This window comes from Halomonas saccharevitans (assembly GCF_032333995.1).
Classification (GTDB): domain Bacteria; phylum Pseudomonadota; class Gammaproteobacteria; order Pseudomonadales; family Halomonadaceae; genus Halomonas; species Halomonas saccharevitans.
Window position 1 is genome coordinate 1 of sequence record NZ_JAVXUR010000008.1, and the last position, 55,992, is coordinate 55,992.

The 55,992-nt window shown below is 66.7% G+C and carries 51 protein-coding genes and 2 pseudogenes (1 of these 53 only partly in view); 29 read left to right on the top strand and 24 right to left on the bottom strand.

The window, feature by feature from the left end:
* Positions 1 to 99 precede the first annotated feature (99 nt).
* From RSO68_RS15205 to RSO68_RS15220, 4 genes are all read right to left on the bottom strand, one after another.
* A complete protein-coding gene (locus tag RSO68_RS15205) occupies positions 100 to 381 on the bottom strand; it encodes a helix-turn-helix domain-containing protein (protein ID WP_315587201.1) in 282 nt (93 codons plus the stop codon).
* Between the two features lie 118 nt (positions 382 to 499).
* A complete protein-coding gene (locus RSO68_RS15210) occupies positions 500 to 808 on the bottom strand; it encodes a hypothetical protein (RefSeq protein WP_315587202.1) in 309 nt (102 codons plus the stop codon).
* A 140-nt stretch (positions 809 to 948) separates the two neighbouring features.
* Positions 949 to 1,869 (bottom strand): DUF6387 family protein, encoded by a 921-nt coding sequence (locus tag RSO68_RS15215; protein WP_315587203.1) that lies wholly within the window; start codon positions 1,867 to 1,869, stop codon positions 949 to 951.
* 124 nt (positions 1,870 to 1,993) lie between these two features.
* A complete protein-coding gene (locus RSO68_RS15220) occupies positions 1,994 to 3,319 on the bottom strand; it encodes a site-specific integrase (RefSeq protein WP_315587204.1) in 1,326 nt (441 codons plus the stop codon).
* Between the two features lie 424 nt (positions 3,320 to 3,743).
* Here RSO68_RS15220 and hdhA point away from each other — a divergent pair, with 424 nt between their 5' ends.
* Positions 3,744 to 4,511 (top strand): 7-alpha-hydroxysteroid dehydrogenase, encoded by a 768-nt coding sequence (gene hdhA, locus RSO68_RS15225; RefSeq protein WP_175535044.1) that lies wholly within the window; start codon positions 3,744 to 3,746, stop codon positions 4,509 to 4,511.
* Positions 4,512 to 4,628: 117 nt separating this feature from the next.
* Complete coding sequence (locus tag RSO68_RS15230) at positions 4,629 to 5,954, top strand: serine hydrolase domain-containing protein (protein ID WP_315587205.1); 1,326 nt, start codon at positions 4,629 to 4,631, stop codon at positions 5,952 to 5,954.
* Positions 5,955 to 6,007: 53 nt separating this feature from the next.
* Here the strand turns inward: RSO68_RS15230 and RSO68_RS15235 are convergent, their stop codons facing one another.
* From RSO68_RS15235 to RSO68_RS15245, 3 genes are all read right to left on the bottom strand, one after another.
* Positions 6,008 to 6,298, bottom strand: a complete 291-nt coding sequence (locus RSO68_RS15235; RefSeq protein WP_315587206.1) for a DUF808 family protein — start codon at positions 6,296 to 6,298, stop codon at positions 6,008 to 6,010.
* A gap of 209 nt (positions 6,299 to 6,507) precedes the next feature.
* Complete coding sequence (locus RSO68_RS15240) at positions 6,508 to 6,960, bottom strand: universal stress protein (RefSeq protein WP_089848157.1); 453 nt, start codon at positions 6,958 to 6,960, stop codon at positions 6,508 to 6,510.
* 206 nt (positions 6,961 to 7,166) lie between these two features.
* A complete protein-coding gene (locus RSO68_RS15245; RefSeq protein WP_315587207.1) occupies positions 7,167 to 8,060 on the bottom strand; it encodes a LysR family transcriptional regulator in 894 nt (297 codons plus the stop codon).
* A gap of 112 nt (positions 8,061 to 8,172) precedes the next feature.
* On the opposite strand from RSO68_RS15245, the gene RSO68_RS15250 reads away from it, so the two are divergent.
* The 6 genes from RSO68_RS15250 to RSO68_RS15275 all read left to right on the top strand — a co-directional run bounded on the left by RSO68_RS15250 (position 8,173) and on the right by RSO68_RS15275 (position 15,222).
* A complete protein-coding gene (locus RSO68_RS15250; protein ID WP_315587208.1) occupies positions 8,173 to 9,615 on the top strand; it encodes an aldehyde dehydrogenase family protein in 1,443 nt (480 codons plus the stop codon).
* A gap of 22 nt (positions 9,616 to 9,637) precedes the next feature.
* Positions 9,638 to 10,645, top strand: a complete 1,008-nt coding sequence (locus tag RSO68_RS15255) for a dipeptidase (protein ID WP_315587209.1) — start codon at positions 9,638 to 9,640, stop codon at positions 10,643 to 10,645.
* A 65-nt stretch (positions 10,646 to 10,710) separates the two neighbouring features.
* Positions 10,711 to 12,300, top strand: coding sequence for a BCCT family transporter (locus tag RSO68_RS15260; RefSeq protein ID WP_315587210.1), 1,590 nt, complete (start codon positions 10,711 to 10,713; stop codon positions 12,298 to 12,300).
* Positions 12,293 to 14,044, top strand: a complete 1,752-nt coding sequence (locus tag RSO68_RS15265; protein WP_315587211.1) for a hypothetical protein — start codon at positions 12,293 to 12,295, stop codon at positions 14,042 to 14,044. Before RSO68_RS15260 ends, RSO68_RS15265 begins: the two co-directional genes overlap by 8 nt.
* Complete coding sequence (locus RSO68_RS15270; RefSeq protein ID WP_089848167.1) at positions 14,041 to 14,808, top strand: DUF3726 domain-containing protein; 768 nt, start codon at positions 14,041 to 14,043, stop codon at positions 14,806 to 14,808. Before RSO68_RS15265 ends, RSO68_RS15270 begins: the two co-directional genes overlap by 4 nt.
* A 27-nt stretch (positions 14,809 to 14,835) precedes the next feature.
* On the top strand, positions 14,836 to 15,222 hold the full coding sequence (locus tag RSO68_RS15275) for a RidA family protein (RefSeq protein WP_089848169.1): 387 nt from the start codon (positions 14,836 to 14,838) through the stop codon (positions 15,220 to 15,222).
* A 28-nt stretch (positions 15,223 to 15,250) separates the two neighbouring features.
* Here RSO68_RS15275 and RSO68_RS15280 read toward each other — a convergent pair whose 3' ends face one another.
* Entirely contained in the window at positions 15,251 to 16,171 is a 921-nt protein-coding gene (locus RSO68_RS15280) for a LysR family transcriptional regulator (protein WP_315587212.1), read from the bottom strand.
* Positions 16,172 to 16,351: 180 nt separating this feature from the next.
* On the opposite strand from RSO68_RS15280, the gene RSO68_RS15285 reads away from it, so the two are divergent.
* The 4 genes and pseudogenes from RSO68_RS15285 to RSO68_RS15300 form a co-directional block, all read left to right on the top strand.
* On the top strand, positions 16,352 to 17,707 hold the full coding sequence (locus tag RSO68_RS15285) for an aspartate aminotransferase family protein (RefSeq protein ID WP_315587213.1): 1,356 nt from the start codon (positions 16,352 to 16,354) through the stop codon (positions 17,705 to 17,707).
* Between the two features lie 283 nt (positions 17,708 to 17,990).
* Positions 17,991 to 19,481, top strand: coding sequence for a CoA-acylating methylmalonate-semialdehyde dehydrogenase (locus RSO68_RS15290; protein WP_315587214.1), 1,491 nt, complete (start codon positions 17,991 to 17,993; stop codon positions 19,479 to 19,481).
* A gap of 74 nt (positions 19,482 to 19,555) precedes the next feature.
* Positions 19,556 to 20,128, top strand: a pseudogene (locus tag RSO68_RS15295) (alanine dehydrogenase); the annotation flags it as partial.
* A gap of 154 nt (positions 20,129 to 20,282) precedes the next feature.
* Positions 20,283 to 20,675, top strand: a pseudogene (locus RSO68_RS15300) (alanine dehydrogenase); the annotation flags it as partial.
* Positions 20,676 to 20,824: 149 nt separating this feature from the next.
* Here RSO68_RS15300 and RSO68_RS15305 read toward each other — a convergent pair.
* The 6 genes from RSO68_RS15305 to RSO68_RS15330 form a co-directional block, all read right to left on the bottom strand.
* Entirely contained in the window at positions 20,825 to 22,240 is a 1,416-nt protein-coding gene (locus tag RSO68_RS15305; RefSeq protein WP_315587215.1) for an amidase, read from the bottom strand.
* 5 nt (positions 22,241 to 22,245) lie between these two features.
* Positions 22,246 to 23,523 carry a Zn-dependent hydrolase gene (locus RSO68_RS15310; protein WP_315587216.1) on the bottom strand — a complete coding sequence of 426 codons (1,278 nt, stop codon included), beginning with the start codon at positions 23,521 to 23,523 and terminating at the stop codon, positions 22,246 to 22,248.
* Between the two features lie 47 nt (positions 23,524 to 23,570).
* Positions 23,571 to 24,389 (bottom strand): FadR/GntR family transcriptional regulator, encoded by an 819-nt coding sequence (locus RSO68_RS15315; RefSeq protein WP_315587217.1) that lies wholly within the window; start codon positions 24,387 to 24,389, stop codon positions 23,571 to 23,573.
* A 51-nt stretch (positions 24,390 to 24,440) separates the two neighbouring features.
* A complete protein-coding gene (locus tag RSO68_RS15320) occupies positions 24,441 to 25,967 on the bottom strand; it encodes a sodium:solute symporter family protein (RefSeq protein WP_315587218.1) in 1,527 nt (508 codons plus the stop codon).
* Positions 25,968 to 25,979: 12 nt separating this feature from the next.
* Complete coding sequence (locus RSO68_RS15325; RefSeq protein WP_315587219.1) at positions 25,980 to 26,219, bottom strand: hypothetical protein; 240 nt, start codon at positions 26,217 to 26,219, stop codon at positions 25,980 to 25,982.
* A gap of 273 nt (positions 26,220 to 26,492) precedes the next feature.
* Positions 26,493 to 26,651: a DUF4113 domain-containing protein gene (locus RSO68_RS15330; protein ID WP_315587220.1), complete on the bottom strand. Its 159-nt coding sequence runs from the start codon at positions 26,649 to 26,651 to the stop codon at positions 26,493 to 26,495.
* Between the two features lie 149 nt (positions 26,652 to 26,800).
* On the opposite strand from RSO68_RS15330, the gene RSO68_RS15335 reads away from it, so the two are divergent.
* Together RSO68_RS15335 and RSO68_RS15340 are read left to right on the top strand one after the other, a co-directional pair.
* The gene (locus RSO68_RS15335; protein WP_315587221.1) at positions 26,801 to 28,270 is read left to right on the top strand and encodes a sodium/proline symporter; all 1,470 of its coding nucleotides are present in this window, start codon (positions 26,801 to 26,803) and stop codon (positions 28,268 to 28,270) included.
* The gene (locus tag RSO68_RS15340) at positions 28,267 to 28,788 is read left to right on the top strand and encodes a hypothetical protein (protein ID WP_315587222.1); all 522 of its coding nucleotides are present in this window, start codon (positions 28,267 to 28,269) and stop codon (positions 28,786 to 28,788) included. The genes RSO68_RS15335 and RSO68_RS15340 overlap by 4 nt, the downstream gene beginning before the upstream one ends.
* Positions 28,789 to 28,837: 49 nt before the next feature.
* Here RSO68_RS15340 and RSO68_RS15345 read toward each other — a convergent pair whose 3' ends face one another.
* On the bottom strand, positions 28,838 to 29,065 hold the full coding sequence (locus RSO68_RS15345) for a hypothetical protein (protein WP_315587223.1): 228 nt from the start codon (positions 29,063 to 29,065) through the stop codon (positions 28,838 to 28,840).
* A gap of 115 nt (positions 29,066 to 29,180) precedes the next feature.
* Here RSO68_RS15345 and RSO68_RS15350 point away from each other — a divergent pair, with 115 nt between their 5' ends.
* Positions 29,181 to 29,981, top strand: coding sequence for a TlpA family protein disulfide reductase (locus tag RSO68_RS15350; protein ID WP_315587224.1), 801 nt, complete (start codon positions 29,181 to 29,183; stop codon positions 29,979 to 29,981).
* Positions 29,982 to 30,123: 142 nt separating this feature from the next.
* Positions 30,124 to 33,072, top strand: a complete 2,949-nt coding sequence (gene rapA / locus RSO68_RS15355) for an RNA polymerase-associated protein RapA (protein ID WP_315587225.1) — start codon at positions 30,124 to 30,126, stop codon at positions 33,070 to 33,072.
* Between the two features lie 132 nt (positions 33,073 to 33,204).
* Here the strand turns inward: rapA and RSO68_RS15360 are convergent, their stop codons facing one another.
* Positions 33,205 to 34,110, bottom strand: a complete 906-nt coding sequence (locus tag RSO68_RS15360) for a TIGR01777 family oxidoreductase (RefSeq protein ID WP_089848184.1) — start codon at positions 34,108 to 34,110, stop codon at positions 33,205 to 33,207.
* 118 nt (positions 34,111 to 34,228) lie between these two features.
* Here RSO68_RS15360 and RSO68_RS15365 point away from each other — a divergent pair, with 118 nt between their 5' ends.
* Genes RSO68_RS15365 through RSO68_RS15410 form a run of 10 tightly spaced genes read left to right on the top strand, consistent with a single transcriptional unit; the run spans position 34,229 to position 43,291 of the window.
* Positions 34,229 to 35,302 carry an NAD(P)/FAD-dependent oxidoreductase gene (locus RSO68_RS15365; RefSeq protein ID WP_315587226.1) on the top strand — a complete coding sequence of 358 codons (1,074 nt, stop codon included), beginning with the start codon at positions 34,229 to 34,231 and terminating at the stop codon, positions 35,300 to 35,302.
* Positions 35,303 to 35,328: 26 nt separating this feature from the next.
* Entirely contained in the window at positions 35,329 to 35,709 is a 381-nt protein-coding gene (locus RSO68_RS15370) for a sirohydrochlorin chelatase (protein ID WP_315587227.1), read from the top strand.
* Complete coding sequence (locus RSO68_RS15375) at positions 35,706 to 36,620, top strand: MerR family transcriptional regulator (protein WP_315587228.1); 915 nt, start codon at positions 35,706 to 35,708, stop codon at positions 36,618 to 36,620. Before RSO68_RS15370 ends, RSO68_RS15375 begins: the two co-directional genes overlap by 4 nt.
* Positions 36,621 to 36,633: 13 nt before the next feature.
* Positions 36,634 to 38,052: a deoxyribodipyrimidine photo-lyase gene (phrB, locus tag RSO68_RS15380; protein WP_315587229.1), complete on the top strand. Its 1,419-nt coding sequence runs from the start codon at positions 36,634 to 36,636 to the stop codon at positions 38,050 to 38,052.
* 27 nt (positions 38,053 to 38,079) lie between these two features.
* Positions 38,080 to 38,514, top strand: a complete 435-nt coding sequence (locus RSO68_RS15385; protein ID WP_315587230.1) for a nuclear transport factor 2 family protein — start codon at positions 38,080 to 38,082, stop codon at positions 38,512 to 38,514.
* Between the two features lie 26 nt (positions 38,515 to 38,540).
* Positions 38,541 to 39,335 carry an SDR family NAD(P)-dependent oxidoreductase gene (locus RSO68_RS15390; protein ID WP_315587231.1) on the top strand — a complete coding sequence of 265 codons (795 nt, stop codon included), beginning with the start codon at positions 38,541 to 38,543 and terminating at the stop codon, positions 39,333 to 39,335.
* Entirely contained in the window at positions 39,332 to 40,723 is a 1,392-nt protein-coding gene (locus RSO68_RS15395; RefSeq protein ID WP_315587232.1) for an NAD(P)/FAD-dependent oxidoreductase, read from the top strand. Before RSO68_RS15390 ends, RSO68_RS15395 begins: the two co-directional genes overlap by 4 nt.
* Positions 40,720 to 41,499 (top strand): DUF1365 domain-containing protein, encoded by a 780-nt coding sequence (locus RSO68_RS15400; RefSeq protein ID WP_089848200.1) that lies wholly within the window; start codon positions 40,720 to 40,722, stop codon positions 41,497 to 41,499. The genes RSO68_RS15395 and RSO68_RS15400 overlap by 4 nt, the downstream gene beginning before the upstream one ends.
* Entirely contained in the window at positions 41,496 to 42,764 is a 1,269-nt protein-coding gene (locus RSO68_RS15405) for a cyclopropane-fatty-acyl-phospholipid synthase family protein (RefSeq protein WP_315587233.1), read from the top strand. The genes RSO68_RS15400 and RSO68_RS15405 overlap by 4 nt, the downstream gene beginning before the upstream one ends.
* An 8-nt stretch (positions 42,765 to 42,772) precedes the next feature.
* Complete coding sequence (locus RSO68_RS15410; RefSeq protein ID WP_315587234.1) at positions 42,773 to 43,291, top strand: DUF2878 domain-containing protein; 519 nt, start codon at positions 42,773 to 42,775, stop codon at positions 43,289 to 43,291.
* Here RSO68_RS15410 and RSO68_RS15415 read toward each other — a convergent pair.
* Positions 43,241 to 45,109 carry a putative bifunctional diguanylate cyclase/phosphodiesterase gene (locus RSO68_RS15415; RefSeq protein WP_089848202.1) on the bottom strand — a complete coding sequence of 623 codons (1,869 nt, stop codon included), beginning with the start codon at positions 45,107 to 45,109 and terminating at the stop codon, positions 43,241 to 43,243. The two genes, RSO68_RS15410 and RSO68_RS15415, sit on opposite strands and share 51 nt — an antisense overlap.
* A gap of 329 nt (positions 45,110 to 45,438) precedes the next feature.
* Here RSO68_RS15415 and fabA point away from each other — a divergent pair, with 329 nt between their 5' ends.
* Together fabA and fabB are read left to right on the top strand one after the other, a co-directional pair.
* Positions 45,439 to 45,954, top strand: coding sequence for a 3-hydroxyacyl-[acyl-carrier-protein] dehydratase FabA (fabA, locus tag RSO68_RS15420; protein WP_089848204.1), 516 nt, complete (start codon positions 45,439 to 45,441; stop codon positions 45,952 to 45,954).
* A gap of 13 nt (positions 45,955 to 45,967) precedes the next feature.
* Positions 45,968 to 47,185 (top strand): beta-ketoacyl-ACP synthase I, encoded by a 1,218-nt coding sequence (fabB, locus tag RSO68_RS15425; protein ID WP_315587235.1) that lies wholly within the window; start codon positions 45,968 to 45,970, stop codon positions 47,183 to 47,185.
* Between the two features lie 117 nt (positions 47,186 to 47,302).
* Here fabB and RSO68_RS15430 read toward each other — a convergent pair whose 3' ends face one another.
* From RSO68_RS15430 to RSO68_RS15445, 4 genes are all read right to left on the bottom strand, one after another.
* On the bottom strand, positions 47,303 to 48,055 hold the full coding sequence (locus tag RSO68_RS15430) for a lysophospholipid acyltransferase family protein (RefSeq protein WP_089848208.1): 753 nt from the start codon (positions 48,053 to 48,055) through the stop codon (positions 47,303 to 47,305).
* The gene (locus RSO68_RS15435) at positions 48,052 to 48,927 is read right to left on the bottom strand and encodes a sugar nucleotide-binding protein (protein ID WP_315587236.1); all 876 of its coding nucleotides are present in this window, start codon (positions 48,925 to 48,927) and stop codon (positions 48,052 to 48,054) included. The genes RSO68_RS15430 and RSO68_RS15435 overlap by 4 nt, the downstream gene beginning before the upstream one ends.
* A 24-nt stretch (positions 48,928 to 48,951) precedes the next feature.
* Positions 48,952 to 49,593 carry a single-stranded DNA-binding protein gene (gene ssb / locus RSO68_RS15440; RefSeq protein WP_315587237.1) on the bottom strand — a complete coding sequence of 214 codons (642 nt, stop codon included), beginning with the start codon at positions 49,591 to 49,593 and terminating at the stop codon, positions 48,952 to 48,954.
* 80 nt (positions 49,594 to 49,673) lie between these two features.
* Positions 49,674 to 51,068, bottom strand: coding sequence for an MFS transporter (locus tag RSO68_RS15445; RefSeq protein WP_315587238.1), 1,395 nt, complete (start codon positions 51,066 to 51,068; stop codon positions 49,674 to 49,676).
* A gap of 160 nt (positions 51,069 to 51,228) precedes the next feature.
* Here RSO68_RS15445 and uvrA point away from each other — a divergent pair, with 160 nt between their 5' ends.
* On the top strand, positions 51,229 to 54,084 hold the full coding sequence (gene uvrA, locus RSO68_RS15450; RefSeq protein ID WP_089848214.1) for an excinuclease ABC subunit UvrA: 2,856 nt from the start codon (positions 51,229 to 51,231) through the stop codon (positions 54,082 to 54,084).
* Positions 54,085 to 54,227: 143 nt separating this feature from the next.
* On the opposite strand, the gene rplQ is transcribed toward uvrA, so the two are convergent.
* The 3 genes from rplQ to rpsD all read right to left on the bottom strand — a co-directional run.
* Positions 54,228 to 54,611 (bottom strand): 50S ribosomal protein L17, encoded by a 384-nt coding sequence (gene rplQ, locus RSO68_RS15455; RefSeq protein WP_315587239.1) that lies wholly within the window; start codon positions 54,609 to 54,611, stop codon positions 54,228 to 54,230.
* A 39-nt stretch (positions 54,612 to 54,650) separates the two neighbouring features.
* Positions 54,651 to 55,649, bottom strand: a complete 999-nt coding sequence (locus RSO68_RS15460) for a DNA-directed RNA polymerase subunit alpha (protein ID WP_315587240.1) — start codon at positions 55,647 to 55,649, stop codon at positions 54,651 to 54,653.
* Between the two features lie 83 nt (positions 55,650 to 55,732).
* Positions 55,733 to 55,992, bottom strand: partial view of a 30S ribosomal protein S4 gene (gene rpsD, locus RSO68_RS15465; protein ID WP_089848224.1) — the 3' portion only. 361 nt of this gene lie beyond the right edge of the window; 260 of the gene's 621 nt are visible here — the last part of the coding sequence; the start codon falls outside the window, past its right edge; it ends in the stop codon at positions 55,733 to 55,735.

A 55,992-nucleotide genomic window follows, 5' to 3' on the forward strand; every position in this document is an offset into this window, starting at 1 on the left:
AGGTGGCGATAGCAGTGAGTCATAGCAACACCGTACCTGATGGGTCACGTGTTGCACTTGGTCATTGAGACCGCCCTCTTTCCTTTCTTCGCCATATGATCACCCCTCGTTTATGAGGTGATAGCGTTTGATCTTCTCGCCAGGCTTGGTGGGGTGGGGGTGTTCCTGGGTAACGATGCCGATACCGGCCCGACGGAGATCTCTCACGGCTGCCGGCGGATGCGCAATATTGAGCTCCCACATCACCTCAATGTTACTCATAGGCTGTTCATGCAGAGCCGCTAGGACTTTTCCTGCATGGGTGTTAGGGTCAATTTTTGCTAGTGCTTTGGAAGTATCCCGGTCGTCGCCACGGCCGGGATTTTTCATGTTGCCTGTCATCCTCTGCCTCCCCCGCCAAGAGCTGTGCCTTCTTTTTGGATCGCGACCTGCCAGTATTCAGCAAGGACCTGCAGTCGCTCGCCAGTCCGAACGAGGTGGGGGATGATTTTGGGCACCCTCATGACTCAGCCCTCCCTGCCACGGCCACCTCAGCGGTGCTCCCGTAATCGTCGGCATCAGCGAGCCAGTCGAGCACGTCCTTGAGACGATAGCGGATCGCCCGACCACGCTTGACGAAGCGCGGTGCCGGTTTTCCAAGGAGGATGCCTGTACAGCGGGCCTTACGGGCAGTGGTTGGCTGGGCGGGGATTAAACCAGGGAAGACGGCTTGCTCGGTCAACTCGATCAGTCTCGGGTCGAAGCCATCCCGGTACTGGGCTAGTGCGTTTTGCAGAGAAGCGATGTGATCATGTTTCTTAGAAGGCATAGCGTTTTCTCCTAGTTGCCATGCCTGTAATTCTTCACCACCAGCAACACAAAAAAATTAGCTATTGAAAATTCATTTCTGCATGAAAAACCCCTCAAGAAAGAAAATCATGCAAAAACAAAACACCAAAACCCCATAACTCACATTTCCGCAGCCTTCAGAAACAACTCGCTTATATAGCCATCCTCAAGCTTTGAAATGAAACCACCGAAAGTCTTTGAAGGCTGCATATCATTCTCATAAAACCTCCCATCAGGAAAAAGCGCTGAAGCCATGCACCTCCCCGTTATTGAAACGCCAGAAAACCTACTCCAGAGTTTTAAATCATAATAAGCGGCAACCTTATACCTAAATAATTTTTCAACATCTGACTGTCGAGAACGGGCCCTCGCCCTATTACCTCCCTGCTTCTCCAGCAAATGAGAACGCAATGCCTGAACCTCAGCTTCAATAGTCACCCCTCCATCAAACTTCAATAAAGAGGCATCATCACTAGACAGAAAAACATTATTAAAAACCTCTTTTCGAGCCTCGCCATGATTCCATTGATATTTTACAGAAAGATCATCCACCCTCTCCTCCAACCTAGAAACCATCTCCTTATTTTCATCCAACCAATCCATAACATCTAGCAAGGTCAACTCCTTCACAGACCTCCCTTCTTTAGCTGCCACGCTTCTCCCTGTGACCTCACCAGCTATTTCGGCGGCGGCAAGGTAACGAGATTTCAAATGAGGGAAGCGAAAATCTATTTTGTAGTCTTCTATATCGCCAATCTGCACCACAGCCCTAGCTGAAGGAGCCGTACACACCATCAAACCATTTCCCTCTATCCTAAACGGATCACATGAGAGTCGAGACAAGTCTTCAATCAGAGATTGATATAGCCCATCTTCTTCTGAATAAAAAGAAGACTCATCACCATAAAACCACTCCCATATTCGAACCCTAATCATCACAGCTTTCACAGCATCATAATAGCTAACACCTCGCCATGACTCATAGTTATTAATATCAAACCATTTCGGAAGATCCTCACCCTTGCGAATCAATTTCACCATTACGCCACCTCTCACTCACTCCATGAAATATGTCCAGCCAGCACGATCAAGCTGCCATGTATTCAAAGGCGCGCTGCTAGACCAGTCTAAGGGGTTCGGGCTCACGCCATCAGCACCAGCCCTCTTACAGCGCTATCAGTGACCCCCCCTCGCCCTTGGCGTCAAGCCTGTATCCGGGCGCATGCTGAGCGAACGCCTCCACCATGTCTCGCGTATGGTCGGGCCGCAGGTGAGCATAGTGCGCGATGGTAGTCTGGATGTCGGAATGGGCCATCAGCCTAGAGACGGCCAACAGGTCGGCGCCGGCCATGACCAATTGGGACGCGAAGTTGTGACGCAGGCTGTAGAGCAGCAGGTCATCAGGTAGGCAGGCCAACTTGCGTACGGTCGCCCACGGCTTCTGCATGGCCGTGCGGTCCAGGCGCTTGCCGGTCTTCGGGCTAGGGAAGACGAGGCCGGTGGCAGGCTTACCCTGCTCGCGATGCCAAGTCTTCAGCACATTCACCGCCGCGCTGGATAGCGGGAAAGTCTGTGGGTCTGGGTGGTGATGGGCGGTCTTCTCCACCACCTTGCGGATCGTGGCGAACGTGAGGTTTACGTGTTCCCAGCGCAGGCCGTTGAGATCGCCCGGCCGAAAACCGGTGTAGTACATCGTCAGCATCCAAGGCGCGACGTGGTCCACATAGGTCGTGTCACCCAGGTCAGGCAGATATGCCTTGCCGTGGGCACGGCTGCGACGACGCTGCTGGCGCTTCGCCTGCTGATAGGCCTCCAAACCAGCAAACAGTGCATCCACCTCTTCCCGTTCCAGATAGCGGCGCTGTGCCGCTTGGCCGGCCATATCTTCCTCGCTCATCGCTGGCCGTTGCAGGCTGATACGCGCCAGGGGATTGGCCGGTATCACCTTGCGCTCGGCGGCATGCGCCAGCAGTGTCTTGAGCGCACCGAGGCTGCGCTTGCTAGTGCCGTACGCCTCGCCCTTGGCCTCGCGCTCTCCCTGCCAGCGCTCAACGTCGGCACGGGTAATCTCACTCATCGGCGTGTCGAGCCAGCCCTCAAACGCATGGCGGATGCGCCGTAAGGTGGCAGCACCGTCCTTCTTACGCCGCTGGGTCACGGCATAGGGGCCATCCAGGTAGGCACGGAGGGTCTGCTGCTGCTGGCGCTCAGTCTCGGCCTTGGCCTCCTCCAGCACCGCACGGGGGTCGCCACCTTGCGCGACAATGGCCATGGCCTCGGTAGCATCCTTGCGCGCCTGAGCCACCGTGAGGGGTCCGTAGGCGCCAAGCGTCAGCAGGCGGCGCTTGCCAGTCTTGGTGCGATAGTGAAGCCGGAAGGTCAGCCCACGCTTGCCGCACCGGAGATGGAAGCCGTGAAGATCCGTATCCCATACATCATCAACCGGTGGTGCCTTAGCCAGTTGCTCGACCGTCTTGGTGGTCAGCTTCATCCGTGTGCTCATACCGCACCTCGATTTCTAGGTGACAAATAGGTGACAACAGGAGGATAAAGCGGGCACAGAGGAGCAACAAGCAGCCAACATCGATAAATTAACAACCATCTGTTTTTAAAGGAATAAAAAGATCTTCTTGTTTCTGTAAGTTTCTGCTGAAATACAGGGTAAACGCCTTCGGGAGGCAGAGGTCGTAGGTTCGAATCCTGCTACTCCGACCAAAGAACATAGTAAAAACGGCCACTTAGCTCAATCGAGCGGTGGCCGTTTTTCGTTGCGTTCCTGCGTTACGACAGTTACCGCCGACCTTTCCCCCTCTGCCACGTTGGCGACACGCGCCCCGCGCTTACCTTCCATCCGGTTGATGCTCCACGACCGTGCTAGCATTCAGACTACACGCGTTGAGAAAGGAGTCACGACGATGTTTGATCCGCAGAGTTTCCGCCTGGAGGATCAGGTCGCTCTCGTCACCGGTGCCGGCGCCGGCATCGGTCGAGCTATCGCCGAGACCTTCGCCCTCGCCGGGGCCGCGGTGGTGGTCAGCGACCTGGATGCCGCGTCGGCCGCCGCGGTGGCCGAGGCGATCGAGGCCGACGGCGGCCGGGCGACCAGCGCGGCCTGCGACGTCACCCGGGAGGAAGACCTCGCCGCGGTGGTGGACGAGGCCGTGAGCGCCTTCGGCAAACTGACGCTGCTGGTCAGCAATGCCGGCGGCGGCGGCCCCAAGCCCTTCGACATGCCCATGGAGGAGTTCCGCCGCGCCTATGACCTGAACGTCTTCTCGCTGTTTCGCCTGGCCCAGCTGGCCGCGCCCGAGATGGAGAAGGCCGGCGGCGGGGCAATACTCGCCATCACCTCGATGTCGGCCGAGAACAAGAACCAGCGCATGGCGGCCTACGGCTCCTCCAAGGCGGCGGCCAGCCACCTGGTGCGCAACATCGCCTTCGATCTTGGGCCGAAGAACATCCGGGTCAACGGCATCGCCCCGGGGGCCACCCGCACCGAGGCCCTGCAGTCGGTGCTCAACGACGAGATCGAGCAGCGGATGCTGGCCCACACCCCGCTCAAGCGCCTCGGCGAGCCAGAGGACATGGCCAACGCGGCGCTATTTCTGTGCGCGCCGGCCTCGAGCTGGATCAGCGGCCAGATCCTCACCGTCTCCGGCGGCGGGGTGCAGGAACTGGATTGAGCGCAGACCGTCGACGGCGCACGAGATCTCGGATGGATTCGGCAGCGTCGGCGAATGGTTGATGGCACAGACACCGCCCGGAACGGCGCGAACGCCGTGGGCTCAGCGAGGCACGCCATGAAACGCACCCTGACCACGGCACTCTTCAATGCATTCTCCGCGACCCTCTCCACTACGCTGCTGCTCGCCGGCACCGCCTTCGCACAGCAGGCCCCGACCGATGCGACCAGCGGCTGGATGCAGGGCTTCCCGCCGCCGGAGGAGCGCACCATCCGCTTCACTGACGACGACTACTTCGCCGGTGATAAGCTCCGCTGGACGGTCTGCCACTTCCGCGAGCTGATGCCCACGGCTGGGGTACGCAACGGGACCGGCGCAGCCCGCCCTCTGCCGTACGCCCTCGACCCGGCGATCGAGGAGGTGAGCTTCCAGCCCACCGACGGCGACGCGCCGATGACCTGGGGCGAAGCCTTCGAGGTCAATCGCAGCGACGGCCTGCTGGTGCTGCATCGCGGTCGAGTGGTCTACGAGCGCTACGCCGGCTGCCTGGACGAGACCACCCTGCACGGCGTGATGTCGGTGACCAAGTCGATCACCGGACTGATCGGCGAGAGCCTCGTCGCCGAGGGCACCCTGGACGAGAGCGCCCTCGTCGGCGAGCTGGTGCCGGAGCTTGCCGACAGCGCCTTCGGCGACGCCACCCTGCGCCAGGTTCTCGATATGACCACCGCGCTGGACTACTCCGAAGACTACGCCGACCCCGAGGCCGACGTCTGGACCTATGCCCGCGCCGGTAGCCCGCTGCCGCCTCCTTCCGACTACACGGGGCCGCGCAGCTACTTCGCCTTCCTCGAGACGGTCGAGAAGGCCGGCGAGCACGGCGAGGCCTTCGGCTATCGCACCATCAACTCCGATGCGCTGGGCTGGATCATCGCCCGCGCCACCGGACAGAGCGTCGCCGACTGGCTGGCCGAGCACGTCTGGTCGCGCCTGGGCACCGAGCGGGAGGCTTTCTACACGGTCGACTCGATCGGCACGCCCTTCGCCGGCGGCGGCTTCAACGCTACGCTGCGCGATCTCGGCCGCCTGGGCCAGTTGATCCTCGACGAGGGGCGCCTGGACGGCGAGGAGGTACTGCCCGCTGCCGCCATCGCGCGCCTTCGCGAGGGCGGCAGCAAGGCGGCCTTCGCCAAAGCCGGCTACGCCGCCCTCGACGGCTGGAGCTATCGCGGCATGTGGTGGGTCAGCCACGACGACCATGGCGCCTTCGCCGCGCGCGGCGTGCATGGGCAGACGATCTGGATCGACCCCACCGCCGAGATGGTCATCGTGCGCCTGGCCTCCCACCCGGTGGCGGCCAACGCGGCCACCGACCCGACCTCGCTGCCGGCCTATCGGGCGCTGGCCGCCTACCTGATGGCACAGCCGGAGACGCCTGAGTAAGGCACCGATCATGCATAAAGAGGCCCGACCGTATGCGGCCGGGCCTCTCTGCATCACCCCTCGTTGTCTCGCGAGTCGACAGACTCGCCGCTTTCTTCTCTTATCGCCGACTCAGTCACCCCGGCTCGCCCTATCGACTTCGACAGCCCCTCGCGACGACTCAGATAGAGCCCCAGGTCGTCGATCTTGACGATTCCCGCGACCTGCATGCCCAGGGCCACGCCGGCAACCGTCCCCAGGGTGATCACGATGATCTCGGCGGAGAGGATGAAGTCGGTGCGCACCGCGCCCTTGATCCGCTGCGCCTCGAAGGCGCGCATGTCGGCGGTCTTCTTGGCCGCCACCCTGGTGATCAGCGAGACGTCATGAGGAGCGTGGCGATATCGTCGATCAGGGTCAGTAGGCTGCTGCCGGCCAACGCGGAGGCGCCGTGGGAGGCGGGTCGACAGTGCAGAAGATCACTGCCACAGGATCGGGCCCGCAGAAAATGCAGGCCCCGGAGGAAGGCGCTGGAAGAAGGCCCTTATCGACAGGCCCTGATCAACCGGGCCCGTCAGGTCACGGTGACCACGGTGCAGCCGGCAGTATGGCTGACCTTGTGGGAGACGCTGCCGAAGACCATGCCGCGCATATCGCTGACCCCGCGGCTGCCCATGATGATGGTATCGACGCCGAGGGTCTCGGCCGCCTCGTTGATGCGCTCGGCCGGACGGCCCTGGCGCACCACCTCCTCGACCTCGATGCCCTCGAGGTCGACCGCACTGCGGGCCTGATCGATGACCTTGCGCGCCTCGTCCTTCATGCCGGCGGCAAGCTTCTCGCGATCCTCCTCGGAGAACGGCTCGGCGGTGCCGCCGGTGAACAGGCCGATGTTGTCGGGCGGAAACTCGGCCACGGTCATCAGATGCAGGGTCGCCCCCGCGCCGCGGGCCAGCTGGGCCGCCACGGTGAGCGCCTTCTCGGCATGGGAGGATCCATCGAGCGGGACAAGGATTGAGGTATACATGGCGGGTCTCGGTCCTGTGCGGGTGGGAAGCGGGCCGCGGACGGCCGGGCCGTGGCCGGCCCTTTACTCTCAAGACTAGACGCTACCCACATTTCGGCAAACACCGATATATCAAGCGCCCGGCCGCCCGACCGGCAGCGGGACGAGGCCGCCGGGTCGCGTGGGGCGAGCGCGATGTGCTCGGCGCCGCACAGGGCGACCGGGCCTCAGGGGGTGGCGAAGGCCTCCGAGCGCAGCGACTCGACGACGAAGGCCTCCATGGCCTGGGCCGCCGGGGAGAGGCTGCGCTGTCCGGGGCGCAGCAGGCCCAGCTCGCGCTCCACCAGCGGATCCACCAGCGGGATGAAGCGCAGCCGATCGTACTCCTGAGGGAAGGCCAGGCGCGGCAGGGTGGTGATGCCGATCCCCGCCACCAGCATGGCGGTCAGCGAGATCATGTTGGAGATGTCGAAGGCGCTCTCGGCCAGCAGCGGTTCGGCCTCGGTGCCCTCCAGCAGCCGCGAGGTGCCGTTGCGGATCAGCACCTGGCCCTGCAGCGCCTCCCAGCCAAGCTCGGCCCGCCCGGCCAGGGGGTGATCGTCCCGGCACACCACGCCGACATCGTCGCGCATCAGCGGCGTGAAGGAGAGCTCGTCGTCCTCCCGCCACAGGCTGGTAAAGCCCAGCTCGACCTCGCCGCCGGCCACCAGGCGCCTGACGAAGTCCGCGCTGCCGTCCTGCAGGCTCACCTTGAGGTCGGGATAGCGCAGGATGAAGTCGCTGAGCAGCCGCGGCATCAGCCGGCTGGCCACCGAGGGCACCGCGGCCATGTCGACGTGCCCCGCCTGCTTCTGCACCTGTGCCCAGAGCTCCCGGCTCAGGCGATCGTGCTGGGTGATCAGCTCGCGGAAGCGCGGCAGGCAGTAGCGACCGAAGGGGGTGAGGGCCGCCTTGCCCCCCTTCTCGAACAGCGACTCGCCCAGCCGCTGCTCCAGCTCGCGCACCGCCATGGACACCGCCGGCTGGGTGCGATGCAGCTGGCGCGCCGCGGCGTGGAAGCCCCCCTCGTCGACGATGGCCAGCACGCAGCGCAGCGGTTGAATCTTGAGCTCCGGCAGCATGGCCACCTCCCGAACTTGTGGTAAGAAAAGCTGATCATCGGATCTTTTTTATTGATTATGCTTATCTTGGGCTCTCACCTAGGATGACGGCAACGTCACTAAGGAGGTTTCCATGTCACACGTTCATTCCCTCTACATCGATGGCAGCTGGGTCGAAGGCCAGGACAGCATCGCCAACGTGAACCCGTCCGACACCAGCGACGTGATCGGCCACTACGCTCAGGCCGGCGTCGACCAGGTCGGCGTGGCCATCGCCGCGGCGCAGCGCGGCGTGAACGAGTGGCGCAAGAGCGGCCTCGAGCAGCGTTACGGCGTGCTGATGGCCATCGGCGACGAGCTGATCGCCCGCAAGGACGAGCTCGGCCGGCTGCTGGCGCGCGAAGAGGGCAAGGCCCTGGCCGAGGGCGTGGGCGAAGTCTACCGCTCCGGGCAGTTCTTCCACTACTACGCCGCCGAGGTGCTGCGCCAGATCGATGAGCGGGTCGACTCCGTGCGCCCGGGCGTCGAGGTCGACACGCGCCGCGAGCCGGTGGGCGTGGTGGGCATCATCAGCCCCTGGAACTTCCCCATGGCCACCGCGGTGTGGAAGATCGCCCCGGCGCTGGCCTTCGGCAACGCCGTGATCTTCAAGCCGGCCAACCTGGTGCCGGCCAGCGCCTGGGCGCTGACCGAGATCATCAGCCGCCAGGCGCTGCCCGCCGGCACCTTCAACCTGCTGATGGGCCCGGGCGCAAGCGTCGGCGATGCGCTGATCGCAAGCCCCGACATCCACGCCCTGAGCTTCACCGGCTCGCTGGAGGTGGGTCGCCGCGTGGCCGCCGCCACCGCCGGCAACCTGGTCAAGTGCCAGCTGGAGATGGGCTCCAAGAACGCCCTGATTGTCGCCGATGACGCCAACCTGGACCTGGCCGTGGAGGCCGCCTTCGCCGGCGCCTACTCCGGCACCGGCCAGAAGTGCACCGCCTCCTCGCGCCTGATCGTCACCGAGGCCGTCCACGACGCCTTCGTCGAGAAGCTCATCGCCAAGCTCGAGACCGTCCGCGTCGGCCATGCCCTGGAAGAGGGCGTGCACATCGGCCCCGCCGCGGATGCCCGCCAGCTGGAGTCCAACCTGGCCTGGATCGAGCGTGGCCGCGCCGACGGCGCCACCCTGGCCTTCGGCGGCGAGCGCCTCACGCGCGACACCGACGGCTTCTACATGGCCCCGGCGCTGTTCGTCGATACCACCAACGACATGGCCATCAACCGCGAGGAGGTCTTCGGGCCGATCGCCTGCGTGATCAAGGTCCGCGACTACGAGGAGGCCATCGCCACCCTCAACGACACCCACTTCGGCCTCACCGCCGGCATCATCACCGACTCCCTCGCGCTTGCCAGCGACTTCAAGGCCCGCGCCGAGACCGGCTGCGTGATGGTCAACCTGGCCACCGCCGGCACCGATTATCACGTGCCCTTCGGCGGTCGAAAGAACTCCAGCTTCGGTCCCCGCGAGCAGGGCCGCTACGCCCGCGAGTTCTACACCGTGGTCAAGACCTGCTATGTGAAGGCCGGCTGAGCCGAGGCCTGAGGAGAGCGTCATGTCAAAAGAGATGCTGATCGTCGACGGCCTGCAGTACTCCAACTGGTCGCGGGAGATCTTCGAGCAGATGCGCGAGGGCGGCGTCGATGCCGTCCACGCCACGCTCGTCTATCACGAGAACATCCGCGAGACCCTGACTCGCCTGGGCGAGTGGAATCGCCGCTTCGAGGCTCATGGCGACCTGATCATGCCGGTGAAGGAGGCGGGCGACATCGAGCGCGCCCGCCAGGCCTGCAAGGTGGGGATCTTCCTGGGCGCCCAGAACTGCTCGCCCATCGAGGACGACATCGACATGGTCGCGGTGATGCGCGACCTGGGGCTGCTGATCATGCAGCTGACCTACAATAACCAGAGCCTGCTGGCCTGCGGCTGCTACGAGGCCGAGGACAGCGGCATCACCCGCTTCGGTCGCCAGGTGATCCGCGAGATGAACCGGGTGGGCATGGTCATCGACATGTCGCACAGCGCCGAGCGCTCGACCCTGGAGGCCATCGAGCTCTCCGAGCGGCCGGTGATCATCTCGCACGCCAACCCGAGCTCCTTCCATGCGGCCAAGCGCAACAAGTCGGACAGGGTGCTCGAGGCGATCGCCGAGTCCGGCGGCCTGCTGGGCTTCTCCGCCTACCCCTTCCACCTGAAGAACGGGCCGGACTGCAGCCTCGAGGACTACTGCGACATGATCGCCCGCACCGCCGACCTGATGGGCATCGAGCATATCGGCATCGGCACCGACCTGTGCCAGGCGCAGCCGACCTCGGTGCTGGAGTGGATGCGCAACGGTCGCTGGTCGAAGGAGATGGACTACGGCGAGGGCAGCAAGGGCAACGCCGGCTGGCCGCGGCCGCTCGCCTGGCTGCGCGACAGCCGCGACTTCCCCAACCTGGTCGCGGGACTGCGCCAGCGCGGCTTCGACGAGGCATCCATCGCGCGCATCATGGGCCAGAACTGGGTCGAGCTGCTGGAACGGGCCGCCACGCCGACCCGGGCCGAGGAGACCGCCGCCTGAGATCACCGCGCGCTTCGGGACAATAATAAGGGCCCCTCAGGGGCCCCCATGCATAGGCCAACGACATGACACAACACAACGCCACCCACTCCGCTACGCCGACGCGGCGCGAGCACCGCCTGGGCGATCCTGTCGTCCTTACGCTCAGCGTCGGCTTCATCCTGCTGTTCATCGCCCTGTCGCTCTACGACATCGACCGGGTGGCCGAGGTCATCGGCGCCGGCTTCGCCTGGACCGCCAGCACCCTCGGTTCCTATTTCCAGCTGCTGCTGCTGCTGACCTTCTTCATCGGCATCGGCGTGGCCCTCACCCCCGCCGCCAACGCCCGCATCGGCAACCTCGCCACGCCGGAGATCAGCACCTTCAAGTGGCTGTCGATCATCATGTGTACCCTGCTGGCCGGCGGCGGCGTGTTCTTCGCCGCAGGTGAGCCGGTCTATCACTTCGTGGTCACGCCGCCGGCCTTCGACAGCGAGGCCGGCACGGTCGACGCCGTGGCCGGCGCCCTGGCGCAGTCGTTCATGCACTGGGGCTTTCTGGCCTGGGCGGTGCTCGGCTCGCTGACCGCGGTGGTGCTGGCCCACGCCCACTACGACAAGGGCCAGCCGCTGCAGCCGCGCACCCTGCTCACGCCGATTCTCGGCGAGCGGATCATCCAGGGGCCGGTCGGCGGCGTGATCGACGCCCTGTGCGTGATCGCCGTGGTCGCTGGCACCGTCGGCCCCATCGGTTTCCTGGCCACCCAGGTGAGCTTCGGCCTGCATGAGCTGTTCGGGATCTCCGAGGGCTATGGCACCCAGCTGATGATCCTGGTGGCACTCGCTGTGGTCTACGTCACCTCCGCGGTGACCGGTATCCACAAGGGCATCCAGATACTGAGCCGCTTCAACGTCTTCCTGGCGCTGGCCATCGCCGCGGTGATCTTCGTCTTCGGCCCGACGCTGTTTCTGACCAACGCCTTCACCCAGGGCTTCGGCACCTACCTGACCTCGTTCTTCTCGATGGCCACCATGACCGCCGAGACGGCGCCGGACTGGTGGATGCAGTGGTGGACGGTGTTCTTCTTCGCCTGGTTCATCGGCTATGGGCCGCTGATGGCGATCTTCGTGGCGCGCATCTCGCGCGGACGCTCCATCCGCCAGATGATCCTGGCCGTGGCCGTGCTGGCGCCGATCGCCACCACCATCTGGTTCACGCTGCTCGGCGGCTCGGGCATCCACTACCAGCTGACCGGGGTGATCGACCTCACAGAGGCGCTCAACAACTTCCAGTTCGACGTGGCCACCCTCACCGTGGCTCAGGCGCTGCCCGGCGGCACCCTGATGGCCCTGGCCATCCTGGTGCTGACCACCATCTTCGTCGCCACCACCGGCGATTCCATGAGCTACGCCATCGCCGTGGTGGGCTCCGGCCATGATCGCCCCAGCTCGCTGATTCGCGCCTTCTGGGGCATCGCCATGGCCATCATGGCGGGCATCCTGCTCTACATGGGCGCCGGCCAGATCAGCGTGCTGCAGCAGTTCATCGTCATCACCGCCATTCCGGTCTCGCTGGTGCTGCTGCCCTCGCTGTGGACCGGCCCCCAGGCCGCCTACGCCATGGCCCGCGAGCAGGGCCTGATCGCCCGCCGCCCAGTGGAGTCCCACGATGCTTGAGTACCGCTACCCGATCGCCGGCACGGTGCCGCTGCGCGCCGCCGGCGAGACCATGGACCTCGAACGGCTGGGCAGCCTGCCGGCCAGCCGCCTGAGCTTCGTGCGCAGCCTGGTGCGCCAGATGGCGCGCCAGCGCTGGCAGATCAGCACCGCCCGCTTCGACCTGGACGAGCAGGGTCACGGCGTCGCCATCTATCGTCTGCAGACGCCCCAGGGCCGCTATCACGGGGTGATCTTCTCCCAGCAGCTGGCCGACGATCAGCGCTCCGACCGGGTGATCGCCCAGGCCTGGGACGTGACCTTCGGCGTGATCGAGGGCGACGTCGACGACGCCCTGCTCGAGCAGATGGCCGCCAACGTGCCGCTGCAGGAGGCCGGCCGCCAGCACCCACGGCTGCTGGTGCTGTCTCGCGCCAATCGCAGCCTGCGCAACTTCGCCCACTTCGTGGAGTCGCTGTCCGCCGGTCAGCAGCCCGACCCCGCCTGGCTGACCCGGGTCGGCTACCTCTACCGGACCACGGCGGTCTACGGCAACGGTAAGTTCGGCATCGCCGACTTCGTGCGCCTGCAGGACAACCCCGACTTCCACCGTCCCTTCTCGGCCCAGATGCTGGCGGTCTACCTGCTGCGCCACTTCTCCATCGAGCAGGTGGAGCATATCGCCCGCTGCCAGGCGCCCGAGCAGGCGGTGCCCATGGCCACCGAGCTGCGCCGCTACCTGGGCATCGGCAACTCCACCGGGCTTGGCATGGCGCCCTTCCTGATCAACCACCCCCAGCTGATCCAGCAGTGGGTGACCTGCCGGGAGACCGCCCTGGCCCTGGCGCTCGGCCAGACGCCCGACGAGGAGCGTCGCCAGCGGCTGATCGCGCTGACCCGTCGCGCCATGCGCCACCTCGACCAGACGGTCACCGAGGACGCCGAGCAGGGCGAGCGCAATGCCGCCGTCGTCGCGGCGCTGCCGGAGGTGATCGCCTGGCTCGAGGAGGTGCCGCTGGAGGAGACCCTCTGGCCGCAGCTGGCGGCCTGGAGCGCGCGCACCCTGCCGCTGGAGGCCCAGGAGCTGGTCAATACCCTGCTGATCGAGCTCTATCCCGAGCAGGTCGATCCGCTGGAGGACCAGATGGGCATCGAGGAGCGTCTCGAACTGACCCCGGACATGCCGCTAGTGCGCCTGAAGCAGCTGATCGAGACCCACTACGACTGGGCCCTGGCCGAGGACTTCGAGGCGCCCGAGTCACGCTACTGGTTCTGGTACCGCTCCGCCGAGAAGGAGGAGCCGCGGCTCGGCGTGCGCGGCCGGGAGCCGGGTGCCGAGAAGGAGCTGTCGCTGGCCATCGCGCCGCGGGTCCATCACACCCACGGGGTGCTGTCCGAGTTCCTCGAGGCCAATCCCCGCGCCCTGGTGGTGGAGTTTTTGATCGCCCATCCCCGCCACAAGGACATCGTACGGCGCATCCAGACCATGGCCGAGACGCCCTACGGCGAGATCCGCGCCAACCTCTGGCATCGCGACATGAAGCCCATGCACCTGCTGCGCACCAAGCTGTCGTTCTTCGGCGCCGGGCGCTTCGATCCCAAGTCCGACCGCTGGGTGCGCATCACCCTCTTCCAGGGCGCGCCCCTGGTCGAGGAGATCAACGCCGAGCCCCGGGACCTGGCCGAGGTCGATGACTGGAGCTTCCCCCTGGAGCCCGAGGGGATCATGCACGCACCACGACAAGAGGTAGGAGAGACATCATGAAGGCGTCCTACAACGAGCTGCAGGGCCTGTGCCGTAAGGCGTTCATCGGCATGGGCTTCGAAGAAGGCGACGCGGCCGATGCCGCCGACATGGTCGCCTGGATGCAGTGCTTCGGCCTGGGCGGTCTCGCCGCCCTCAACCGCGGCCTGGACTTCCTGCTCACGGACGACCCCGACGAGATGCCCAGCGTGCTCTACCAGGACGGCGACCTGGCGGTGGTCGACGGCCACGGCCAGAGCGTGCTGCGAAGCTCCACCCTGGCGCTGGAGCTGGGCTTCGCCAAGGCGCGCGCGCGCGGCCTCTCGGTGATCAAGATCCGCCACTGTCACAACCGCCAGCTGATCATGGGCTACCTGGCGCGACTGGCCGGGCGCGGCATGAACGTCACCGCCTTCTGGCGTAACGCCGAGCATCCGCCGACCGAGCAGGTCGTCGGCTTCCAGGCCAACAGCTCGGTCCCCGAGATCCGCGTCTACGCGGTCAAGGAAGTCCCCGAGGAGAACGAGCCCAACGACGGCATCACCCTGGTGATGGCCAACCACGTCGACCTGCTGCCGGCGATGCGCTCGGACTATCGCTACGACGTGTTGGCACGCCACAACGAATCCGACCTGCTGGCCTGCCGCCACCGGTCCCTGGCCGAGGGCATCGAGGTCGACGAGGCCGTCTGGGAACGCCTCAAGCACCTCGCCACCCGCATGCTGGTGGAGGCCACCGAGGCCTCCCGGGAAGGGGCCGGCGCCGGCACCAACGATAACGACTGACCCTGAGACTGAGACGAGACCACCGACATGATTCACCCCGTCAGCACCGACCTCTTCGCCTCCAAGGCGCCCCTGGAATGGGCCGTCGTCGGTAACGGCATCCTGTTCACCGCCCAGATCCCCATCGGCGCCGACGGCCAGGTGGTCCAGGGTGGCATCGAGGCCCAGACCCGCCAGACCCTGGACAACCTCGCCCACACCCTGGAGAAGGCCGGCGCCGGCGTGGAGGCCCTGACCCAGGTACTGATCTACGTCACCGCCCGCGAGGACCTGGCCACGGTCAACAAGGTCTACGCCGAATACGTGCGCGAGCCCTACCCCAACCGCGCCGCCATCATCGTCTCCGGCTTCGCCCGGGAAGAGATGCTCGTCGAGATGGTGGCCTACGCGGCCGTGGACGCCGACGCGTCCTGAGGCGTGATCCCCTCGGGAGGGCGTTCCCTCAGTCCTCCCCCAGCCTGCCCAACTCCTCGAGATAGCACTCCAGCACCCGGTTGGGCGGCGCGCCCTTCCGGGTAATCGCGCTGTAGCGGGTCACGTAGCGGCAGGTGTCCGGCCTCAGGGCGCGTATCCTGCCGTCGCGCACCCAGCGCTCGGCAACGTGCGTCGGCAGATAGCCGATGTAGCGCCCGGAGAGAATCAGGAAGGCGATGCCTTCGCGATCGGTGGCCGAGGCGGTGGCCCGCAGGGGCTCATGCAGCGCCTTGATCTCGGGACTCTGCGCGTAGGCCGGCGTCACGGCATCGCTGCTCCCCAGCTGCGCCTCCGTCACGGCCCCGGCGTCGAACAGCGGATGTCCCCGCGCGCAGTAGAGCTGCGACGTCTCCTCGTAAAGCGAGAGGTAGTGCAGCCCGGGTAGGGTCTTGATCGCCGGCACCACGCCGGTGTGCAGGCGACCATCCAGCACGCCGAGCTCGATGTCGTGGGGCGGAATCATGCGGATGTTGATCTGCACCTCGGGACCGCGCGCCTTCAAGGCGCTCAAGGCATCGGTGATGTGCATCTGCGGCATGGTCACCAGGTTGTCGGTGATGCCGATGTTCAGCTCGCCCTTGAGCCAGGCGTGGAGGCCGTTGACCCGGGTACGAAACCCCTCCGTGGCCGCCTGCAGCTGCAGCGCGGCCTCATAGATCTCGGCCCCCTCGTCGGTCAGCGCGAAACCGCTGCGGCCCCGCTGGCAGAGCCGCAGCCCCAGACGCGTCTCCAGGTCGCTCATCGCCATGCTGATGGCGGCGCGGCTGATGTTGAGCTCCACCTCGGCGGCGGAGAAGCCGCCGCACTCCACGACCTTGCGATAGATCCGCAACAGCCGCAGGTCCGCATCGCTGAGCTGTCCCGTCAGGGCCTCCTTGCGACGTGACATCGTTCCCTCCTCTTACCCCAGTGAGTCGGCCCGATGGCTCGGCCCGCGCCCCGCCAGGACGCGCCGGAAAGTTAACTTTATGCTTACATGAAATTCAATACGTCGGAATTTATCTGATCGCCGTCCTGATCCACGCTGTGCTCAACCGTCACCCACACGACAATCACAAAGGGGTGTGTCATGTCAGATCGTTCTCCCCAGCAGACCGCGGGCCTGACCGACGCGCAACTGGATGCCTACTGGATGCCCTACTCCGGCAACCGCCAGTTCAAGCGCGACCCGCGGATCATCGTCGGCGCCGAGGGCAGCTACTATACCGACGCCGAGGGGCGCCGGATCTACGATGGCCTCTCCGGCCTCTGGACCTGCGGCGCCGGCCACGGTCGCCCGGAGATCGCCGAGGCGGTCGCCCGTCAGCTCACCGAGCTGGACTACGCCCCGGCCTTCCAGTTCGGCCACCCCAAGGCCTTCGAACTGGCACACCGACTGCGCGAGCTGACCCCGAAGGGGCTCGACCACGTGTTCTTCACCGGCTCCGGTTCCGAGAGCGCCGACACCTCGCTGAAGATCGCCCGAGCCTACTGGCGCAAGAAGGGCAAGCCCAGCAAGACCAAGCTGATCGGCCGCATCAAGGGCTATCATGGCGTCAATTTCGGCGGCATCAGCCTGGGCGGCATCGGCGCCAACCGCTCCATGTTCGGCCAGGGCATCGATGCCGACCACCTGCCCCACACCCTGCTCAAGGAAAACGCCTTCACCCGCGGCATGCCCGAGCGCGGTGCCGAGCGGGCCGACGAGCTGCTGGAAATGATCGCCCTGCACGATGCCTCCAACATCGCCGCGGTGATCGTCGAGCCCATGGCCGGCTCGGCCGGGGTGATTCCGCCGCCGGTGGGCTACCTCAAGCGGCTGCGCGAGATCTGCGATGCCAACGACATCCTGCTGATCTTCGACGAGGTGATCACCGCCTTCGGGCGCGTGGGATCGATGACCGGCGCCGAGGAGTTCGGCGTGGTCCCGGACATCATGAACATCGCCAAGCAGCTGACCAACGGGGCGGTGCCCATGGGCGGGGTCATCGTCAAGGGCGAGATCTACCACACCTTCATGGAACAGGGCGGCCCCGACTACATGCTCGAGCTGCCTCACGGCTACACCTACTCGGGGCACCCGGTGGCCTGCGCCGCGGCCCTGGCCGCCCTGGACGTGCTCGAGGATGAGCGCCTGATCGAGCGCGTAAAGGAAATGGCGCCGATCTTCGAGGATGCCCTGCACTCACTCAGGCACGACCCCAAGGCCAGCCGCTATCTCACCGACATCCGCAACTATGGGCTGGCCGGCGCCCTGCAGATCGCGCCCTACCCCGGCGAGCCGGCCCGCCGTCCCTTCGAGATCGCCATGAAGTGCTGGGAGAAGGGCTTCTACGTGCGTTACGGCGGCGACACCATCCAGCTCGGCCTGCCCTTCATCGTCGAGCGCGAGGAGATCGACCGCCTCATCAACGCCCTGGGCGACGCTCTCGGCGAACTGGACTGACGCCTTGCCCACCCCGCGTCCATGCCCGGCAAGCGGAGTGGGCGCATTCGAGAGCAAGAAGCCGCGAGGGCGCTGTGAACCCTTCCATGGGCGCTACTTTTGCCCTGCCGCGCTCTCGCGTCCCGCTCCGCTTGCAGGTCCGGTGCTGGCCATCCATGGCCAGCCCGTTCGGAGCAGTGCTCCTCACCCATGGCAAAAGACCCTCGCTCTGTCTTGCTCCCGATGCTCGTCATCGCAGGATCACAACATCAACAACCGATAGCTATCTCTGGAGAGAACAAACATGACCACGCTTGGCCACCTGATCAACGGCACCCGCGTCGACGGCAACGGGCGCACCCAGGACATCTTCAATCCTTCCACCGGCGAGGTCGCCGGTCAGGTCAGCCTGGCCAGCCAGGCCACCGTCGAGCAGGCGATCGCCGCCGCCCAGGCCGCCTTCCCGGCCTGGCGCGATACCCCGCCCGCCAAGCGAGCCCGTGTCATGTACCGCTTCAAGGCGTTACTGGAGCAGCACGCCGACGAGATCTGCCGGCTGATCGGCCAGGAACACGGCAAGATCGTCCACGACGCCCAGGGCGAACTCGCGCGCGGCATCGAGAACGTCGAGTACGCCTGTGGCGCCCCGGAGCTGCTGAAGGGCGAGCACAGCAGGAACACCGGCCCCGGCATCGACTCCTGGAGCGAGTTCCAGCCGCTCGGCGTGGTCGCCGGCATCACGCCGTTCAACTTCCCGGCGATGGTACCGCTGTGGATGTACCCCATGGCCATCGCCTGCGGCAACACCTTCGTGCTGAAGCCCTCCGAGCGCGATCCGACCTCCTCGCTCTTCATCGCCGAGCTGGCAGTGGAGGCCGGCCTGCCCGCCGGGGTGCTGAACGTGGTCAACGGCGACAAGGAAGCCGTCGACACCCTGCTCGACGACGAGCGCGTGAAGGCCGTGAGTTTCGTCGGCTCCACGCCGATCGCCGAGACCATCTACGCCCGCGCCAGCGCCAACGGCAAGCGCTGCCAGGCGCTGGGCGGCGCCAAGAACCACGCCATCGTGATGCCCGATGCCGACATGGACAACGTGGTCAGCTCGCTGACCGGGGCGGCCTTCGGCTCCTCCGGCGAGCGCTGCATGGCGCTCTCGGTGGCCGTCGCCGTGGGCGACGCCGCCGCCGATGCCCTGATCGCCAAGATGCAGGAGCAGATGAAAGCCCTGAAGGTCGGCCCCTTCTTTGAGGCGAGCAACGACTTCGGCCCGGTGATCACCAAGGCCCACCAGGAGAAGGTCTGCGGCTATATCGACAGTGCCGAGCGCGAGGGCGCCGAGATCGTGGTCGACGGCCGCGGCGTGCAGGTGCCGGGCCACGAGCAGGGCTTCTATGTGGGCGGCACCCTGATCGACCGCGTGACCCCCGACATGACCTGCTACCTGGAGGAGATCTTCGGCCCGGTGCTGCTGGTGGTCCGCGCCGACTCCATGCAGGAGGCCATGCGGCTGATCGATGATCACGAGTACGGCAACGGCACCTGCATCTACACCCGCGACGGCGAGGCGGCCCGCTACTTCAGCGACCACATCCAGGTGGGCATGGTCGGCGTCAACGTGCCGCTGCCGGTGCCGGTCTCCTACCACAGCTTCGGCGGCTGGAAGCGCTCGCTGTTCGGCGACCTCTCTGCCTACGGCCCGGATGCCGTGCGCTTCTATACCAAGCGCAAGACCATCACCCAGCGCTGGCCGTCGGCCGGGGTGCGCGAGGGGGCGCAGTTCTCCTTCCCTTCATAAAGTACGTCCAGAGTCACCAACGAAGCGCATGACGACGCCTGTCATGCGCTAAATATCCTAACAAGAGTTCTACCATGCAGATTGCCGTTCCCAAGGAAATCAAGAACAATGAGTACCGTGTCGCACCGACCCCTAGCGGCGCCCGGGAGCTAATCGGTCGCGGCCATACGGTCACTATGTAGGCCGGCGCCGGCGAAGGGGCCGGCTTCGCGGATGCCATCTATGAGGCCGCCGGGGCAAGCCTCGAGTACGACGTGGTCAGGGTCTGGGAGGGCGCCGAGCTGATCCACAAGGTCAAGGAGCCTCAGGCCGAAGAGGTCGCGCGCCTCAAGCCCGGCCAGACGCTGTTCACCTACCTGCACCTGGCCGCCGAGGAGTCGCTGACCCGAGGCCTGATGGAGAGCGGCGCCACCTGCATCGCCTACGAGACTATCACCGACCGCTAGGGCGGCCTGCCGCTCCTCGCGCTAATGTGCACCGTGTCAGGGCGCATGGCCTCCAGGCCGGCGCCCACAGCCTGGAGAAGGCCCAGAGTGGATCCGGCGTGCTGCCGCCCGGGGTGCCCGGCGTGGCGCCGGCCAAGGTCGCCGTGATTGGCGGGGTGGTGGGCGAGAATGCCGCCCGCATGGCGCTGGGCCTGGGGGGGGGCTGTGAACTTTTCCCCAGAAACCGGTCCATCGTCAATGTGAGATTTCCGCTACGTTTACCCTGATAGCCGAAGATCTCGCGATGAAGCGTAATCGACACACTGAAGAGCAGGTCATCACCATCCTCAAGGCCCATGAGCGCGGCGTCTCGGTGGCCGTGCTGATACCGGGCGACACTGCGCCCAAGCTGATCACTCGCGAGATGCTCGCCGATATGAAGCCCGGCAGCGTTCTGGTAGATGTGGCGATCAATCAGGGCGGCTGCTTCGAGACCAGCCTGCCCACTACCCATGCCGAACCCACTTATGTGATGGACGGCATCGTCCATTACTATATGACCAACATGCCCGGCGCCGTGGAGCGCACTTCCACCCAAGCGCTGACGAACGCCACCCTGACGTTCGTGATCGCCGTTGCCGACAAGGGATGGAAGCAGGCACTGGCCAACGATGCCCATTTCGCTGCCGGTCTTATCGTCCATGAAGGCCAAGTGACGTATGTTACAGTAGCAAACGTTTTTAGCCTGGGAAGTGTTGTCCCTGCCAATTTTCTGAAAATAGCGGCTGAAGAGCTGAAGCCAGCAGGCCATTCGTTCAGCTTGCTGACCTCTTTAATGTTGTGAGCGCAACTATGACCGTTTTCATGCAATGGACACCAAGCTGGTGCCCATTGCATATTCCTGGCATAAGCCAAGCATCATGTGGAAGCGGCGGGGGGACGCTTGGGAAGGTGACCTTCTAGCAGCTGTGCTGCATGCAGGACGTTGAGGTCCTGGAATCGAGGCCCTACGAGGTGCAAGCCGACCGGCAAGCCCTGAGCATCCAGGCCGCAAGGCAAGGAAGCCGCAGGTTGCTGCGTCAAATTGAAGGGGTAGCTGAAGGGCGTCCAGTCCATCCATTCACAGTAATGACCACCCGGGGGGACATTGTGCCCCGCCTCGAACGGGGCGATGGGCATGGTCGGCGTTACCAGCAGGTCAAAATAATCGTGGAATTCCTGCATCTTCGCGGTGAGCTGCTCTCTGGTGCGGCAGGCGGCAAGATAGTCGCGTAACGAAATCGCGGCACCTCGCTGAGCGATATCCAGGAAGCCCGGGTCCAGCCGTGACTGCTGGGCATCATCCAGCCGCTCCAGTACTTGGCTGGCTCCGGCAAACCAGAGAGTGTTGAAGGTCTCCAGTGGATTCTCGAAGCCTGGATCTATCTCCACAACCTCAGCCCCCAGCGCCTGGATCTGCTCCACCGCCTTTCGCACGCAGGCTGCTATGTCCGGCGCTACGTCCACATACCCTAAGTCGGGGCTGTAGGCGATCCGCCACCCGGCCAGCGAGTCGGGCGGCGGGCTCAGCCAGTCATCAGTGCGCGGGTTGCCAAGGTAGCCGTCGCGGGCATCAGGTTGAGCCATGACGCTCAGCATCAGGGCGCTGTCGGCAACGGTGCGGGACATTGGGCCCAAGTGAGAAAGAAGACTCATGGCGCTTGCCGGCCATTGAGGCACCCATCCAAAGGTAGGCTTGATGCCGAAGGTGCCGGTGAAGCTGCAGGGGATGCGAATCGAACCCCCTGCGTCACTGCCCTGGTGGAGAAGCCCCAGGTTGAGCGCCGCCGCTGCGGCGGCGCCGCCCGAGGAACCGCCCGGCGTCAGGCGGTTATCACAGGGGTTACGGGTGACCCCGTGCAAGGGGTTGTCTGTCACGCCTTTCCAGCCGAACTCCGGCGAGGTGGTCTTGCCGAGAATCACCGCGCCGGCCTCGCGTAGGTGGCGGCTGATCGGTGCATCGGTTTCCCAGGGCCCGTCCGGGCTGCTGGTGGCCGAGCCGAAGCGGGTCGGCATGCCTGCGGTAAGTGTCAGATCCTTGATGGTGGCGGGAATGCCGTCTAGGGGGCCACAAGGTTCACCAGCCTGCCAGCGTGCCTCCGAAGCACGGGCAGCTGCCATTGCCCGCGCTTCATCTACATGTGCGAAAGCGTTGACCGAAGGATTGTCACGGTCAATGCGTGTCAGACAGTCCTGAGTCAGTTCCACTGGCGAAAGATCGCGGTGGCTAAACAGCCTGAGCGCCTCAACGGCGCTCAGGTCGGAAAGTTGCGCCGGGAACGAAGTCGCGGTCATGGCTCTCACTCCTCAACTTCAGCTGCCAAGCCGGCCTGCTCAAGCATGGCATGAAGCAGCACATTGCAGCCGTCATTCAGGTCGCTGGCCTCGGCATTCTCGATTTCATTGTGGCTGATGCCGTTCTCGCAGGGCACGAAGATCATGCCGGCCTGGGTGACACGCCCCATGAAGATGGCATCGTGACCTGCGCCGCTGACGATATCCATGTGAGAACAACCGAGGGTCTCGGCAGCACGGCGCACAGAGCTCACGCAGCTGTCGGCAAAGTGTTCCGGGGAGAAATCCGCCGAGGGAGTCAGTTCGAACTCCAATTCATGGTGTTGGCTGGTTTCCTTGATCACCTGGTGGAGTTCTTCGGCCATGAGAGTGAGCGTCTCGCTGTCGAAGTGACGCAGGTCAATAGTCATCTTCACCTGGCCGGGAATGACGTTGCGCGATCCTGGGTGCAGGTTTACTACCCCTACTGTGCCGCGGCCGTGGGGTTGATAAGCGTTCGCAATGCGGTTGACTGCCTGGGTGACTTCGGCTGCCCCTAGCATCGCGTCGCGGCGCAGAGACATGGGTGTGGGGCCTGCATGCGCCTCCAGCCCGGTCAGGGTGAGGTCAAACCACTTCTGGCCCAGAGCTCCTACCACCACGCCCACGGTGTTTCCGGTGTCCTCCAGAATAGGCCCCTGTTCGATATGGCATTCGAGGAACGCCTTGATATGGTCAGGCGTAACACGGTCTGTGCCGCGGTAACCGATGGCCTCGAGGGCCTCGCCAGCGCTGATGTTTTCCTCATTGGTGCGGGCAAGCATGTCTTCCAGCCCCAGCTGACCGGTGAACGCCCCGGAACCCATCATGCAGGGCGCAAAACGACATCCCTCTTCATTGCTCCAGGCGACGACCTCGATGGGCGCCCGCGTCCGGATGTCATGCTGGTTCAGGGTGCGAATCACCTCCAGGCCGGCCAGCACGCCGTAGACGCCGTCGAACTTACCTCCGGTGGGCTGGCTGTCGAGGTGGCTGCCTGTCATGACGGACGGACTATCGGGTTCCTGACCTTCACGGCGCGCAAAGATATTGCCTATGGCATCAATGCGGATGGTGCACCCCTCGGCACGACACCAATCGATGAACAGGTCTCGCGACTGGCGATCAAGGTCGGTGAAGGCCTGGCGGTTTACACCCCCTTTAGGTGTAGCCCCAAGTTTGGCCATTTCCATGAGCGCCTGCCAGAGGCGTTCACGGTCGGTACGTAAATCGGTAGTCGAGCGCAGAGCGTTAGCTGTGGTCATGTGTAGCCTCTTGTGATTGTAAGAAAAGCAAAGTTTTCTGCTCAGTCTCAGCGAGACTGACTGACAAGACGCAGCAAAGGTGAGTCTTGGTCAGCGTCAAACAACGTTTCCTGGGAGATCAGCATCTGATCGGCCATTTCGGCTTCTAGGGCCGACATGTGGGCCTCGGCATCGCGCATGTGCTCATCCATGAGGAGGCGAACTCGCTCCCTATCCTCATCGCGAAATGCCTCGACAAGCTCGCGATGATAGCGGTGATTGGCGGCATCGAACTGCTTGCGTTCGGGTATATAGGCCTTCTTGACCACCACCAGATCACGCAGCATGTCGTTGAGAAAACGGCACATGAAGGCCAGGAGTGGGTTGGGGCACGCCCTTGCCAGCAGATTATGGAACTCCAACTCCAGGAAGCGCTGGCGTCGTTGATCCTCGTCGCTGGGATGGGAGCACTCACAGGCACCGATATTGGATGCCAGACTTTCCAGCTCCTCGGCGCTGAGCCTTCCCACCACCGAGACTGCAAGCTCCACCTCCAGCAGACGGCGCAGCTGATACACCTGATGGCCGTCCAGTGAGCGGAAGTGCAGAAAGTTACGCAGCATGCGGCTGGCCGGTTCCATGCTTGGCGTATGCAGGATTGCACCGCCGCCGGGCCCCGTCTTAAGGGTGATCAGCCCCTCTACCTCCAGGATCTTCAGGGACTCGCGAACGGTGCCCTTGGCACAGCCGTAAAGTTCCATCAGAGTCTTTTCATTGGGTAGGCGGTCACCCTCGGTCATTCCCTCGGTCGCGATCCAGCGCTTGATGTCGTCGCTGATCAGCTCGGCCAGCTTTTGTCGTCGACGCGGTGTTGGGGTCTGGGCCATGGATCACTCCTTGTTAATATGGGGCCTGCTGGACAGGCCCCATGTGATGGATCAGCGGGCATTGGCCGCTTCACCGACACGCCTGGACTCCCCCTCCAGGCGCTCCGGGTGATATTCGGCATCGTACTCCTGACGGGCCTGTGCGAAACGCTCGACCACCTCGTGATCCTTGCGCTGGAGTGCCACGCTCAGGCCAACGAAGAGTCCACCATTCAGCAGTAGCCCCCAGATGCCGGCATGCAGTCCCAAGGGGTTACTGACCGTGGGGCCGTAAGTGAGCAGCAGTACGCAGATCACCCCGGACAGCAGGCCCCAGAAGGCTGCCATGGGATGGGCGCGCCGCCAGGTGATGGCACCGATGGTCGGCACGATGAGCTGAGCGGTACCCGCCAGTGCCGCGATCCCGATGGTCACCAGCAGGCCGGGTACGGTCAGCGCCAGGATGTAAGCGGCCAGGGAGAACCCGACCAGCGATAGTCGGCCGATGGTCACGATACGTGCTTGGCTTGCTTTCCGGTTCACGTAGCGCTGGTAGATATCCATGGTCACCACAGTGGAGACTGCGTGAATCTGCGAGTTGGCGGTGGACATGGCAGCAGAGGCGCCGGCGGCCATGATCAGGGAAGCGAGCAGATAGGGCGCATAGTTCATCAGCATGACTGGCAGGATCTGGTCGGGGTTCTCCAGACCCGGCTCGAGCAGCACGCCGGTGTAGCCGGTCAGCACGGAGCCGAAGTAGGCGAAGGCTGCCAGCCCCAGCAGGAAGGGCATCAGGTTGAACAGCCGGCCGCTCTTCACCGAGTACATGCGAAGCCAGATCTGCGGACCCATGAAGGCGCCGATCGCCACGATCACAAACAGCGAGAACCACATGCTGTAGCCCATGTTGCCGTTGGGTCCCGGCATGGTCAGGCTGTCAGGAGAACTCTGTTGCAGCTGAGAGAACAGGGCCGCAGGACCACCCACTTGCTGAGAGATGAAGTAGCCGGCATACATCATGCCGAAGAACAGCAGTGCGCCGTAGATCACATCGGTCCAGGCGATCGCCCGGATACCGCCGATCCACACGTAGACGATAATGATGAAGTAAAACAGCAGGGCCGCCAGCCAGAAGGGAATAACGCCACCGGAGGCAACCTCGATGAGGTAGGCACCGCCTGTCAGCTGGATCTGCAGATAGGGTACCGTAAACACCAGAGTGATCAGCACGACGAGAATTCGCAGTGCCTCGCTGTTGTAGAAGTCGCCCATCAGGTCGGACGGTGTCAGGTAGTTGAAGCGTTTGCCCAGGAACCACACACGCTTGCCAACCCAGTAGTACATGAAACCAAACAGCAGGTTCCATGCGAGGGCCGTCAGGTAGACGGGGCCGCTGGTATAGAACGTTGCGTTCGAGCCCAGAAAGGCGAAAGCGCTCCACCAAGTGGCAGCCACCGTGAAGAATACGGCGACGCTGCCCATCGCCCGGCCTTGAACGAAGAAGTCCTCGCTGGTGCCCTGCGACTTTCTAGAGGACACCACACCCACGATCAGGGGAATGATCATGAACGCTGCAATGATAAAGATGCTACCGGTCATGGTGTGGCCTCCTTAACGGTTGCGCTGGGTGGCGGGCACGCTGCCGCTTCCCCAGTTGGTCAGGTAAGCCACAAGGAACAGACCGGTGAGGAAGGCCCACCAGCCGAGATTCCAGACGAACAGGAACGGTACACCCATGACCATGGGGTCGACCTTGTTGGCGACCATGATCATCGGGCTCTCGAGCATCGCGAAGCCCAGTAGCATGCCGCCGTATATGGCAAGTTTGCGTGGAGGGAGGGTCTTTCTCATCGTTACATCCCCTTGTTTTAGTTAGTGGGGCGATAGTCCCTCCTGGCCGATGCCAAGAGGGGGTGCTCGTGCTGACGCTTCGGCAATTATTGTATTTATACGTATAGTTTTATTTCTAGACGCCACCTTCACAGCCTGTCAAGAACTTCTTTGAACAGAGGGATAGTTCTGGGCGGAATAAACAGAATGCGGGCTGTCGGAGGCTTACAGATGACCCTAAACAAACAATTGATTTTATTGATATAAGCCCCGCACCAATGGGCTGGTAAACATCTACTTCCCTGCCCAAACCTTCAGAAGCTCCTCCCACCGCGCCGTGTACCTCGGCGTCCTTCGCTCAGAGCGGAGCGCCCAGGCGTTGCCCTGTCTCGGCAAACCCAGCCTGAAGGCGTCGCGGCCCAGCTCGCGGTTCAGCTTGTCGACGGTGGCCATCAGGCGCTGGCTGCGCCGACGCTCGGCCTCACTCTGCGACGTCTCGTCCGGGGAGAGTTGACGGTTGGCGTCGGCAGTTTCTCGGCCTGTATTTCCTCACCATGCTGGCGATGGGCGTCATTTCCATGCGACGAGGCGGTTCCAGCAGCATGGAAGGCTACTATCTCAGCGGGCGCAACGTCGGCCCGCTGGTCACCGCCATGACCATGCAGTCCACCTCGATGAGCGGCTACATGTTTCTCGGCGCCGGCTCCCTGGGCTACACCCAGGGCTACTACGGCTTCTGGTATGCCGCCGGCGATATCGGCGGCGGCGTGGTCAACCTCTCGGTGCTCGGGCGCCGGATGCGCAAGCTCTCACAGATCATGGGCGCGCTGACCTCCATCGAGTATCTCGAGAAGCGCTATCCGAACAAGTGGGTGCGATTGATCGCTGCCGGGCTCTCGGTCTTCCTGCTGGGCGCCTACGTGCTGGCCCAGTTCATCGCCGGCGGCAAGGGCCTGGAGCTGGTGACCGGCCTGCCTTACGAGCTGGCACTCACCATCGCCGTGACCGTGATCCTGGCCTACACCCTGATGGGCGGCTATGGCGCGGTCGCCTACACCGACCTGGTCCAGAGCTTCGTGATGATCATCGGTATCGTCTGGATTCTGGTCGCCACCCTGCAGGAGGTCGGCGGCCTGACCGCGGCCAACGAGGCATTGGCCGCGCTGGACCCGACGCTGCTCAGCGTCTGGGGCCGCGATCTCGCCTATGAGGGCCAGTGGGGTATCGTGCTGGGCGCACTGCTGATCTTCTCCATCGGCTACATGGGCTGGCCCCACGTGGTCACGCGCCACATGGCGATGCGCAACCCCTTCCACGCGCGCCGCGCCGGCGTCTACTCCACGCTGTGGAACCTGATCTTCGTCAGCGCGCCGTATATCCTCGGCACCCTGGCGATCCTGGTACTCCCCGAGCTCGACGATCCCGAGCAGGCGATCTTCGCCCTGGCGCAGAATCTGCTGCCCGCCGCGGTGGTCGGCATCGTGATGGCCGCGATCATGGCGGCGATCATGTCCACGGCCGACTCGATCCTGCTGCAGACCGGCAGCATCGCCGCCCGCGACCTCTATGAGCGCTTCATCAACCCGAACATGGAAGAGAAGCAGATGGTGCGGGTCTCCCAGGCCATCGTGCTGCTGCTGGGGATCATCTGCGGCGTGATAGCGCTATTCGAACCGCCGGCGGTGTTCTCCATCGTGGTCTTCACCACCGCGGTACTGGGCAGCGCCTTCCTGCCGGCCTACGTCGCCGCGGTGTGGTGGCGAAAGGCCAATACGCCGGGCGCCCTGGCCTCGATGATCGTCGGTAGCCTGGTGGCCTTCAGCTGGCAGTACCTGGGACTGGACCAGGTCACGGGCCTGCATCCGATGCTGGCCGGCGTGGTGCTCTCCAGCCTGTCGATGGTCGTCGTCAGCCTGCTGACCCAGGCCAGCCACCCGGTGCCCGAGCACGTCCTGCAGGCGATGGCCGAGACCGCCGAGCTTCGCCCCCTGCCGCGACCGCTCAAGGCGCAGCAGAGCTTCGAGATGGCCCACGAGGCGCTGACCCTCAAGGCCCAGGAGCGCACGGCATGAATGAGGCACACCACAATGCCGCCTGGCCGCCGGCCATCCACGAAGAGGCCTGGCTGCGCGCCAGGCTCCCCCGCGACGCCCTGGCGCGGCGGCTCGCGGGGATCGATCCCGCCCTGCGACTGGGCGAGACCCAGGCGATCGGCTTTCCCTACCTGCTGTGCCTGTATCGCTGGGAGGTCCGCCGCTTTAGCCAGCGTCGCACGGAGTGGATGAACTGCCTGGTGGATCGCTGCCAGGGCGTCAGCACCACTTTCGAGGGAGTCGAGTTCGGCGATCCGCTGGCCGTGGCCGACCTGCCCCATGCCGAGCTCGAGACGCCACCTCTAGAGCGCAAGGCGCGCCAGCACGTCATGCAGGTCCGCCGCCATCGCCTGAAGCGGCGCAGCGCGACGGGTCTCGAACTGGCGCGCTGCGAGACCGTTCGCAAGCCCCTGTGGCGCGTCACTGCGCACCACGCCCAGCACGGCGAGCTGGCGCTGCTGGTCGATGGTCTCAACGGCGGCTATTACCTGCTGTAGGGGGGGCGCTCCGCGGCTTGCCCCTTCGACGCCGCCGGCGATCCGGCGGCTACTCCTCGCCGCGGTGCTGGGCCAGCGCCTTGCGCGCCTTGTTGCGCCGATAGAGCCGCACCAGAGCGATGCCCAAGGCAAAGGCAACCATCCCCGCCAGGGTCCAGCCCTGCCAGGGACGTGCGGCATCGCCCATCAGGGTCTCGAGGGTGAGGATCAGGATGAAGCCCAGCGCCTGGCTGGCGATGGCCAGGGCGCGCAGGGTATCGAAGGCCGGTCGTGTCATGGAGGCTCCCGCTGGATGACAGCCCTGCCCGCCGGCAGTAGGCTTGGCGAAACGAATCCGCCCAGTGTAACCGCTGCGGCCCCCGCCGCCGACCTCCCGGAGTCACCGCCACGACATGGATGCCATCGCCCTGGGGCCCGTGCTGATCGCACTGCCGCGCCTCTATGCCCTCCTCGCCGCCCTGCTCCTGCTGGGCGCCAGCGTCGTCCTCCTCGGCCTGCCGCGGCGCCGCCACGCCCGCTGGTTCAACGGCCTGCTGGTGGCCTGGCTGGTCGGCGCCCGCCTGGGCCACGTGCTGATGAACGCCGGCGCCTACGTTGATGCCCCGCTGGACGTGCTCAAGCTCTGGCAGCCCGGCTACCACGGCCTCTGGGGCCTTCTGGCGGCGCTGGCCTGGACGGCCTGGACGCTCAGGGACCGGCTGGGCGCGATGCTGGGCGGCATGGGCCTGGCCCTCGGCGCCTCCGTGATGTGGCTGGCGCTGGTGACCCTGGCGCCGCTGGGCGGCGGCATGGCGATCCGCGAGCTGCCGGACCTCGCCCTGGAGAACCTCGAGGGGGAGCCGGTGAACCTCGCCTCGCTGAGCGGCGAGACGGTGGTGATCAACCTCTGGGCCACCTGGTGCCCGCCCTGCCGGCGCGAGATGCCGCTATTAGCCGAAGCCGATGCGCGGGAGGACGTGAGCGTGGTGATCGTCAATCAGGGCGAGACGCTGCTGCAGGCGGTGCGCTACCTGAACGAACAGGGCCTGGACTTCCGCCATGCGCTGCTCGACCCGCGCCAGCGGCTGATGGTGCTGGCCGAGTCGCCGGGGCTGCCCACCACCCTGCTCTTCGACGCCGACGGCCGCGCCCGTGAGCAGCACGTCGGCGAGCTGACCCGGGCCCAGCTCTCGGCCTGGCTGGACGCGCGCTGAGCGGACCGGGGCGATTGCCTGCTGATCGGCACCTGGACGCTTAAGCCGCGTCGGGCTTTGCTGTAAGATACCGCGCCCTGTCGCCGTCGAGCCGGGTGTGGCCCGCGGCAACGAACCGATCCCAAGCATCCCCCGAGGCACCATGAGCGACTTTTCTCCCGGCCAGCGCTGGATCAGCGACGGCGAAGCCGAACTCGGCCTGGGCACTATCCTCAACGTCGACGCACGCAGCGTCACCGTGCTCTTCGGCGCCAGTCAGGAAACCCGCACCTACAGCAGCCGCAACGCCCCCCTGACCCGCGTGGCCTTCGGCAGCGGCGACCGCATCCAGTCCACCGAGGGCTGGCAGATGACCGTCGACGACAGCAAGGAGGTCGGCGGACTGATCGTCTACATCGGCGAGGACGACGCCGGCGACCTGTGCGAGCTGCCCGAGGCGCGCCTCGCCGACACCATGCAGTTCGACCAGGCCCGCGACCGCCTGCTCACCGGCCAGGTCGATCGCAACGACTGGTTCGACCTGCGCTTTCGCACCCTGCATCACCATCACCGGATCGAGCAGAACCCGGCGCTGGGCCTGGCCGGGCCGCGCATCGACCTGATTCCCCACCAGCTCTACATCGCCGACGAGGTGGCACGCCGCCACGCGCCGCGCGTGCTGCTGGCCGACGAAGTGGGGCTCGGCAAGACCATCGAGGCGGGGCTGATCCTGCATCGTCTGCTGCTCACCGGTCGCGCCGAGCGGGCGCTGATCCTGGTGCCGGCGAGCCTGACCCACCAGTGGCTGGTCGAGCTGCTACGCCGCTTCGCCCTGGAGGTCACCCTGCTCGACGAGCAGCAGAGCCAGGCCCACGGCGACACCAACCCCTTCGAGGCCGGCCAGCTGGTGCTGGCGAGCCAGGACTGGCTGTTCGCCAACCCCCATCGCCAACAGCAGGCCCAGGCCTGCGACTGGGACCTGCTGATCGTCGATGAGGCGCACCACCTCGACTGGAGCCCCGAGCAGAGCGGGCCCGGCTACGCCTGCGTGGAGCAGCTAGCGACCCAGGTGCCCGGCATGCTGCTGCTCACCGCCACCCCGGAGCAGATGGGCCTGGCCAGCCACTTCGCCCGCCTGCGCCTGCTCGACCCCGACCGCTACCAGAGCCTTGAGGCCTTCCGCGAGGAGGAGGCCCACTACGTCGAGGTCGCCGAGGCGATCGATGCCCTCGACCGGCTGCCCGGCGAGACGGCCGACCGCGAGCGGGTCGCCGCGGTGATCCATGAGCCCGATAGCCTGGCGCTGCTCGACACCCTGGCCGACCCGGAGCGCGGCGACGACCAGCGCTCCGCGGCGCGGGATCAGCTACGCGACCAGCTGCTCGACCGCCACGGCACCGGCCGGGTGATGTTTCGCAACGGCCGCCGCCACGTGGGCGGCTTCCCGGAGCGCCGCCTGCACATCGCCGAGCTCGAGGCGCCCTCCGCCTACCGGCGCGTGTTTCGCCGCCTGGACCGTGACGAGGACTACCTGGACGAGCTGCTGATCGAGACCGGCCTGGATCACCCCGAGGTGCTGATCTATCCCGACGCCATGTACCGGGAGATGACCGACGACCCGCTCAACACCGAGCCCTGGTGGCAGTTCGATCCGCGCGTGAGCTGGCTGCTGGAGCGCCTCGCCGACGACGGCGAGGCGGGCTTTGCCGGCGACAAGGTGCTGGTGATCGCCCACGATCGCGAGACTGCCACGGGGCTCGCCGAGGGCCTTAGGGTGCTCGGCGGCTACCAGGCCCCGGTGTTCCACGAGGGGCTATCGCTGATCGAGCGCGACCGCGCCGCGGCGGCCTTCGCCGACGAGGAGGAGGGCTGCCAGGTGCTGGTGTGCTCGGAGATCGGCTCCGAGGGTCGCAACTTCCAGTTCTGCCGTCACCTGGTGATGTTCGACCTGCCGCTGCACCCGGACCAGCTCGAGCAGCGCATCGGCCGCCTCGACCGCATCGGCCAGCGCCACGCCATCGAGATCCACGCGCCGGTGTTCGCCGGCAGCCCCGGCGAGAAGCTGTTGCGCTGGTACGATCAGGGCATGGACGCCTTCAGCGCCCCGCACGGCCTGGGCAGCGAGATCCACACCGCCTTCGGCGACACCCTGGCCGACAGCCTGCTCGACGACGAGGACCTCGACGAGGTGATCGCGGAGACCCGCACCCTGTTCGAGGCCAAGCTCGCCGAGCGCGACGCCGGCCGCAATCGCCTGCTCGAGCTCAACGCCTGTCGCCATGAGCGCGCCGAGGCGGTCACCGCCGCGATCCGCGAGCTCGACGCCGACAAGGCCCTGGCCCGCTACCTGGACCAGGCGCTGGACATCTTCGGCGTCGACAGCCAAGACATCAGCGGCGGCATCCAGCATCTGCAGCCCAGCCCGCAGATGCTCGACGGCCTGCCGGGCCTGGTGAAGGGCGAGGAAGGCTTCTCGGCCACCTTCTCCCGGGAGCGCGCCCTGGCCCGTGACGACGTCCAGCGCCTCTCCTGGGAGCATCCGCTGCTGCGCGAGATGATGGGCCGGATCCTCGGCGGCGCCATGGGCAACACCGCCCTGGCGCTGCTCAAGCACCCCGCCATTCCGGCCGGCCGGCTGATGGTCGAGCTGGTCTTCCGCACCCACTGCCCGGCGCCGAAGCGCCTGCACCTCAATCGCTTCCTGCCGCCCACCGCGGTGCGGGTGCTGCTCGACGAGTCGGGGGCCAACCTGACCGCCAAGATCTCCTTCACCGGGCTCTCCAAGGCGGTAAAGAAGGTCAAGAAGGCGGTCGCCCGCGACCTGATCAAGAGCCGCCACGACCAGCTGCGCGAACTGCTCGACGGTGCCGAGACCGAGGCCCAGCGGGAGCTGCCGAGCATCGTCGAGGCCGCCCAGGGGCGCATGCGCGCCGAGCTGGACGCCGAGCTGAGTCGCCTTGAGGCGCTCTCACGGCTCAACCCCGCAGTGCGTGCCGACGAGCTCGAGGCGCTGCGCCGCGAACGCGCCGAGCTGGATGCCGCCATCGAGGCCACCCGGCTGCGCCTGGACGCGGTGCGGGTGATCGTCACGGTGGGTGACGACGCGCGCTGAATGCCTCGCGCCGGTCCCTACGCACGGGTCCATAGCGACATCCCACGAGACACGGCCCCGCCGGCAATGCCGGCGGGGCCGTATGCGTTCGGGCGTGGCGAACCGCCTCCGGCACCCCGGTGTCGGGAAGTGTCACCCCAGAATATCGGCCAGGGCCTTGTCCAGGGTCGGGAAGCGGAACTCGAAGCCGGCCTCCTGCAGCCGCGCCGGGCGCATGTCGGCGCCGGTCAGCAGCAGCCGTGCCATCTCGCCGAAGGCGACCTCCAGGGCGATGGCCGGCACCGGCATCAGCGCCGGGCGACCCAGCTGCTTGGCCAGGGTGCGGGAGAACTCGGCGTTGGTGACCGGATGGGGGGCACTGCCGTTGAAGGGGCCCTCCAGGTCGTCGCGCTCGAGCAGGAACAGGATCGCGCCGACCAGGTCCTCGCGGTGGATCCACGGCATGAACTGCTTGCCGTCGCCGAAGCGCCCGCCCAGCCCCATCTTGAAGGGCGGCAGCATCTTCGCAAGGCTGCCGCCGCCGACGTCGAGCACCAGGCCGATGCGCAGCAGGGCGAGCCGCACGCCAAAGTCCGTCACGTCGCCGGCGACTTCCTCCCAGCGCTTGCAGAGCCGGTGGGCAAACTCGTCGTGGGGCGGGGTCTGTTCGGTGACCTCACGATCGCCCTGATCGCCGTAGAAGCCCATGGCCGAAGCCGAGACCATCACCTTGGGCATGCGCCCTTGGCTGGCCTTCAGCTGTTCGCAGAGCATCACCAGGTCGCCGGTGACGTTGACCCGCGAATCGATCAGTCGCTCCTTCTGCTCCTCGCTCCAGCGCTTGGCGGCGATCGGCTCGCCGGCCAGGTTGACGATGGCGTCCGGCGGGGTGTCGACGAAATCCAGCACTGAGCGCCGGATATCGCTGCCCTCCGGCAGGCGGTCGCGCACCTCATCGGGGGATCGTGACACCACCAGCAGCTGGTGCCCCGCCTCCTTCAACCGCCGGCATAGACACTGCCCGACGAACCCGCTGCCGCCCGTGATCAGCACTCGCATCCGGAATCCCTCCCAAGCCATCTGTGGCCAGTCGTGACGACAAGCCATCATGAGTTATACAGCCGTTGTACACTTCTGCTAGTCTAGCGATGAACGCCGTTGACTGCACGAGAGGCCCATGCCCCACTCCCCCGCTCCCATCGCCATTATCGGTGCCGGTATCGCCGGCCTCGCCTGTGGACAAGCCCTGCAGGCCCACGGCCTGCCGGTGCGCCTCATCGACAAGGCGCGCGGACCCGGGGGGCGCATGTCCAGCCGCCGCCTCGAGAAAGCCGCAGTAGACCTGGGGGCCCAGTTCTTCAGCGTGCGCGATCCGGCCTTCCGCCGCCAGGTCACGGCGTGGCGCGAGGCGGGCGTGGTCGCTCCCTGGCCCGACTCCCTGTGGGAGGCGAGTGAATCCGGCTGGCATCGACATCATGACGACGTCGAGCGCCTGATCGGCGCGCCCCGCATGAGTGCGGTCACCCGCCACCTGGCCAACGGCCTAGAGGTACAGGCCGGCACCCACATCGAGCGCCTCGAGCGGCAGGACAACGAGCACGGCCAACGGCACTGGTGGCTGGTGGACCAGCACGACGTCCACCACGGCCCGTTCAAGCACGTGGTGCTTGCCCTGCCCTCGCCCCAGGCACAGGCGCTGCTGGAGCCCCACGAGCCGACCCTCGCGGCCGCCTGCGAAGCCGTCATTCAGCGCCCCTGCTGGGCCGCCTGGGCCTGCTTCGAGGCGCCGCTGCCCGCCCTGCCGAATGTCGACGACGACTGGCAGGCGGTGCGCCTGGCCCCCGATCCCAACCGGCCGACGGCCGAGCAGTCGCTGCGCTTCGTCAGCCGCAACGACCACAAGCCCGGGCGTCACGTCCAGGGCGAGAGCCTGAGCCTGCTGGCACGGCTGGAGTGGAGCGAGGCGAACCTGGAGCACGACGCCGAGAGCGTCGCCCGGCGCCTGCTCGAGGCCTTTCGCGCGCGCCTGCCGGCGGGCGTGTCGCTGCCCGAACCGATCTCGCTGGGCGCCCATCGCTGGCGCTACGCCCAGCCTGACGTCTTCGCCGGCGGCGAGGCGGTCAATCTCGATCACCGCCGCTCGCCTACCGGGCTCTCGCTGTGCGGCGACGCCTGGCGCGGGCCGCGGGTCGAGGACGCCTGGCTCTCCGGTCACCATCTCGGCGAGGCCCTGGCGGCCGACGCTTCCTGACTCCCTCTTCGCGACTGGAGACTTCCATGTCCTATGCCCTGATCCTGCTCGCCCACGGCTCCAGCGACCCGAACTGGCGAGCCCCCTTCGAACACTTCGCCAAGGCCCTGACCGAGCGGCTGTCGACCCCGCTGCGCCTGGCCTACATGGAGCTCAGCGAGCCGTCGCTCGAGTCCACGGTGGCCGAACTGGCCGAGGCCGGCATCGAGCGGGCCGAGATCCTGCCGCTATTCTTCGCCGCCGGTCGTCACCTGCGCCGCGACGTGCCCGGCCAGGTCGAGGCGCTGACCGCCGCCCAGCCGAGCCTCGAGCTGACGCTGCTGTCACCGGTCGGCGAGCACCCGGCCTTCGTCGAGGCGCTGGCGGCGGTGGTCGCCGAGCAGGCAGGGGAGTCGGCACGCTCATGAACGACGAGGCACGGCGTCCGGCCGACACCCCGCTCTACCCGATCCGCGAAGTCTCCCGGCTGACCGGCGTGAACTCCGTGACCCTGCGCGCCTGGGAGCGTCGCTACGGGCTGATTCAACCCCAGCGGACCCCCAAGGGCCATCGCCTCTATGCCCGCGAGGACATCGAGCGCGTCGAGCGCATCCTGCAGTGGCTCAACCGCGGCGTGCCGGTCAGCCAGGTCCGCGAGCTGCTCGACCAGCCGGAGACGGCCGAGACCCCGGCGCCGGCGGCCGGCGACTGGCCGGGGCAGCGTCGCCAGCTGATCGGCGCCCTCCAGGCGCTCGACCTCGACCGCCTCGAGGCGCTGTTCAATCAATCGCTGGCGCTCTACCCGGTCCCGACCTGCCTGGCCGAGCTGTGGCAGCCGGTGGTGCGCCAGCTCGAGGAGGGCTGGGGCGAGCAGCTGGGTGACACCCTGCAACGCCGCACCCTGGAGGCCTTCCTGCGCACCCGCGTCGGCACCCGGCTGCTGCACGCCAACCGGCTCTCCGAGGGCCCCACGCTGATCGTCGCCCCGCTGCCGGACGACCCCTCGCCGCTCTGGGTGCTGCTCGCGGCGCTGGCCGCCAGCGACCGCGGCTATCGCATCCGGCTCTTCGATGCCCCGCTGCCCTTCGGCGAGGTGCCGCTGGCGGTGGAGCGCTTTCAGGCCGCCGGCCTGCTGCTGGCCAGCGGCAAGGCCGAGAAGGCCGAGCTGATCCGTCGCCAGCTGCCGCGCCTGGCCGAGCAGCTCGAGGTGCCGCTGATGGCCTGCGGTCCCATGGCGCGCATCCGCGAGGCCGACCTGGAAGAGACCCGGGTAGAGCTGCTCGGCGACGACCTCGACGAGGCCATGCAGCGCCTCCAGGCCCGACTCCCCGCCCGCTGACCCGGAGCCGTCCATGTCCACTCCCGCCATCGTCTGGTTTCGCAGCGACCTGCGCACCCACGACAATACCGCCCTGGCCGCGGCCGCCCGCCAGGGCCCCGTGATCGCCGTCTTCCTGCGCTGCCTACCCCACTGGCAGCGCCACGGCCACGGCGCCAACAAGCTCGACTTCTGGGGCCGCGGCGTGGCTGCCCTGGGCGAGAGCCTAGCGGGCCTCGGCATCCCGCTGCTGCACCGCGATATCGACGATTTCAACGAGGCCCCGGCAGCGCTGCTCGAGATCGCCAGGGAGACGGGCGCCGGCGCCCTGCACTTCAACCACGAGTACCCGCTGGACGAGCAGCGCCGCGACCGCGACGTGATCACCGCCTTCCAGGAGGCGGGCCTCACGGTCACCGGCCATCATGACGCCGTGGCCTTCGCCCCCGGCGAGCTGCTCACCGGCAAGGGCGACTACTACGGGGTCTTCACCCCCTTCGCCAAGGCCTGGCATCGCCAGCTGAGCGCGGAGCGCATCGCCCTGCACGACGTCCCCGCGCCCCAGGCGGCGCTTGATATCGCCGCCGATCCGCTGCCCGCGCTTCCCGAGCTCGATGACACCCCGATCGACGGCCGGCTATGGCCCGCCGGCGAGGGCCCCGCCGCCGATCGCCTGGAGCGCTTCCTGCGCTTCCGGGGCCGCCACTACCAGCGCCAGCGCGACTTCCCGGCGATCCGCGGCACCAGCGAGCTGTCGCCCTACCTGGCGCTGGGCATGATCTCCCATCGCCAGTGCCTGCAGGCGGTGCTCGCCGAGAACGACGGCGCCCTGGCCGAGGGCGATGCCGGCCTCACGGCCTGGGTCAACGAGCTGGTGTGGCGGGAGTTCTACCGCCACGTGGCCGTCGGCTTCCCGCGAGTCTGCCGCCATCGCGCCTTTCAGCAGCATACCGAGGCGCTCGCCTGGCGCGACGACGAGGCCGGCTTCGCCGCCTGGTGCGAGGGGCGCACCGGCTACCCGATCGTCGATGCCGCGATGCGCCAGCTGGTGGCCACCGGCTGGATGCACAACCGGCTGCGCATGGTCACCGCCATGTTCCTCACCAAGCACCTGCTGATCGACTGGCGCCGAGGCGAGGCCTTCTTCCTGCGCCATCTGGTGGACGGCGAGTTCTGCGCCAACAACGGCGGCTGGCAGTGGGCGGCCTCCACCGGCACGGACGCCGCGCCCTACTTCCGCATCTTCAACCCCACCACGCAGTCCACGCGCTTCGATCCCGACGCCACCTTCCTGGCGGAATGGCTGCCGGCGCTGGCCGAGCTGCCCAAGAAGGCTCGACACGCGCCCTCGGGCGATCTGCTCGGCGGGGCCGACTACCCTTCGCCCATCGTCGATCACCGGGCCGCCCGGGCGAGGGCGCTGGAGGCCTTCAAGGCCCTGAAGACGGACTGATCACCCACTCACCGCGGGAGATCCTGGATGCACCCGACGGCGGATCTGGAGGCCTTCTGCGCCTTCTTTAATAAGCTAGACAAGACCTGTACAAATCAACTCGGCGAGGTATACACTGCAGACGTGAGCTTCACCGACCCGCTGCACCATATAGAGGGTAGAGAGGCGCTCGAGGGGTACTTCCAGAACCTGTACGACAACGTGACATCGTGTCGTTTCACCTTTCACGAGCGGTCGCAGCAGGAAGAGACGGCCTTCGTCACCTGGACCATGCGACTGGAGCACCCCAGGCTCGACGGGGGACGGTGCATCGAGGTCGAGGGCTGCTCGCATCTGCGCTTCGCCCTGGACGGCCGGGTGACCAGGCATCGCGACTACTTCGATGCGGGCGCCATGCTCTACGAGCGCCTGCCTCTGCTGGGCGGCGTGATACGCCGGGTGAAGCGACAACTGGGCCAGTGACGGTCCACCGACGACGGGGAAAGCGCATGACCAACGCGAGCGACACACAGCGCATCTGGCTGACGGGGGCCACCTCGGGCATCGGCCGCGCCCTCGCCGAGCGCCTGCTCGAGCAGGGGCACCGGGTGGCACTCAGCGCGCGCAGCGAGTCGGCTCTGGCCGAGCTTTGCGAGGGCCATGACAACGCCCTGCCGCTGCCCCTGGACGTGGCCGATCGCCAGGCCGTCGAGCGAGCCGGTGAGCGCCTGGCCGAGGCCTTCGGCGGCCTGGACCTGGCGATCCTCAACGCCGGCACCTGCGAATATCTGGACGCCGGCGACTTCGAGGTCGATCTCGTCGAGCGCGTCTTCGCCCCCAACTTCTTCGGCGCCGTCTACTGCACCGACGCGGCCCTGCCGTTGATGCGCCGCGCCCGCTCGGAGGGCGGCCATCCGCTGCTGGCCGCCACCTCCAGCGCCGCGGCCTATCTGCCGCTGCCCCGGGCCGAGGCCTACGGGGCCTCGAAGGCGGCGCTGAGCCACTTCATGGAGTCGCTGCGCCTGGACCTGGCCGGCGAGGGCATCGGGGTCAGCCTGATCCATCCCGGCTTCGTGAAGACGCCGCTCACCGACCGCAACGACTTCGACATGCCCATGCGCATCTCCACCGACGCCGCCGCCGAGGCGATCCTCACCGGTCTGGAGCGCCGCCGCCTGGATATTCACTTCCCGCGCCGCTTCACGCTGCTGGTGCGGCTGATGGGTATCCTGCCCCCCGGCCTGCGCCACCGTCTGGGCCTGCGCATGACCCGTCAGGCATCGCCCATGGAGGCCCGCCGATGAACGCGCCAATCCGTCCTCCTCATGACGCCGCCCAGCGGAGCGCCGCCCGACGGAGTGCCGCCCAGCGGGGTGCCGTCCAACGCATCGCCGTGATCGGCAGCGGCATCGGCGGCATGGCGGCCGCCTGGTACCTGTCGAGCCACCACGAGGTCACGCTCTTCGAGGCCGAGGACCGCCTCGGCGGCCACACCGCGACCATCGACGTCTCGCTCGACGGCCGAGACTACGCCATCGATACCGGTTTCATCGTCTTCAACGACTGGACCTATCCACACTTCCAGCGGCTGCTGGCGCGCCTCGGGGTCGCCGCCCAGCCCACCGAGATGAGCTTCTCGGTACACGAAACGGCCCGCGACTTCGAATACAACGGCCACACCCTGGCGAGCCTCTTCGCCCAGCGGGGCAACCTGCTGCGCCCCCGCTTCTACCGGCTGCTGCGCAACATCCTGCGCTTCAACCGCGAGGCCACCCAGGCGCTGGAGGGGGGGCGGCTGGACCCGGCCATGACGCTGGGCACCTGGCTCGACGCCGGCGGCTACGACGACGATTTCCAGCAGCGCTACCTGCTGCCCATGGGGGCGGCCATCTGGTCGGCGAGCATCAGCGACCTGCGCGACTTTCCGCTGCTGTTCTTCGTGCGCTTCTTCCGCCATCACGGCCTGCTGTCGGTCAACGACCGTCCCCAGTGGTACACCCTGATCGGCGGTTCGCGCGCCTACATCCCCGCCCTGACCGCCCCCTACGCCGAGCGCATCCGGCTTTCGACCCCGGTGCGCGGCATTCGCCGCCATGCCGACCGGGTTGAGGTGCGAAGCGATGCTGGCGTGGAGTCCTTCGATCAGGTGGTGCTGGCCTGCCACGCCGACCAGGCCCTGGAAATGCTCGACGACGCCAGCGCCGCCGAGCGCGAGATCCTCGGCGCCATGCCCTACCGGGACAACGAGGTGGTACTGCACACCGACACCCGCCTGCTGCCGCGTCGGCCGCGCGCCTGGGCGAGCTGGAACTACCGGCTCGACGGCCGCGGCGATGACGCTCGCGTCTCGGTCACCTACGACATGAACATCCTGCAGCGCATCACGGCCCCACACACCTTCTGCGTGACCCTGAACGACAGCGCCGCCATCGACCCCGCCAAGGTGCTGGGCCGCTTCACCTACGCCCACCCCCAGTTCACCCTGGCCGGCCAGGCGGCCCAGGCTCGCCATGGCGAGATCTCGGGCCCCGTTCAGCGCACCCACTACTGCGGCGCCTACTGGCGCAACGGCTTCCACGAGGACGGCGTCTGGAGCGCCCTGCGGGTCGCCCGAGACCTGGGCTGCGACGAACAGGGCCCGGGCGAGCGCCTGGTCAGCCGATCGAAGACGGCCGAGGAGAGCGCGGCATGAGGCGAACACCGCGCTCGCGGATCTACCGGGGCAGCCTGCGCCATCGACGCTTCCTGCCCCGCCCCCACGCCTTCAGCTATGACCTGTGGATGGCCTGGCTCGACCTGGACGAGATGCCTGAACTGTTCGACGGCGTGCCCGCCTTCAGCGCGCGGCGACCGGCCCTGGCGCGCTTTCGCCGCCACGACTACCTCGGCCCCCACGACCGCCCGCTGAAGCAGGCCGTGCGCGAGGAGCTCGAGCGCCAGCTCGGCAGCGCCCCGGACGGTCGCATCTGCGTGCTGACCCAGCTGCGCACCCTGGGACTCGGCTTCAATCCCGTCTCGCTCTACTACGCCTTCGATGCCCGCGGCGAGCTGCGCGCCCTGCTCGGCGAAGTGAGCAACACGCCCTGGGGCGAGCGCACCCGCTATGCCTGCGCCGTGGAGCCCAGGCGCCATGGCCACACCGCCGAATTCGACAAGGCCATGCACGTGTCACCCTTCAACCCCATGAACATGAGCTATCGCTGGCGCTTCGATACGCCCGGCGAGTCGCTGACGATGCACATGGAGAACTGGAAGGAGGGCCAGCGCCACTTCGACGCCACCCTGACCCTACAGGGCCGCCCGGCGACCCGCGGCGTGCTGCTCGCCACCCTGGCGCGCCAGCCCTGGATGAGCCTGAAGACGCTGGCCGGCATCCACTTCGAGGCGCTACGGCTATGGCTGAAGCGCATTCCGGTCCATGACCACCCCGGACAAGACCCCCCTTCCCGTGAGGAGAGCTCGCCGTGAACACGCTTCGCTCCGCCACCGCCCGTCCCCTGACCGCCGAGGGTGATCGCCTGACTCGCTGGCTCAAGCCGCGGGTCGTGGCTCAGCTCGACCGCCTGGAGGGCGGCACTATCATCCTGACCGACGGTCACCAGCGTCATCGCCTGGGCCAGGGCGGCGCGCTGCGCGTGACGCTGGTGGTGCGCCATCACCGCGCCTGGAAGCGCCTGGCCCTGGGCGGCACCGTAGGCGCCGCCGAGGCCTACATGGACGGCGACTGGGACGCCGACGACCCGGTGGCCCTGGTGCGGCTGTTCGCCGCCAACCTCGAGCGGGTCAACGGCGAGATGGAGAACGGCACCGCACGGCTCGGCCGCTGGCTGCTGGGCGGGCTCTACCGCCTGCAGCGCAACAGCCTGAGCGGCTCGAAGCGCAATATCGCCGCCCACTACGATATCGGCAACGCGCTCTTCTCCACCTTCCTCGACCGCGACCACCGCATGTATTCCAGCGCGGTCTTCCCCCACGCCGAGGCGAGCCTCGAGGAGGCCTCCACCCACAAGCTCGACCTGATGCTCGAGAAGCTCGACGTCCAGGCCCACCACCACCTGCTGGAGATCGGCACCGGCTGGGGCGGGCTCGCCATCCACGCGGCCAAGACCCGCGGCTGCCGGGTCACCACCACCACCATCTCCGCGGAGCAGCACGCCTTCACCGCCAAACGCATCGAGGAGGAGGGGCTCGGCGATCGCATCACCCTGCTGCAGCAGGACTATCGCAAGCTCGAGGGGCGCTTTGACCGGCTGATCTCGGTGGAGATGATCGAGGCGGTGGGCCATCAGTACCTCGGCACCTACCTGGCGACGCTGGATCGCCTGCTTACCGACGACGGCCAGGCGATGCTGCAGGCGATCACCATCCGCGACCAGCGTTACGAGGAGGCCAAGCGCGAGATGGACTTCATCAAGCGCTACATCTTCCCCGGGGGCTTTTTGCCCTCGCATCGCGCCATCCTCGACGGCGTGACCCGCCACACCTCGCTCAACCTGACCGACCTGGACGAGATCGGCCTGCACTACGCCCGCACCCTGCGCGAGTGGCGCCACCGCTTCGAGGCGAGCCTCGAGACCGTGCGCAAGCTCGGCTACGACGAGCGCTTCATCCGCATGTGGCGCTACTACCTCTGCTACTGCGAGGGCGGCTTCATGGAACGCAGCATCGGCACCTGCCAGCTGCTGCTGGCCAAGCCCGGCGCCCGGCCGGCACCGCTGACGGGGGACCTGTGAGACTCAACTTGCCCGAGGGCACCGGCCGGCTGCTGTTCAACCTGGCCGCCTTCCAGGCAGGCTGGTTCGCCTGCGTGATGGGCGGCTCGCTGGTCGGGCTGCTGGTCGTGGGGCTGATCGTCACGCTGCATCTGGCCTGGCTGGGTCGCCCCGGGGAGTGGCGCTGGCTGGCGGCATTCGCCGCGCTGGGGCTCACAGTCGACGGCATGCTGGTGCTGGCCGGCGGCTTCGCGTTCCCCGACGGCACGTTCGCCATCGCCGGCATGCCGCCCTGGCTGTGGCTGCTCTGGCCGCTGTTCGCCACCCTGATTCATCACTCGCTGGCCTGGCTCTGGCAGCTTCCCTGGCTCGCCGTGCTCGGCGGCGCCACCAGCGGCCCGCTCTCCTACTATGCCGGCGCGCGACTCGCCGGCGTCGAGCTGGCCCCCTGGCTGCTGCCCGTCGAGGCGCTGGCCTGGGCGCTGATCTGCCTGACGCTAAGCCGTCGCCTCGGCCACTCGCTGGCCTTGGGTGAACGACCCCGCTGAGGCCTGCGCCTGCCACTCGGCCTCCAGCCGCGCCGCCGGCTGGGGCCTTGCATAGAAGAATCCCTGCACCTCGGCGCAGCCCTGAGCCAGCAGAAAGTCGCGCTGCGGCTCGGTCTCCACGCCCTCCGCCACGACCTCAAGTCCCAGCCCTTCGGCCATGGCCAGGACAGCACAGACGATGGCGGCATCGGCGCGATCATCAGGCAGCGCGCGGATGAAGGCGCGATCGAGCTTTAGCTTGTCCAGCGGCAGGTGCTTGAGGTAGCCCAGCGACGAGTAGCCGGTACCGAAATCATCGATGGCCACGCGATGACCCTGGCCGCGCAGCCGCTCCAGCCGCGGAGCGATGTCGCCGGCCCGCTCGTCGAGCAGCACCGATTCGGTCAGCTCCAGCCCCAGCAGACGCGCCGGCACCCGATGACGGGCGAGCCCGGAGGCGAGCGCCGTCTCCAGGTCGCCCTGGAACAGCTGCATGGCCGAGATATTGATCCACACCACCGCCTCCGGCAGACCCTTGCGCTGCCAGTGGGCCAGCTGAGCCAACGCCTGGTCGATCACCCAGTCGCCGAGGGTCGACATCAGGCCGTGGCGCTCGGCCAGCGGGATGAAGTCGCCGGGCGAGATCATGCCGTCCCGAGGATGACGCCAGCGCAGCAGGGCCTCCAGCCCCACCAGGCGATCGTCCGCCAGCCGGTACTGGGGCTGGTAGTGCAGCTCCAGCTGACCGCCGACCGCCAGCGCATTGCGCAGGTCGTTGAGCAGGCCCAGCTGCGGACTGGCCTGGACGTCGAGGGCAGGCCGGAAGCGCTGGCTGTGGTTGCGGCCGTTGCGCTTGGCGCTGAACAGCGCCGATTCCAGCCGCTGGAAGAGCTCGCCGGACTCCCGGCCATCCTCCGGGCAGCGGCAGCTGCCGATGGTCAGGCCCAGCCGCAGGCTGTGCCGGTCGATCTCGAAGGGCTGACCGAGATGCTCCTGCAGCCCCTTGATCCAGCGATCGTGGTCGTTGTGGGTGGTGACGCGGATCACCATGAACTCGTCACCGCCCAGTCGCCCGACCACGCCGCCGGCCACGTGCCGAGCCAGCCGCTGCCCGAAGCGCGCGAGCAGTCGATCGCCGAGTTCCACCCCGAGGCCGTCGTTGATCTCCTTGAAGCCGTCGATGTCGATCAGCGCCATGTCGAGGCTCTCGCCCGCCCGCAGATGGCGCAGCCGCGAGGCCAGCAGGTCGTTCAGCCGCCGACGGTTGGGCAGGCCGGTCAGCGGATCCTCGAAGCCGATGCGCTGCAGATCGCGCTCACGGGCCTTGTGGACGGAGATATCGGTGAACAGGCAGACATGGTGGGTGATGCGGCCCGTTTCGTCCGCGACGACCCGGGCCCGCAGCCATTCGGGATACTCGTCGCCCTGCTTGCGCCGGCTCCATATTTCCCCTTCCCAGCGGCCGGTGCTGTGCAGGACCTGCCAGTAGTGCTCGTAGAACGCCTTGTCGTGGCGCGGGGCCGACAGGGAACTGGCGACGCGGCCGCGCACCTCCTCGAGGGTATAGCCGGTGATGCGGGTGAAGGCCGGGTTGACGGCCTGAATACGGTTGGCGGCATCGGTGATGATGACGCCCTCGTCCGAGAGCGAGAGCGCCTCCTCCCCCAGGCGTGAGCGCTGGTGCTCCAGGCGCACCTGGCGCCAGGCATCCAGCAGTCCGAGCGCTACCAGCACGGCCGCGGCCAGGCGCAGCGGAACGCCGGGCAGCCAGATGCTGGCCGAGAAGGCCGAGAGGGCCATCCAGGCCATCGGTCGGTTGAGGGAGAAGGCTGGCCACATGGGCTGACGCTCACTTAGTGGATGGAGTGACGCCGCGGCACGCACCGGGGCTGTGAAAGGGTTATCGGCCGTCCTGGCGGGAGCTGAACCCCTCCTCGACGGGCGATTTTCCCGGGCCGGCGGCGATCGCCACGCGCCTCGTCCGCACGAGCTCGCGCCGCGCGGCTCGCTGCAAGGTCGGCCGCGCGTGGCACCGCCTCTGGCTCGAGAGCGGCCTGGCGACCCGCTCGGCGTGCATTCATCGAGTGTGGACAGTAGACTAGGCACAGCCGCCCGGCGGCCCCAGGCCGCTTTCGGCAGACCATGATCCCGACACTCGGAACGATTCAGTGACCAAGCAACACTCCTTTGATCGCGAAGAACTGCTGGCCTGCTCGCGCGGCGAGCTGTTCGGTCCGGGCAATGCGCAATTGCCGGCCCCCAACATGCTGATGCTCGATCGCATCATGCACATCCACGAGGAAGGCGGGGATCACGGCAAGGGCGAGTTGATCGCCGAGCTGGATATCCGCCCCGACCTGTGGTTCTTCGACTGCCACTTCCCCGGTGACCCGGTGATGCCCGGCTGCCTGGGCCTGGACGCCATGTGGCAGCTGGTCGGCTTCTACCTGGGTTGGCTCGGCCACCCCGGTCGCGGCCGCGCCCTGGGCTGCGGCGAGGTCAAGTTCTCCGGCCAGATCCTGCCCGAGGCCGAGAAAGTCACCTACCGCATCAATATCAAACGCATCATCACCCGGCGTTTGATCCTGGGCATTGCCGACGGCACCGTGTGCGTCGACGGCCGCGACATCTATCAGGCCAACGACCTCCGCGTCGGCCTGTTCACCTCCACCGCGAATTTCTGAACAGGAGGCTCCCATGCGACGAGTGGTAGTCACCGGCCTGGGCATCGTGTCCTGCCTGGGCAACGACGCACAGCAGGTTCTGGAGGCGCTCAGGAACGGGCGCTCGGGCATTCGCTTCAAGGAAGAGTATGCCGAGCGCGGCTTCCGCAGCCAGGTAGCCGGCAGCGTCGACATCGACCTGGACGCCCTGATCGACCGCAAGCTGCGCCGCTTCATGGGCGATGCCGCGGCCTACGCCTACGTCTCCATGGCTCAGGCCATCGAGGATGCCGGCCTCACGCCGGAACAGGTCTCCAGCGAGCGCACCGGCCTGATCGCCGGCTCCGGCGGCGCATCCAGCGCCAACCAGGTCGAAGCCGCCGACGTCATGCGCGAGAAGGGCCTGCGCCGCGTGGGTCCCTATCGGGTCACCCGCACCATGGGCAGCACCGTCTCGGCCTGCCTGGCAACACCGTTCAAGATCAAGGGCGTCAACTACTCGATCTCCTCGGCCTGCGCTACCTCGGCCCACTGCATCGGCAGTGCCGTCGAGCAGATCCAGCTGGGCAAGCAGGACGTGGTGTTCGCCGGCGGCGGCGAGGAAGAGCACTGGACCCTATCCTGCCTCTTCGATGCCATGGGCGCACTGTCGACCCACTACAACGAGACGCCGGACAAGGCCTCGCGCCCCTATGACCAGGCCCGCGACGGCTTCGTCATCGCCGGCGGCGGCGGCATGCTGGTGCTCGAGGACCTGGAGCACGCCCGCGCCCGTGGTGCCAAGATCTACGCCGAGGTCGTCGGCTACGGTGCCACCTCCGACGGCCACGATATGGTCGCCCCGTCCGGCGAGGGCGCGGCGCGCTGCATGCGTCAGGCCATGGCCACGGTCGACGGCGACATCTACTACGTCAACACCCACGGCACCTCCACCCCGGTGGGCGATGTCGCGGAGCTGAAGGCGATCCGCGAGGTGTTCGGCGACCGGACGCCGGCGATGAGCTCGACCAAGTCGCTGACCGGTCACTCGCTGGGCGCCACCGGCGTGCAGGAGGCGATCTACTCGCTGCTGATGATGGAGAACGACTTCATCACCGCCTCGGCCAACATCGAGCACCTGGACGAGCAGGCGGCCGGCTTCGACATCGTTACCGAACGCCGCGATGGTGTGGCGGTCGAGCGCGTGCTGTCCAACAGCTTCGGCTTCGGCGGCACCAACGCCTGCCTGGTGCTGGAGAAGTTCAAGGACTGAGCTCAGTCACTGATCCAGCGCGGCACATCGATCGACGCAAGAACGCAAGAAGGCGCCCCGAGGGGCGCCTTCTTGCGTTGACCATGCTTGCATTGGCCACGAGGGGTCGAGACCGGCTCAGGCCGGGCGCTTCACCGGCTCGGCCGTCTCGGGCCGCGGCACCTCGGAGATCTCGGCCAGGCGCGCCTCGATCCAGGCCTCCGCCTCGGCCATCACCTCTTCCGCCGTGCGCCCCTCGGTCTCGATCGGCGGACCGACCTCCAGGGTCAGCCGTCCCGGCTTCTTGACCCAGTGACGACCCGGCCAGCGCTCTCCGGCGTTGTGGGCCACCGGCACCACCGGCATCCCGGCGCGACAGGCGATCACCGCGCCGCTCTTGTTGTAGCGCACGCGCGTCCCCGGCGAAACCCGGGTGCCCTCGGGGAAGATCAGCACCGAGAGCCCCGACTCGAGGCGCGCCTTGCCCTGAGTGAGTACTTGCTTCATCGCTCTGGCCGGTCGCGAGCGGTCCAGGGCGATGGGGTGCAGCAGGCGCAGCGCCCAGCCGAAGATCGGGATGTTCAAAAGCTCGCGCTTGAGTACCGTGCAGACCGGCGGATGCAGCAGCTGAAGGTAGACCGTCTCCCACTCGGACTGATGGTTGGAGAGGATCACGCAGGGGCCGTCCGGCAGGCGCTCATGGCCGCGAAACTCATAGCGCACGCCGCAGATCAGGCGGAACCAGGCGATGATGAAGTGGTTGTAGAGGTTGAGCAGCCGGTAGCGGGACTGCAGCGGCAGGAAGGGGGCCGGGGGCAGGAAGAGCACCCCGCAGACCAGCATGGCCAGGACATAGCCGACATAGAAGATCAGGCTGCGGATCACATTCATTGCGGCGTGGACTCCTCGGCCCTGACCAGGCACCAGGCATCCAGCATGCGGCCGACCTCCAGGCGCCAGGGCTTTTGATGGACGCCGAACACGTCCAGCACCCGCCGGCAGTTCAGCACCCGGCGCAGCGGCTGGTCGTGGTGATGCTTGAGCGCCTTGGCGTTGCCCAGCGCGACCCGCTCGCCGCGCCCCTCGAGGCGCGTATCGAGCTGGGTGCGCACCATCGAGACGAAGGTGAAGGCGCTCACCGGCTCGGTGCCGGCCAGGTGATAGCTGCCCCAGGCGTCGGCGCTGCAGTGCTGCTGCTGGAGCATGCCGATCAGCGCCATGGCCACGGCATCCGCCGAGGTCGGGCAGAAGATCACGTCGGACTCGGCGCGCACCTCACCGCCCTCGATGAAGGTATCGAGCAGCTCGCCGAGCCAGGCATGACTGCCCTCCAGGGCGAACAGCGGCCCCAGACGCACGATCAGATGGTGCGGCAGCTCGGCGCGGATCCGATCACCGGTGCGCACCAGCCGCCGCAGGCCGTCGTCCCGGGGCTCGGGGATCACGTGCTCGTCGATGGGAACGTCGAAGCCGTCCTCGTAGAGCTGGTCGGAGACGCACCACACCAGCGGGATGCCCGCCTCGCGACAGGTCTCCATGCAGGCCTCGACCGCCTCGGCGTGGGCCGTGACGGCCGCCGGCTCGGCGCTGAGCGGCCGCGACAGCGGCGGGATCACCAGCGCATCCGGGCGCAGCGTCTCGAGCCGCGTCGGCGTGGTCTGCAACGCCGGCTCGATGGTGAGCTCGGTATCGCTGCGCCGGTTGGCCTCGCGGGCCATCGCCAGGCTCAGGCAGTGGCCGGCCTCCAGAATCAGCAGCTTCACGACATCTCCTCGGCTAACGCTCGCTTAGAACGGGATCTCGTCGTCGAAATCATCGAAGCTGCCCGGATCCGGGGCGCCGTAGTTGCCGCCCTGCTGGGGCGGTGCCGGCTGCGGGGCCGGACGCTGGGGATGACCGCCACCGTACTGGCCGCCCTGCTGGGGCGGCTGCTGACCGCCGCCGAAATTGCCACCCTGCTGGGGGGGCTGGCCGCCGCCGTACTGACCGCCCTGCTGCGGGGGCTGACCACCGCCGTACTGACCGCCCTGCTGCGGGGGTCGACCGCCGCCCTGCTGGCCGCCGCCGAAGCCGCCGCCCTGGCCGCCGTCACCGCGACCGTCGAGCATCTGCATGTCGTTGGCGACGATCTCGGTGCTGTACTTGTCCTGGCCGTTCTGGTCCTGCCACTTGCGGGTCTGCAGGCGGCCCTCGATGTAGACCTTGCTGCCCTTCTTGAGGTACTGCTGGGCGATCTCGGCGGTCTTGTTGAACAGCACGATCCGGTGCCACTCGGTGCGCTCCTGGCGCTGGCCGCTCTGCTTGTCCATCCAGGTGTCGCTGGTGGCCAGGTTGAGGTTGGCCACGGCAGTGCCGGAGGGCGTGAAGCGCACTTCCGGGTCCTGGCCGAGGTTGCCGATGAGGATGACCTTGTTGATGCCACGGGCCATGGGGAACTCCTTGCTGTCATGAAATGCGTTATACGACGATCGAGCGGCACCCAGGGCGCCCTTACCGGATCATACGCGGCTCAAGCGCCGCTGTGGGGATTACCGGAGCCGGTGAGGCGCGCCAGGGCCTGCTCGTCGAGGCGCTGCCGGTCGACCTTCAGATAGGCCAGGCGCTCCTCGGGAACGACCAGCACGTCCTCCACCCCGGCCACGTCGGCGAAGCGCGCCATCAGCGTCTCCAGGGCGTCATCCTGTTCGTTGTCGTCGAGCGCCACCACCTCGCTGGAGAGATGGCGGGGAGGTGTCATGCCGGCCATCGCCGCCAGCCAGGCCAGGCCCAGCAGGCCGCAGCCGATGAAGACCGCGGAGAGCCCCCACTGCTGGGCTAGCCAGCCGCCGAGCACCCCGCCGAGGAAGGCGCCCAGGAACTGGCTGGTGGAGTAGACGCCCATGGCGGTGCCCTTGGCGCCGGCCGGGGCCAGCTTGCTGAGCATCGAGGGCAGGGTCGCCTCGAGCAGGTTGAAGGCGATGAAGAACAGCAGCAGCCAGCCGAACAGCGCCCAGACACCCTCGCCGAGGCCCGCCAGCCCGAACAGGCTCAGGGTGATGCCGGTGATCGCGGAGAGACACATGGCCTTCATGCGGCGCTGTTTCTCGGCGACGATCACCAGCGGCACCATGGCCACGAAGGCCAGCAGCATGACGCCGAGATAGGTCAGGCCGTGCTGCTCGACGGCGATTCCCGCCTCTACCAGCCGGAAGGGCACGGCGACGAAGATCGCCATCAGCACCAGGTGCAGGGCGAAGATCGAGAGATCCATGCGCCACAGGTCACTGCGCGCCAGGATGCCGCGCAGCTGCTCGCGGTCCATGCCCACGTCGCGGTGACGCACGCGACGCGGCGCCGGCGGCACCAGCTTCCACAGTACCGCCATGCCCAGCAGCCCCAGGGCGGCGGTGAACCAGAAGACGCCCGACAGACCATAATCCGCGGCGATCCAGGGCCCCAGCACCATGGCCACGGCGAAGGCCACGCCGATGGAGAGCCCGATGGTGGCCATGGCGGCGGTGCGTACCTCCTCGCGGGTCTGGTCGGCGAGCAGCGCCATGATGGCCGCGGCCACGGCACCGCTGCCCTGCAGGCAGCGCCCCAGGATCACCACGCCGATGGAGTCGGCCTGGGCGGCCACCAGGCTGCCGAGCATGAACAGCAGCAGCCCGACGGCGATCACCGGCTTGCGCCCCAGGCGGTCGGAGAGCAGCCCGAAGGGGATCTGCAGCACCGCCTGGGTGAGGCCATAGATGCCCAGCGCCAGGCCGACCAGCAGCGGCGTGGCCCCCGCGAGGTCGTCGGCATACAGGGCCAGCACCGGCAGCACCATGAACAGCCCGAGCATGCGCGTGGCGTAGAGCCCGGCCAGCCCGGTGATGGCTCGACGCTCGGTGGCTAACAGCAGTCCTGAGACCTTTCGCATAGCGATTAGAACTTCCGTGGGCGGACCCTGGGGGCCCGGAGATGGACCGCATATTCTAGCGGCTCGCCACCCCCCAGGGAAAGCCGAGGACGGCGGCGCTTTGCCGCCGGTGCGGCCCGCCCCGTATAATCGAGGTTTTGCCGCGTCCGGCGAGGTGCGAATGGACACAATTCTGGTCAGGGGTGCGCGCACCCACAACCTGAAGAACATCGACGTCGAACTGCCCCGCGACAGGCTGATCGTGGTCACCGGGCTTTCCGGTTCGGGCAAGTCGTCGCTGGCCTTCGACACCCTCTATGCCGAGGGCCAGCGCCGCTACGTGGAGTCCCTCTCCACCTACGCGCGCCAGTTCCTGTCGATGATGGAGAAGCCCGACGTCGATCACATCGAGGGGCTGTCGCCGGCGATCTCCATCGAGCAGAAGTCCACCTCGCACAACCCGCGCTCCACCGTGGGCACCATCACCGAGATCTACGACTACCTGCGCCTGCTGTTCGCCCGGGCCGGCACGCCGCGCTGCCCCGAGCACGGCGAGGACCTCGAGGCGCAGACCGTGTCGCAGATGGTCGACCAGGTGCTGACCCTGCCCGAGGGCAGCAAACTGATGCTGCTGGCCCCGGTGGTCAAGGGGCGCAAGGGCGAACACCTGCAGCTGCTGGCAGAACTGCGCGCCCAGGGCTTCGTCCGCGCCATGGTCGACGGCCAGGTGCTGGAGCTCGACGACATCGCCCCGCTGGACAAGAACAAGAAGCACGACATCAGCGTGGTGGTCGACCGCATCAAGGTCCGCGAGGGGCTCCAGCAGCGCCTGGCGGAATCCTTCGAGACGGCGCTCAACCTCGCCGACGGCACCGCCATGATCCACTTCATGGACGGCGAGGCGGAGGACCTCGCCTTCTCGGCACGCTTCGCCTGCCCGGTATGCGGCTACTCCATCGCCGAGCTCGAGCCGCGCATGTTCTCCTTCAACAACCCCGCCGGCGCCTGCCCGACCTGCGACGGCCTGGGCGTGCAGCAGTTCTTCGATCCCGACAAGCTGATCAGCCACCCCGAACTCTCCCTGGCCGAGGGCGTGATCAAGGGCTGGGACCGGCGCAGCGTCTACTACTTCAACCAGCTGCAGGCCGTCGCCGACCACTATCGCTTCACCCTTGAGACGCCCTGGCAGGACCTGGCCCGCCATGAGCGCGAGGTCATCCTCCACGGCAGCGGCAGCGACGACATCGCCTTCCACTACGTCAACGACCGCGGCCGCAAGGTCACCCGCGAGCACCCTTTCGAGGGCGTGCTGCCCAACATGCAGCGCCGCTATCGCGAGACTGAGTCGAGCATGGTGCGCGAGGATCTGGCCCGCCACATCGCCGTGCAGCCCTGCCCGACCTGCCACGGCTCGCGGCTGCGCCGCGAATCGCGGCACGTCTACATCGACGACAACACCCTGCCGCAGCTCGTCCGGCTGCCCATTGGCGAGGCGCTGGCCTACTTCGGCCAGCTCAGCCTGCCGGGGCGACGCGGCGAGATCGCCGTGAAGATCGTCAACGAGATCCACGCGCGCCTGGAGTTCCTGGTCAACGTCGGGCTCGACTACCTGAATCTCGAGCGCAGCGCCGAGACGCTCTCCGGCGGCGAGGCCCAGCGCATCCGCCTGGCCAGCCAGATCGGTGCCGGCCTGGTCGGGGTGATGTACATCCTCGACGAACCCTCCATCGGCCTGCACCAGCGCGACAACGACCGCCTGCTGCAGACCCTGGAGCGGCTGCGCGACCTGGGCAACACCGTCATCGTGGTCGAGCACGACGAGGATGCCATCCGCGCCGCCGACCACGTGCTCGACATCGGCCCCGGGGCCGGCGTCCACGGTGGGCAGATCGTCGCCCAGGGCACCCCCCAGGACATCATGGCGACGCCCGATTCGCTCACCGGCCAGTACCTGTGCGGAAGCCGGCGTATCGAGGTGCCGCCGTGGCGCATTCCTGGCAATCCCGAGAAGGTGGTGCGCCTCTCCGGCGCGCGGGGCAACAACCTCCAGGAGGTCACCCTGACGCTTCCGCTGGGGCTTTTCGTCTGCATCACCGGCGTCTCGGGCTCCGGCAAGTCGACGCTGATCAACGCCACCCTGATGCCCATCGCCGCCCGCGAGCTCAATCGCGCCACGTCGCTGAGCCCGGCGGATCACGATCGCCTCGAGGGCCTCGAGCATCTCGACAAGGTGATCGACATCGACCAGAGCCCCATCGGGCGCACGCCGCGCTCGAACCCGGCCACCTACACCGGCATCTTCACGCCGATCCGCGAGCTGTTCGCCGGCACCCAGGAGGCGCGCTCCCGGGGCTACAAGCCCGGCCGCTTCTCCTTCAACGTCAAGGGCGGTCGCTGCGAGGCGTGCCAGGGCGAGGGCATGATCAAGGTGGAGATGCACTTTCTGCCGGATATCTACGTGCCCTGCGACGTCTGCAAGGGCAAGCGCTACAACCGCGAGACCCTGGAGATCGCCTACAAGGGCAAGAGCATCCATGAGGTGCTGGAGATGACCGTCGAGGAGGCGCTGGCGTTCTTCTCGCCGGTGCCGGCCATCGCGCGGCGCCTGCAGACCCTGCTCGACGTCGGGCTCTCCTACATCCGCCTGGGCCAGAGTGCCACCACGCTCTCCGGCGGCGAGGCCCAGCGGGTCAAGCTGGCCCGCGAGCTGGCCAAGCGCGATACCGGCAAGACGCTCTACATCCTCGACGAGCCGACCACCGGCCTGCACTTCGAGGACATCCGCCAGCTGCTCACGGTGCTGCACCGCCTGCGCGATCACGGCAACACCATCGTGGTGATCGAGCACAACCTGGACGTGATCAAGACCGCGGACTGGCTGATCGACCTCGGCCCCGAGGGCGGCTCCGGCGGCGGGCGGATCGTCGCCGAGGGCACGCCGGAGCAGGTGGCGCGCCACGAGGCGTCACACACGGGACGCTTCCTGAAGCCGCTGCTCGAACGCAGCAAGGCCGGCGACGACACCGTCCCGGCCTGATCCCATGACCCGGCGCGGCCGCCTCGATCGGAGGCTATCGCGCCGAGCCCCTGCCACTACTCAGCCATACGTCAGGCACAAAAAAACCGGCTCCCTGGGGGAGCCGGTTTGGGTCTCGGGACGTAAAGGTCACCGGTCGAGGATCACTCCTCGACGGCTTCCTCGACGACCGGACGGTCGACCAGTTCGACGAAGGCCATGGGGGCGTTGTCGCCGGTGCGGAAGCCGCACTTGAGGATACGGACGTAACCGCCCGGACGCTCGGCGTAACGCGGACCCAGCTCGTTGAAGAGCTTGCCGACCGTTTCCTTGGAGCGGGTACGGCTGAAGGCCAGACGACGGTTGGCGACGCTGTCCTGCTTGGCCAGGGTGATCAGCGGCTCGATGACGCGACGCAGCTCCTTGGCCTTGGGCAGGGTTGTCTTGATCACTTCGTGCTCGACCAGCGAGACAGACATGTTCTTGAACATGGCCTGACGATGCGTGCTGGTACGATTCAGGTGACGACCACTCTTACGATGACGCATGGTTGTGATTCCTTACCAAACTGGGACTCGAGTCGAGGCTCACGCGGAGGCCTTGTCGTCCTTCAGGCTAGCGGGCGGCCAGTTTTCCAGCCGCATGCCCAGAGAAAGCCCGCGGGCGGCCAACACGTCCTTGATCTCATTCAGGGACTTCTTGCCGAGATTGGGGGTCTTCAGCAGCTCCACCTCGGTGCGCTGGATCAGATCCCCGATGTAGTAGATGTTCTCGGCCTTCAGGCAGTTGGCGCTGCGAACGGTCAACTCGAGATCGTCTACGGGGCGCAGCAGGATCGGATCGATATGATCCTCTTCCTCCACCACTTCCTGTTCCTTGTCGGCTTCCAGGTCGACGAACGCGGCCAGCTGCTCTTGCAGGATGGTAGCGCTGCGACGGATCGCCTCTTCCGGATCCAGGGTGCCGTCAGTTTCCAGGTTGATGATCAGCTTATCGAGGTCGGTGCGCTGTTCGACGCGCGCGGCCTCGACCGAGTAGGAAACCCGACGCACAGGGCTGAAGGTAGCATCCAGCTGCAGGCGACCGATGGCGCGGGACTCGTCGTCGGCGTCGCCACGAGCGTCCGCGGGCTCATAGCCGCGGCCGCGAGCGACCTTGAGCTGCATCTTCAGCTCGGATCCCTCGTTGACGTGGGCGATGACATGCTCGGGGTTGACGATCTCGACGTCATGGTCGAGCGCGATATCCCCTGCCGTCACGACGGCCGGCCCCTGCTTGTTCAGCGAGAGCACTGCCTCGTCGCGGCTATGCATCCGGAGCGCCACGTCCTTGAGGTTCAGGAGGATTTCGATGACATCTTCCTGGACGCCCTCGATCGCGCTGTACTCATGCTCGACGCCGGCGATCTCGGCTTCCACCACGGCACAGCCGGGCATGGACGAGAGCAGGATGCGACGCAGGGCATTCCCCAGCGTGTGGCCGAAGCCACGCTCGAAAGGCTCGAGCACGATCTTGGCGTGGTGTGCGCTGATCTCTTCGACCTTGATGTCACGAGGACGGAGAAACTCTGTCACTGAACGCTGCATATGAACACCTATCAGGCTGCCAAACGGATTGTCGGTACTCCAGGTCGCCCCCGCGGACGGGGACGACACGACGCGGGCGCCGCTTACTTGGAGTACAGCTCGACGATCAGGTTTTCGTTGATGTCGGCAGACAGGTCACCGCGTTCAGGCAGGGCCTTGAAAGTGCCTTCCATCTTCTTGGCATCGGTCTCGACCCACACCACGTCGCCGCGGTTGGCGGCGATGGCCAGGGAAGTCTGGATGCGCGCCTGGTTCTTCGCCTTCTCACGGACGGAGACCACGTCACCCGGCTTGACCTGGTAGGACGCCACGTTGACGGTTTTGCCGTTGACGGAGATCGCCT

Bases quoted from the DNA above. Each gene is read 5' to 3' on its own strand.
- RSO68_RS15305 (WP_315587215.1), bottom strand. From the start codon at position 22,240: ATGACCGCGACTTCGTTCCCGGCGCAACTTTCCGACCTGAGCGCCGTT.
- RSO68_RS15395 (WP_315587232.1), top strand. From the start codon at position 39,332: ATGAACGCGCCAATCCGTCCTCCTCATGACGCCGCCCAGCGGAGCGCC.
- RSO68_RS15215 (WP_315587203.1), bottom strand. From the start codon at position 1,869: ATGGTGAAATTGATTCGCAAGGGTGAGGATCTTCCGAAATGGTTTGAT.
- RSO68_RS15365 (WP_315587226.1), top strand. From the start codon at position 34,229: ATGCCCCACTCCCCCGCTCCCATCGCCATTATCGGTGCCGGTATCGCC.
- RSO68_RS15240 (WP_089848157.1), bottom strand. From the start codon at position 6,960: ATGTATACCTCAATCCTTGTCCCGCTCGATGGATCCTCCCATGCCGAG.
- RSO68_RS15345 (WP_315587223.1), bottom strand. From the start codon at position 29,065: ATGACACGACCGGCCTTCGATACCCTGCGCGCCCTGGCCATCGCCAGC.
- RSO68_RS15285 (WP_315587213.1), top strand. From the start codon at position 16,352: ATGTCAGATCGTTCTCCCCAGCAGACCGCGGGCCTGACCGACGCGCAA.
- RSO68_RS15370 (WP_315587227.1), top strand. From the start codon at position 35,329: ATGTCCTATGCCCTGATCCTGCTCGCCCACGGCTCCAGCGACCCGAAC.
- RSO68_RS15415 (WP_089848202.1), bottom strand. From the start codon at position 45,109: ATGTGGCCAGCCTTCTCCCTCAACCGACCGATGGCCTGGATGGCCCTC.
- RSO68_RS15430 (WP_089848208.1), bottom strand. From the start codon at position 48,055: ATGAATGTGATCCGCAGCCTGATCTTCTATGTCGGCTATGTCCTGGCC.
- RSO68_RS15335 (WP_315587221.1), top strand. From the start codon at position 26,801: ATGGAAGGCTACTATCTCAGCGGGCGCAACGTCGGCCCGCTGGTCACC.
- RSO68_RS15270 (WP_089848167.1), top strand. From the start codon at position 14,041: ATGAAGGCGTCCTACAACGAGCTGCAGGGCCTGTGCCGTAAGGCGTTC.
- RSO68_RS15220 (WP_315587204.1), bottom strand. From the start codon at position 3,319: ATGAAGCTGACCACCAAGACGGTCGAGCAACTGGCTAAGGCACCACCG.
- RSO68_RS15205 (WP_315587201.1), bottom strand. From the start codon at position 381: ATGACAGGCAACATGAAAAATCCCGGCCGTGGCGACGACCGGGATACT.
- RSO68_RS15260 (WP_315587210.1), top strand. From the start codon at position 10,711: ATGACACAACACAACGCCACCCACTCCGCTACGCCGACGCGGCGCGAG.
- RSO68_RS15230 (WP_315587205.1), top strand. From the start codon at position 4,629: ATGAAACGCACCCTGACCACGGCACTCTTCAATGCATTCTCCGCGACC.
- RSO68_RS15360 (WP_089848184.1), bottom strand. From the start codon at position 34,110: ATGCGAGTGCTGATCACGGGCGGCAGCGGGTTCGTCGGGCAGTGTCTA.
- uvrA (WP_089848214.1), top strand. From the start codon at position 51,229: ATGGACACAATTCTGGTCAGGGGTGCGCGCACCCACAACCTGAAGAAC.
- RSO68_RS15265 (WP_315587211.1), top strand. From the start codon at position 12,293: ATGCTTGAGTACCGCTACCCGATCGCCGGCACGGTGCCGCTGCGCGCC.
- RSO68_RS15320 (WP_315587218.1), bottom strand. From the start codon at position 25,967: ATGACCGGTAGCATCTTTATCATTGCAGCGTTCATGATCATTCCCCTG.
- RSO68_RS15350 (WP_315587224.1), top strand. From the start codon at position 29,181: ATGGATGCCATCGCCCTGGGGCCCGTGCTGATCGCACTGCCGCGCCTC.
- RSO68_RS15400 (WP_089848200.1), top strand. From the start codon at position 40,720: ATGAGGCGAACACCGCGCTCGCGGATCTACCGGGGCAGCCTGCGCCAT.
- fabB (WP_315587235.1), top strand. From the start codon at position 45,968: ATGCGACGAGTGGTAGTCACCGGCCTGGGCATCGTGTCCTGCCTGGGC.
- RSO68_RS15275 (WP_089848169.1), top strand. From the start codon at position 14,836: ATGATTCACCCCGTCAGCACCGACCTCTTCGCCTCCAAGGCGCCCCTG.
- RSO68_RS15315 (WP_315587217.1), bottom strand. From the start codon at position 24,389: ATGGCCCAGACCCCAACACCGCGTCGACGACAAAAGCTGGCCGAGCTG.
- RSO68_RS15460 (WP_315587240.1), bottom strand. From the start codon at position 55,649: ATGCAGCGTTCAGTGACAGAGTTTCTCCGTCCTCGTGACATCAAGGTC.
- hdhA (WP_175535044.1), top strand. From the start codon at position 3,744: ATGTTTGATCCGCAGAGTTTCCGCCTGGAGGATCAGGTCGCTCTCGTC.
- RSO68_RS15250 (WP_315587208.1), top strand. From the start codon at position 8,173: ATGTCACACGTTCATTCCCTCTACATCGATGGCAGCTGGGTCGAAGGC.
- RSO68_RS15330 (WP_315587220.1), bottom strand. From the start codon at position 26,651: ATGGCCACCGTCGACAAGCTGAACCGCGAGCTGGGCCGCGACGCCTTC.
- RSO68_RS15445 (WP_315587238.1), bottom strand. From the start codon at position 51,068: ATGCGAAAGGTCTCAGGACTGCTGTTAGCCACCGAGCGTCGAGCCATC.
- RSO68_RS15245 (WP_315587207.1), bottom strand. From the start codon at position 8,060: ATGCTGCCGGAGCTCAAGATTCAACCGCTGCGCTGCGTGCTGGCCATC.
- RSO68_RS15280 (WP_315587212.1), bottom strand. From the start codon at position 16,171: ATGTCACGTCGCAAGGAGGCCCTGACGGGACAGCTCAGCGATGCGGAC.
- rapA (WP_315587225.1), top strand. From the start codon at position 30,124: ATGAGCGACTTTTCTCCCGGCCAGCGCTGGATCAGCGACGGCGAAGCC.
- RSO68_RS15375 (WP_315587228.1), top strand. From the start codon at position 35,706: ATGAACGACGAGGCACGGCGTCCGGCCGACACCCCGCTCTACCCGATC.
- ssb (WP_315587237.1), bottom strand. From the start codon at position 49,593: ATGGCCCGTGGCATCAACAAGGTCATCCTCATCGGCAACCTCGGCCAG.
- RSO68_RS15390 (WP_315587231.1), top strand. From the start codon at position 38,541: ATGACCAACGCGAGCGACACACAGCGCATCTGGCTGACGGGGGCCACC.
- RSO68_RS15325 (WP_315587219.1), bottom strand. From the start codon at position 26,219: ATGAGAAAGACCCTCCCTCCACGCAAACTTGCCATATACGGCGGCATG.
- RSO68_RS15385 (WP_315587230.1), top strand. From the start codon at position 38,080: ATGCACCCGACGGCGGATCTGGAGGCCTTCTGCGCCTTCTTTAATAAG.
- RSO68_RS15255 (WP_315587209.1), top strand. From the start codon at position 9,638: ATGTCAAAAGAGATGCTGATCGTCGACGGCCTGCAGTACTCCAACTGG.
- RSO68_RS15290 (WP_315587214.1), top strand. From the start codon at position 17,991: ATGACCACGCTTGGCCACCTGATCAACGGCACCCGCGTCGACGGCAAC.
- rplQ (WP_315587239.1), bottom strand. From the start codon at position 54,611: ATGCGTCATCGTAAGAGTGGTCGTCACCTGAATCGTACCAGCACGCAT.
- RSO68_RS15310 (WP_315587216.1), bottom strand. From the start codon at position 23,523: ATGACCACAGCTAACGCTCTGCGCTCGACTACCGATTTACGTACCGAC.
- phrB (WP_315587229.1), top strand. From the start codon at position 36,634: ATGTCCACTCCCGCCATCGTCTGGTTTCGCAGCGACCTGCGCACCCAC.
- RSO68_RS15340 (WP_315587222.1), top strand. From the start codon at position 28,267: ATGAATGAGGCACACCACAATGCCGCCTGGCCGCCGGCCATCCACGAA.
- RSO68_RS15210 (WP_315587202.1), bottom strand. From the start codon at position 808: ATGCCTTCTAAGAAACATGATCACATCGCTTCTCTGCAAAACGCACTA.